Source organism: Pandoraea nosoerga, assembly GCF_902459585.1.
Taxonomy (GTDB): domain Bacteria; phylum Pseudomonadota; class Gammaproteobacteria; order Burkholderiales; family Burkholderiaceae; genus Pandoraea; species Pandoraea nosoerga.
In genome coordinates, this window is sequence record NZ_CABPSC010000012.1 from 57672 (window position 1) to 114831 (window position 57160).

The 57160-nt window shown below is 66.5% G+C and carries 49 protein-coding genes and 1 riboswitch (1 of these 50 running past the window's edge); of the genes, 17 read left to right on the forward strand and 32 right to left on the reverse strand.

The features are described 5' to 3' along the window. On the reverse strand, window positions 1–580 hold the 5' end (the start) of the coding sequence (gene thiC / locus PNO31109_RS15580; protein WP_150556379.1) for a phosphomethylpyrimidine synthase ThiC. 1337 nt of this gene lie to the left of the window's left edge; 580 of the gene's 1917 nt are visible here — the first part of the coding sequence; the start codon lies at window positions 578–580; the stop codon falls past the left edge of the window. A 73-nt stretch (window positions 581–653) separates the two neighbouring features. Next, window positions 654–752, reverse strand: a riboswitch (TPP riboswitch). 208 nt (window positions 753–960) lie between these two features. Continuing rightward, complete coding sequence (pdxR, locus tag PNO31109_RS15585) at window positions 961–2517, reverse strand: MocR-like pyridoxine biosynthesis transcription factor PdxR (protein ID WP_150556380.1); 1557 nt, start codon at window positions 2515–2517, stop codon at window positions 961–963. Window positions 2518–2787: 270 nt separating this feature from the next. Here pdxR and PNO31109_RS15590 point away from each other — a divergent pair, with 270 nt between their 5' ends. Further along, window positions 2788–3258 carry a carboxymuconolactone decarboxylase family protein gene (locus PNO31109_RS15590; RefSeq protein WP_241014045.1) on the forward strand — a complete coding sequence of 157 codons (471 nt, stop codon included), beginning with the start codon at window positions 2788–2790 and terminating at the stop codon, window positions 3256–3258. Between the two features lie 129 nt (window positions 3259–3387). Here PNO31109_RS15590 and PNO31109_RS15595 read toward each other — a convergent pair whose 3' ends face one another. The 6 genes from PNO31109_RS15595 to PNO31109_RS15620 all read right to left on the reverse strand — a co-directional run bounded on the left by PNO31109_RS15595 (window position 3388) and on the right by PNO31109_RS15620 (window position 11027). Further along, the gene (locus PNO31109_RS15595; RefSeq protein ID WP_174966424.1) at window positions 3388–4869 is read right to left on the reverse strand and encodes a TolC family protein; all 1482 of its coding nucleotides are present in this window, start codon (window positions 4867–4869) and stop codon (window positions 3388–3390) included. A gap of 14 nt (window positions 4870–4883) precedes the next feature. Continuing rightward, window positions 4884–7064, reverse strand: a complete 2181-nt coding sequence (locus PNO31109_RS15600) for a peptidase domain-containing ABC transporter (RefSeq protein WP_150556382.1) — start codon at window positions 7062–7064, stop codon at window positions 4884–4886. 2 nt (window positions 7065–7066) lie between these two features. Beyond that, entirely contained in the window at window positions 7067–8239 is a 1173-nt protein-coding gene (locus PNO31109_RS15605; protein ID WP_241014046.1) for an HlyD family secretion protein, read from the reverse strand. A 228-nt stretch (window positions 8240–8467) separates the two neighbouring features. Then, complete coding sequence (locus tag PNO31109_RS15610; RefSeq protein WP_150556384.1) at window positions 8468–8659, reverse strand: hypothetical protein; 192 nt, start codon at window positions 8657–8659, stop codon at window positions 8468–8470. A 199-nt stretch (window positions 8660–8858) separates the two neighbouring features. Continuing rightward, a complete protein-coding gene (locus PNO31109_RS15615; protein WP_150556385.1) occupies window positions 8859–9050 on the reverse strand; it encodes a hypothetical protein in 192 nt (63 codons plus the stop codon). A gap of 309 nt (window positions 9051–9359) precedes the next feature. Next, window positions 9360–11027, reverse strand: coding sequence for a hypothetical protein (locus tag PNO31109_RS15620; RefSeq protein WP_150556386.1), 1668 nt, complete (start codon window positions 11025–11027; stop codon window positions 9360–9362). A 191-nt stretch (window positions 11028–11218) separates the two neighbouring features. Here PNO31109_RS15620 and blaOXA point away from each other — a divergent pair, with 191 nt between their 5' ends. Continuing rightward, window positions 11219–12070, forward strand: coding sequence for an OXA-62 family carbapenem-hydrolyzing class D beta-lactamase (gene blaOXA, locus PNO31109_RS15625; RefSeq protein WP_150556387.1), 852 nt, complete (start codon window positions 11219–11221; stop codon window positions 12068–12070). Between the two features lie 96 nt (window positions 12071–12166). Here the strand turns inward: blaOXA and PNO31109_RS15630 are convergent, their stop codons facing one another. Further along, the gene (locus PNO31109_RS15630; protein WP_150556388.1) at window positions 12167–12460 is read right to left on the reverse strand and encodes a hypothetical protein; all 294 of its coding nucleotides are present in this window, start codon (window positions 12458–12460) and stop codon (window positions 12167–12169) included. 227 nt (window positions 12461–12687) lie between these two features. Beyond that, the gene (locus PNO31109_RS15635) at window positions 12688–13638 is read right to left on the reverse strand and encodes a LysR family transcriptional regulator (protein ID WP_150556389.1); all 951 of its coding nucleotides are present in this window, start codon (window positions 13636–13638) and stop codon (window positions 12688–12690) included. A gap of 223 nt (window positions 13639–13861) precedes the next feature. On the opposite strand from PNO31109_RS15635, the gene PNO31109_RS15640 reads away from it, so the two are divergent. After that, complete coding sequence (locus tag PNO31109_RS15640) at window positions 13862–14953, forward strand: bile acid:sodium symporter family protein (RefSeq protein ID WP_241014047.1); 1092 nt, start codon at window positions 13862–13864, stop codon at window positions 14951–14953. A gap of 242 nt (window positions 14954–15195) precedes the next feature. After that, the gene (locus PNO31109_RS15645) at window positions 15196–16650 is read left to right on the forward strand and encodes a DEAD/DEAH box helicase (protein WP_150556390.1); all 1455 of its coding nucleotides are present in this window, start codon (window positions 15196–15198) and stop codon (window positions 16648–16650) included. Window positions 16651–16736: 86 nt separating this feature from the next. On the opposite strand, the gene gluQRS is transcribed toward PNO31109_RS15645, so the two are convergent. Together gluQRS and PNO31109_RS15655 are read right to left on the reverse strand one after the other, a co-directional pair. Beyond that, window positions 16737–17684 (reverse strand): tRNA glutamyl-Q(34) synthetase GluQRS, encoded by a 948-nt coding sequence (gene gluQRS / locus PNO31109_RS15650; RefSeq protein ID WP_150556391.1) that lies wholly within the window; start codon window positions 17682–17684, stop codon window positions 16737–16739. 18 nt (window positions 17685–17702) lie between these two features. Continuing rightward, window positions 17703–18593: a sulfurtransferase gene (locus PNO31109_RS15655; protein WP_150556392.1), complete on the reverse strand. Its 891-nt coding sequence runs from the start codon at window positions 18591–18593 to the stop codon at window positions 17703–17705. A gap of 261 nt (window positions 18594–18854) precedes the next feature. On the opposite strand from PNO31109_RS15655, the gene dnaE reads away from it, so the two are divergent. Together dnaE and PNO31109_RS15665 are read left to right on the forward strand one after the other, a co-directional pair. Further along, window positions 18855–22451 carry a DNA polymerase III subunit alpha gene (dnaE, locus tag PNO31109_RS15660; protein WP_150556466.1) on the forward strand — a complete coding sequence of 1199 codons (3597 nt, stop codon included), beginning with the start codon at window positions 18855–18857 and terminating at the stop codon, window positions 22449–22451. Window positions 22452–22572: 121 nt separating this feature from the next. Next, window positions 22573–23424, forward strand: coding sequence for a glycosyltransferase family 2 protein (locus PNO31109_RS15665; protein ID WP_150556393.1), 852 nt, complete (start codon window positions 22573–22575; stop codon window positions 23422–23424). A 181-nt stretch (window positions 23425–23605) separates the two neighbouring features. On the opposite strand, the gene PNO31109_RS15670 is transcribed toward PNO31109_RS15665, so the two are convergent. Continuing rightward, window positions 23606–24388, reverse strand: coding sequence for a glycosyltransferase family 2 protein (locus PNO31109_RS15670; RefSeq protein ID WP_241014049.1), 783 nt, complete (start codon window positions 24386–24388; stop codon window positions 23606–23608). Between the two features lie 66 nt (window positions 24389–24454). Continuing rightward, a complete protein-coding gene (recQ, locus tag PNO31109_RS15675) occupies window positions 24455–26263 on the reverse strand; it encodes a DNA helicase RecQ (protein WP_150556394.1) in 1809 nt (602 codons plus the stop codon). A gap of 174 nt (window positions 26264–26437) precedes the next feature. On the opposite strand from recQ, the gene msbA reads away from it, so the two are divergent. From msbA to rfbC, 5 genes are all read left to right on the forward strand, one after another. Continuing rightward, complete coding sequence (gene msbA, locus PNO31109_RS15680; protein WP_150556395.1) at window positions 26438–28192, forward strand: lipid A export permease/ATP-binding protein MsbA; 1755 nt, start codon at window positions 26438–26440, stop codon at window positions 28190–28192. Window positions 28193–28278: 86 nt separating this feature from the next. Next, window positions 28279–28863 carry a peroxidase-related enzyme gene (locus PNO31109_RS15685; protein WP_150556396.1) on the forward strand — a complete coding sequence of 195 codons (585 nt, stop codon included), beginning with the start codon at window positions 28279–28281 and terminating at the stop codon, window positions 28861–28863. Between the two features lie 30 nt (window positions 28864–28893). Next, window positions 28894–29958 (forward strand): dTDP-glucose 4,6-dehydratase, encoded by a 1065-nt coding sequence (gene rfbB / locus PNO31109_RS15690; protein WP_150556397.1) that lies wholly within the window; start codon window positions 28894–28896, stop codon window positions 29956–29958. A gap of 8 nt (window positions 29959–29966) precedes the next feature. Further along, a complete protein-coding gene (gene rfbA, locus PNO31109_RS15695) occupies window positions 29967–30854 on the forward strand; it encodes a glucose-1-phosphate thymidylyltransferase RfbA (RefSeq protein ID WP_150556398.1) in 888 nt (295 codons plus the stop codon). Between the two features lie 22 nt (window positions 30855–30876). Beyond that, the gene (rfbC, locus tag PNO31109_RS15700; RefSeq protein WP_150556399.1) at window positions 30877–31425 is read left to right on the forward strand and encodes a dTDP-4-dehydrorhamnose 3,5-epimerase; all 549 of its coding nucleotides are present in this window, start codon (window positions 30877–30879) and stop codon (window positions 31423–31425) included. A gap of 119 nt (window positions 31426–31544) precedes the next feature. Here rfbC and PNO31109_RS15705 read toward each other — a convergent pair whose 3' ends face one another. The 15 genes from PNO31109_RS15705 to PNO31109_RS15775 all read right to left on the reverse strand — a co-directional run bounded on the left by PNO31109_RS15705 (window position 31545) and on the right by PNO31109_RS15775 (window position 46657). Further along, on the reverse strand, window positions 31545–32804 hold the full coding sequence (locus PNO31109_RS15705) for a cation diffusion facilitator family transporter (RefSeq protein WP_150556400.1): 1260 nt from the start codon (window positions 32802–32804) through the stop codon (window positions 31545–31547). A gap of 28 nt (window positions 32805–32832) precedes the next feature. Further along, a complete protein-coding gene (gene rng, locus PNO31109_RS15710) occupies window positions 32833–34302 on the reverse strand; it encodes a ribonuclease G (RefSeq protein ID WP_150556401.1) in 1470 nt (489 codons plus the stop codon). 44 nt (window positions 34303–34346) lie between these two features. Continuing rightward, window positions 34347–34946 (reverse strand): Maf family protein, encoded by a 600-nt coding sequence (locus PNO31109_RS15715; RefSeq protein WP_150556402.1) that lies wholly within the window; start codon window positions 34944–34946, stop codon window positions 34347–34349. Between the two features lie 305 nt (window positions 34947–35251). Beyond that, window positions 35252–36028 carry a glycerophosphodiester phosphodiesterase gene (gene ugpQ / locus PNO31109_RS15720; RefSeq protein ID WP_150556403.1) on the reverse strand — a complete coding sequence of 259 codons (777 nt, stop codon included), beginning with the start codon at window positions 36026–36028 and terminating at the stop codon, window positions 35252–35254. Next, complete coding sequence (locus PNO31109_RS15725) at window positions 36025–37122, reverse strand: sn-glycerol-3-phosphate import ATP-binding protein UgpC (RefSeq protein WP_150556404.1); 1098 nt, start codon at window positions 37120–37122, stop codon at window positions 36025–36027. Before PNO31109_RS15725 ends, ugpQ begins: the two co-directional genes overlap by 4 nt. A 2-nt stretch (window positions 37123–37124) precedes the next feature. After that, a complete protein-coding gene (ugpE, locus tag PNO31109_RS15730; RefSeq protein WP_150556405.1) occupies window positions 37125–37970 on the reverse strand; it encodes a sn-glycerol-3-phosphate ABC transporter permease UgpE in 846 nt (281 codons plus the stop codon). Beyond that, window positions 37967–38863: a sn-glycerol-3-phosphate ABC transporter permease UgpA gene (ugpA, locus tag PNO31109_RS15735; RefSeq protein ID WP_150556406.1), complete on the reverse strand. Its 897-nt coding sequence runs from the start codon at window positions 38861–38863 to the stop codon at window positions 37967–37969. Before ugpA ends, ugpE begins: the two co-directional genes overlap by 4 nt. A 145-nt stretch (window positions 38864–39008) precedes the next feature. Beyond that, window positions 39009–40340, reverse strand: coding sequence for a sn-glycerol-3-phosphate ABC transporter substrate-binding protein UgpB (ugpB, locus tag PNO31109_RS15740; RefSeq protein ID WP_150556407.1), 1332 nt, complete (start codon window positions 40338–40340; stop codon window positions 39009–39011). A gap of 354 nt (window positions 40341–40694) precedes the next feature. Then, entirely contained in the window at window positions 40695–41165 is a 471-nt protein-coding gene (gene rlmH, locus PNO31109_RS15745; RefSeq protein WP_150556408.1) for a 23S rRNA (pseudouridine(1915)-N(3))-methyltransferase RlmH, read from the reverse strand. 18 nt (window positions 41166–41183) lie between these two features. Continuing rightward, entirely contained in the window at window positions 41184–41630 is a 447-nt protein-coding gene (rsfS, locus tag PNO31109_RS15750) for a ribosome silencing factor (RefSeq protein WP_150556409.1), read from the reverse strand. A gap of 60 nt (window positions 41631–41690) precedes the next feature. Continuing rightward, complete coding sequence (locus PNO31109_RS15755) at window positions 41691–42410, reverse strand: nicotinate-nucleotide adenylyltransferase (protein WP_150556410.1); 720 nt, start codon at window positions 42408–42410, stop codon at window positions 41691–41693. 14 nt (window positions 42411–42424) lie between these two features. Continuing rightward, entirely contained in the window at window positions 42425–43360 is a 936-nt protein-coding gene (gene hemF, locus PNO31109_RS15760; RefSeq protein WP_150556411.1) for an oxygen-dependent coproporphyrinogen oxidase, read from the reverse strand. 111 nt (window positions 43361–43471) lie between these two features. Next, a complete protein-coding gene (locus PNO31109_RS15765) occupies window positions 43472–44362 on the reverse strand; it encodes a mechanosensitive ion channel family protein (protein WP_150556412.1) in 891 nt (296 codons plus the stop codon). A gap of 290 nt (window positions 44363–44652) precedes the next feature. Next, window positions 44653–45930, reverse strand: a complete 1278-nt coding sequence (gene purD / locus PNO31109_RS15770) for a phosphoribosylamine--glycine ligase (RefSeq protein ID WP_150556413.1) — start codon at window positions 45928–45930, stop codon at window positions 44653–44655. Window position 45931: 1 nt separating this feature from the next. Next, a complete protein-coding gene (locus tag PNO31109_RS15775; RefSeq protein WP_150556414.1) occupies window positions 45932–46657 on the reverse strand; it encodes a YebC/PmpR family DNA-binding transcriptional regulator in 726 nt (241 codons plus the stop codon). 308 nt (window positions 46658–46965) lie between these two features. Here PNO31109_RS15775 and PNO31109_RS15780 point away from each other — a divergent pair, with 308 nt between their 5' ends. Together PNO31109_RS15780 and PNO31109_RS15785 are read left to right on the forward strand one after the other, a co-directional pair. Then, a complete protein-coding gene (locus PNO31109_RS15780; protein ID WP_174966425.1) occupies window positions 46966–48675 on the forward strand; it encodes a helicase HerA-like C-terminal domain-containing protein in 1710 nt (569 codons plus the stop codon). A gap of 77 nt (window positions 48676–48752) precedes the next feature. Further along, window positions 48753–49676, forward strand: coding sequence for a DMT family transporter (locus PNO31109_RS15785; RefSeq protein WP_150556415.1), 924 nt, complete (start codon window positions 48753–48755; stop codon window positions 49674–49676). A 73-nt stretch (window positions 49677–49749) separates the two neighbouring features. Here the strand turns inward: PNO31109_RS15785 and upp are convergent, their stop codons facing one another. Next, complete coding sequence (gene upp / locus PNO31109_RS15790; RefSeq protein ID WP_150556416.1) at window positions 49750–50400, reverse strand: uracil phosphoribosyltransferase; 651 nt, start codon at window positions 50398–50400, stop codon at window positions 49750–49752. A gap of 374 nt (window positions 50401–50774) precedes the next feature. Between upp and PNO31109_RS15795 the strand changes: the two genes are divergently transcribed. From PNO31109_RS15795 to PNO31109_RS15805, 3 genes are read left to right on the forward strand one after another with little or no spacing between them, the layout of a single operon-like run. Further along, window positions 50775–51554, forward strand: a complete 780-nt coding sequence (locus PNO31109_RS15795) for an SDR family oxidoreductase (protein WP_150556417.1) — start codon at window positions 50775–50777, stop codon at window positions 51552–51554. 51 nt (window positions 51555–51605) lie between these two features. After that, complete coding sequence (locus PNO31109_RS15800; protein WP_241014051.1) at window positions 51606–52055, forward strand: methylglyoxal synthase; 450 nt, start codon at window positions 51606–51608, stop codon at window positions 52053–52055. A 21-nt stretch (window positions 52056–52076) separates the two neighbouring features. Beyond that, entirely contained in the window at window positions 52077–53051 is a 975-nt protein-coding gene (locus tag PNO31109_RS15805; RefSeq protein ID WP_150556418.1) for a quinone oxidoreductase family protein, read from the forward strand. 83 nt (window positions 53052–53134) lie between these two features. On the opposite strand, the gene PNO31109_RS15810 is transcribed toward PNO31109_RS15805, so the two are convergent. Beyond that, the gene (locus tag PNO31109_RS15810; RefSeq protein ID WP_244958188.1) at window positions 53135–53416 is read right to left on the reverse strand and encodes a YkvA family protein; all 282 of its coding nucleotides are present in this window, start codon (window positions 53414–53416) and stop codon (window positions 53135–53137) included. A gap of 444 nt (window positions 53417–53860) precedes the next feature. On the opposite strand from PNO31109_RS15810, the gene PNO31109_RS15815 reads away from it, so the two are divergent. After that, window positions 53861–55399, forward strand: a complete 1539-nt coding sequence (locus tag PNO31109_RS15815; RefSeq protein ID WP_150556419.1) for a gamma-glutamyl-gamma-aminobutyrate hydrolase family protein — start codon at window positions 53861–53863, stop codon at window positions 55397–55399. Between the two features lie 142 nt (window positions 55400–55541). Here PNO31109_RS15815 and PNO31109_RS15820 read toward each other — a convergent pair whose 3' ends face one another. Continuing rightward, entirely contained in the window at window positions 55542–56705 is a 1164-nt protein-coding gene (locus PNO31109_RS15820; protein WP_150556420.1) for a porin, read from the reverse strand. Between the last annotated feature and the right edge of the window lie 455 nt (window positions 56706–57160).

The following is a 57160-nucleotide window of genomic DNA, read 5'->3' on the forward strand; positions in this document are numbered from 1 at the left end:
AGTGCTGGCCCGGATGCTGGCGCGAGAGCAAATTGGCGAGACGCTCGCCCTGCGGGCCGGCGCGGCGCACGCTCTCGATGTATTCCTGACGACGCAGGTTTTCGCGAATCGCGATGAATTCCATCTCGGGCGTGATGATGCCCTGGCGCGCGTAGTGCATCTGCGTCACGTTCTTGCCAGCCTTGGCGCGGCGCGGCGTGCGGTGCAGGCCGGGGAAGCGCAGATCTGCCGTGGCGGCGTCCGCGGCGCGCTCGCGGCCGTAGGCCGAGGTGAGCCCCGGCAGGGCTTCGGTGTCGCCGCGTTCCTCGATCCACGCGGCGCGCAGGGCGGGCAGACCGGAGCGGATGTCGATTTTCGCGTTCGGATCGGTGTACGGCCCCGACGTGTCGTAGACGAAGATCGGCGGGTTCTTCTCGCCGCCAAAGCTCGTCGGCGTGTCGGCTTGCGAGATTTCGCGCATCGGCACGCGGATGTCGGGACGCGAGCCGCTCACGTAGATCTTGCGGGAATTGGGCAGCGGCGCGATCGCGGCTTCGTCCACGCGCGCGTTGGCTGAGAGGAACTTCGGATTGGCGTTCATGCAATGTCTCCTGGCGGGGCACGTGTTGACGCCGACAAATTCGGCGCAAAGCGGCTCAGGGGCATGAACGGGGGCGAGTAACTTCTACGCTCCCTGCGCTGGCATTATCCAGATCAGGTTCTAAGGGTATTTCTCACCCACAACTCACGTTGCAGGACCCCTGCGCTAGCTTTGCGGCAACGATACACCGACTCGGCCGGCCAGCACAAGCGCGATGTGTCCCGAAAAACGTGAACGGGGCCATGGTGCGCCGCGGCATGACATGCTCGTCCGGCGGGCTGCCAACGAGGGGAATGTCTCGGCGGCTGTCCGTCCCGCCGCCGTGTTCGCGCGGCATGCTCGCGGCATGCTGGCGGCCTGCGTGCGGCGTGCGTGCGGCGTCACCGGGCGGGCCGACGGCGATCGTCGTCGTCGAAGGCTCGCGCGAGGCGCTGCGCCACGTCGGCGGCGCTCGATTCGCTCACGTTGGTGAAGCTCATCACGAGCGCTGGTGGCATCGTCCGTGCGACGCGGAAAAACGACAGCGCCCCGGGGGCGAGACCGTGCCGCAGGGCGGCGCGGCAGATGTCCCGGTCCCCGCGTGTGGGGTCCAGCCAGCCGAGCAGGTGCATGCCGCCGGCCTGCTGCGCGAGTTCGATGCGACCGGCCAGGTGCGTGCGCAACGCGCCGGCGAGCGCCGCGCGGCGCTCACCGTAGAGCTGACGCATGCGCCTGATGTGGCGGCTGAAGTGCCCCTGCGTGATGAAATCCGTCACCGTGGCCTGCTCGATCCAGCCCTGGGCCGGCGCGGCGAGCGCCGCATTGGCGGCAAACGCATCGCACAACGCCGGCGGCACCACCAGATAGCCGAGCCGCAGTCCGGGAAACAATACCTTGCTGAACGAGCCCGCGTAGAGCACGCGCTCGCCGCCATCCAGGCTCTTGAGTGCCGGCAGCGGTGCGCCGGTGTAGCGGAATTCGCTGTCGTAATCGTCCTCGATGATCCACGCGTCGCGCGCCTGTGCCCAGGCGAGCAGCGCGAGGCGGCGTGCCAGCGGCAACGTGACGGACAGCGGCGACTGGTGCGACGGCGTCACGACCGCGAGCCGCGCGTGCGGGGCAATCGCCTCGCCGGCCGCAACGTCGAGGCCCTGCTGATCGACCGGCACGGGCACGAGCGTCGCGCCTGCCATGCGCAGCGCCTCGTGCGCGCGAAAATAGCCGGGGTCTTCGCACCATACGGCGTCGCCGGGGCGTAGCAGCACGCGCGCGATCAGCGTCAGCGCTCCCTGGTAGCCGGCGGTGACGACGATCTGCCCGGGCTCGCAGCGAATGCCGCGCGCAATGGCCAGATAGCCCGCGATGGCTTCGCGCAGCGGCGCCCAGCCGGTGGCGTCCTGATAGTGCAGGCCTTCGGGCGCGAGATGACGGGCGTGACGTGCCGCGAGGCGCGCCCACAGCTTGCGCGGGAACTCGTCGAGCGCGGGCATGCCGTTTTGCAGCGGGAGCGGCATGCCGGACGCGTTCAGCGGAAGATGATTCGGGTTCTCGGCGGGGTGTGGCGCACGCGGTGCGTTTTCGACGATGGCGGGCGTGCCAGCCGCGCCGTTCACCGCCTGGCCCGGGGGCGCTGGGAGCGCCTTGGCGGCGCCGCCGAGCCGGGCAGCGTCGAGTTGCGGATTGACGCGACTGCCGGCCGCGCCGCGTCCGATCACGAAGCCTTCGGCCACCAGCCGCTCGTATGCGGCTTCCACGGTGCCGCGCGCCACGCCCAATTCGCTCGCGAGCGCACGCGTCGAGGGCAGTCGCGCCGCCGGGGCGAGCTTGCCGGAGAGGATGCCGTCGCGTATCCGCTCGTAGAGCGCGCGATACGTCGGCACACCGGCCGTATGCGCGGCCTGCGCCAGATGCAGTGCGGCAACGGCGGGCGAGTGGGTATGACTGGCGTGATCGGACATGGCGCAATGCCTGGCTGGATGGCCCGCGCGGGGAGCATCCCGGCATGGCTCGGTTGGCCTGGCGATTTTATTCGATTTTGGCTCTTCCAGATAGGACAAGACGACCGTATCGTTGTCCTCGTCCCGCGCTCGCACGCTCACGCAATCACGCGGTGATCGCGGCGAGGCGTCCCGACAAGGTGCCCCGGCGAGGAGTCCTGGCGAGGCGGCACCACGCCTTCGCGCCCCACCGGCGGCATGGCGGCATGCCGGAACCCGATGGAAAACCGAATGGAGAACCGACTGATGATGCGTCTGAACTACACCACGGCGTCCCCGCAACCTTACGAAGCGTTGCACGCTCTGAGTGCGTACTTCCACGACTGTGGTCTGCCCGGCGGGCTGGTCGAACTGGTCTGGCTGCGGGCCTCGCAGCTCAACGGCTGTGCGTTCTGCATCGACATGCACGTCACGGACGCGCTGAAGCTGGGCGTCGAGCCGCGCCGGCTGCATTTGCTCGACGCCTGGCGCGAGACGACACTCTATTCGCCGGCCGAGCGCGCGGCGCTCGCATGGACCGAGGCCGTCACGAACGTGCAGGACGCTCACGTGCCGGACGCCCTGTTCGAGAATCTGCGCGCGCACTACGACGACAGGCAGATTGCCGACCTCACGTATGCCATCGCCACGATCAACGCGTGGAACCGCCTGGCCATTTCGTTCCGTACCCCGTTGCCGAAAACGCCGCGGGGCGTGCGCTGACCCGCCAGAGGCAGGTGGACGCAAGGGGCTTGCCGTCTCGCCAGCGGCCCTCAAGCGCGAGCGCCGAGCGCCTGTGGCCGCATTCTCTCGAACGTCGGCCGTTGGCCTTCGCCGCCGATTGGCGACAAGTCAATGCGGCCGCAATGCATCCATCGACAGCTTCCCGACATCCGCCGCCAGCTGCAAACGCGCCGTCTGTAACGCTGTGTATGCTGCGACGTCCTGCTGTTCGGCATCCGCCAGGTCGTTTTGGGCCTTGAGCAGCTCCAGCAAGGTTCCCACGCCGGCCTTGTATCGCCCGAGCGCGACGTCGGTGGTCTCCCGTGCACGCGTGAGCAGCGTTGCGCTCAATTGCAATGCGTCGGCGCTGGATGAAAACACCTCGTAATGACGCCAGACCTCCGCTGCAATACGGCGCTTGACCAGGTTGAGCGTCTCGCGGCGGCGATCGACTTCCGCCTGGGCGTCGCGCACGCGATATTGGCGCGCAAAGCCATCGAACAGCGGAATCGAAATCTGAATCCCAACGCTCCGGTTGTTGATCACCTGACGCGCGGTGACCTGCGTGATTGGCGTGTCGCCCCGGTCCGCCCATGCGGCCAGCGAGATCGTGGGGCGCCCCTGGCTTCGCACCACGTCGACGTTGGCTCGAGCGGCCTCGAGCTCGGCCTGCGCGGCGAGCACATCCGGATGGTGGGACAGCGCCTCGTCGAGCATTGGGCCGATGGCGCGCCGCTCGTCACGGACCCCAGCGCCCAGCGGCGGCAGTGGGGCCAGTGTGAGGGGGGTGTCCGCACGCGCGCCGATGGCCAGGGCCAGGTCTCCCAGCGCCAGTCGTGCCGCGCTCTCGGCCTGCAGCGTAGCCAAGCGAGTACGCGACCACGTCGTCTCCGCCTGAAGCCGGTCCGCGCGAGCACCGATGCCCGCCGCCAGGCGCGCGGCGGCGGCGTCGAAACTCTCCCGGGCAATCCGCTCGGCTTCGCGCGCCGAGCGCAACGCGCGATGACGCCCCTGCGCTTCGTAGTACGCCTTCACGGTGTCGAGAAATACCGTCTGCAAGCTCGCATTGCGCGAAGAGACGGCGGCGTCGACCAGCGCCGTATCGCGCGCAACGCTCGCCGATCGCTGGCCGAAGTCGTACAGCACCCATGTGAGGTTCAGCGCAATGTCGGTACTGCGGCTATAGAGCGACGAGTCGTATTCCGGCGAATCGTCGTAACTCACACGCTGGCCGACCCGCGCGATGCTGCCGGCGGCCGTCACATTGGGCAGGTAGGCCGAGCGCGCCACACCCAGGCGCGCCTGCCGCGCGCGCAATTCCGCCCAGGTCTGACGCGTTCGCGGGTCCGTGGCGAGGGCCATGCTCACGGCTTCGGGCAATGACAGCGGCGCGTCGGCGGCAGCCGAGGCGGGGGGCGGCGGCGGTGCGCCCGCGCCCTGCGCGTAGTCGAGTGCCACCGGGGGCGGTGGCGTCATCGCGTGCAGCGGGTCGTTCCAGCCCTGGCCGAGTGCCGTCAGGGGGAAGAGGGCCGCTGCCCACGCGACCAGAGCAGGCACCAGGCGCGATGCAAGCGAGCCGGAAGTGGCCGGGCGCATACGATCATCTGCCATACGCCGGGGGCGGCTCATACCGGCGCGGCATCCGCCGCGCCCGCCGTGCAGACGTGGGCAGGACATGGCGCGTCGGCGTGCCGGACATCGCGCACGATGCGCCCGGCGTCAAGCATCAGTTCGCGTGAAGCGGTGACGACCGTCTCCGGGCGGTGCGCAACGATCACGCGAGTAATGGGCAGCCTGGCGATAGCCGCGTTCACTTCCCGTTCGCGCGTGACGTCCAGATGGCTGGTCGCCTCGTCGAGAAACAGTACGCTCGGGCGCTTGTACAGCGCACGTGCGAGCAGCACACGCTGCTTCTGCCCGCCGGAGAGCACGGTGCCCATGTCGCCCACGAGCGTGTTGTAGCCCATCGGCATCGCCGATATGTCGTCATGTATTGCGGCCATGTGCGCGCACTCGCCCACCCAGGCGAGATCGGCGTGCGGGTCGAAAAAACTGATGTTCTCGGCGATGGTGCCGGCGAACAGCGTATCGTCCTGCAATACGGTCCCCGCGAGCCGGCGAAGTTTGTCCAGTCCCACATGCCCTACCGGTACACCATCGAGTAGAACCTCTCCCTCGGTCGGCGGCAGAATGCCGAGCAGCACGTTGATCAGCGTGGATTTACCGCCCCCGGATGCCCCGGTGATCGCCACCGATTCGCCCGCCTCGATGCGCAAGTTCACGCCGTCGAGCACATACGGTTCATGCTCGCTGTAGCGAAAACGAAGGTTGCGCACCTCGATGACCGGCACCGAGGGCGTGTCGCTCAGCTCGGCAGCCTCTCGCCATGTGGCGGGCGACGCCGGTTCGGGCGCATGAAGCACGATATCGGCCAGACGCTCGCCCTGCAATTGCATCATCTTCACGTCCACCCATTTGTCGAGCAGCGCGCTCACGCGCGTGTCGAACATCAGCTTGAACGCCATGAACGCGATCAGCGCGCCAACCGTGAGCGTGCCGCCGAGCACGAACCGGGCGCCGAGCCAGACGATGACGATCGTCTCGAGGCCGAACAGCACACCACTGAGCGCGCGGTAGCCGAGCGCCATCTTCTGTATCGTCAGGTCCGCGTTGATCTGGTTGACGAGCAGCGTGAGCCAGCGCGAGCGGCGTTCGTCCTGTTGGCGGAACAGCTTGATGGTCTTCACGCCGCGCACGGTCTCGAGAAAGTGTGTCTGCTGCTTGGCGGTATGCACGATCTGCGCCTCGGTCGCGTCGCGCAGCGGCACGAACCACAGCCATCGACCGAACGCGTAGAGCGCCATCGCGCCCACGGCGATCCACGCGAGCGGCGCGCTGAAGACGAACATCATGGCGAGCGTGATACTCATGACCAGTCCGTCGAGCACGGCCTCGAGAAACGACGTCGTCAGTGTGCGCTGAATCGCGTCGATGGCGCCGAAGCGCGAGACCACGTCGCCGAGATGCCGCTTTTCGAAATAGGTCACCGGCAGGCGCAGCAGATGCATGAACACGTTGCTGCGCCATTGCAGATTCAGCGTGGTGCCCAGAAACATCAGCACCCAGCCGCGCGCCACGGTGGTCACCTGCTGCATCAGCAGTAGCAGTGTGAAGCCGACGGCGAGCGTGGTGAGCAGGTCCAGGTCCGCACTGGGCAGGACGTGGTCGATCACCCACTGCATGAAGAACGGTTGCAACACCATCAGGATTTCGAGCACAAGCGCCAGCGTGACCACGTGCGCGATGGAGGCGCCTAGCCCCGTGATGCGACCGATGAGGCGTTGCAGGCGGACCGGGCGCCGTTCTCGCAGCGGAGAGAACTGAGCCGTCGGCCATAGTTCGAGCGCCACGCCGGTGAAGCTTCTCGAGATCTCGTCGATCGAACATTTCCGGATGCCCATGGCCGGATCGAAGATCGTGACCGTGCGGCTGCCGACTTCGCGCAGGACGACGAAGTGATTGAACTCCCAATGCAGGATGCACGGCAGGCGCAATTTGGACAGCGCGTCGATGTCGAGCTTGACCGGGCGCGACGCCAGTTCCAGGCGCGCAGCGAGTTGCACGAGCGCGCCGAGGGTGAGCCCCTTGAGCGAGACCGGGAAGCGTCCGCGCAGCGTCGCTAAGTCCGTCTCGTGACCGTGATAACCGGCGATCATGCCCAGACACGCAAGTCCGCACTCGGCGGCCTCGGTCTGGAGCATGAGAGGCATGCGTTGGCGAAAGCCCAAGGCCAGACGTTCAAGCATGATTACAGTCTCCCCGACAGGCTCTGCACAGGATCGAACGCCCATTGATACAGACGCCGGCGCTGTTGCAGCAAATCGGCTTCGACCTGCATGCCCGAGCGCAATACCCAGGGCTGGCCAAGGGGCGATGTCGGTGTGGCGTCGATCGAGACGGTGATGCGGTACAGCGGCTCGCCGGCGCCCTCGCGCTGGGCCCGGGCGGCGTCGCCGAGCTGGTCGGCGGGTAGCGCCGTTTGGGCGACGGCCGCAACCACGCCGGGCTGTTGTCCGAAGCGTTCATATGGGTAGGCCTGATAGCGCAACAGGACTCGGTCGCCCGGCTTGACGGCGCCCACGGACCGGCTCGGCGCGTAGAGCTCCGCCTGAAGCCGGGAGCCGGCCGGCACGATCGCGGCGAGCGGGCGACGCTCGTCGACCGCCTGACCGACTTCGGCAAGCGCCGCGGTGACGGTGCCGGCCTGCGGCGCCGTGATCACGGTGCTGCGCCTGGCTTCGCTCTGGCTCAGCGCTTCGGCATTGCTCGAGATTTCCCGATCGATCTCCGCCAGTTGTTTCTCGTGCTTCGCCGTGAGTTCGGCCAACGCGTTTCGCTGCGCGGCCAGATCGGCGCCCACGCGAAGGCGCTCGCGCATGAGCGTCTGGAGTTGACTGCGTTGGTCGAGCGCATCCGCCTGCTTCTGGTCGGCTTGCTCCTGCGAGATGTAACCTTGGCCGACCAGTCCGCGATAGCGTGCGGCGGTCTGCGCCGCGAGCGACACCCGCTCGCGTTGACCGGCGATCTGCGCGTCCAGTGCGTCCGCCTGGCCGCGCAGACTCTTGACGGCAGCTTCGAGACTGCCGCGCTCGCCCGCTTGCATCGCGCGCGCCTTGTCGCGCGAGTCGCGCAGGCTCGCATCGCGCTGGCGCGCCTGCGCGCTGATGGCCGCCTGTGTTGCGCCCAGCGCGCTCTGGCGTTCGCCGGACACCACGTAGAGCACGTCGCCCGCATTCACGAACTGCTCGTCGCGCACGCGCCGCTCGACCACAATGCCGCTCTCGGGGGCGTAAAGCTTGATCAGGCCTCGTGCCGGCATCAGCTGGCCGCGAACCGTGGCGCGTTGCGTGTAGCCGCCAAACGTCAGAAAGAGGACCACTGCCACGGCAAACGCCGTGAGCACGGCACTCAGCAGGCGCATGGACAACGGCTGGACGAGAACGATCTCCCCGAGGGATGTCGTCTTCTGCGCAGCAAGCGCTTCTTTACGGAATAGGGGCACGATGCGAGAGGACGGAGGCGCGCGATGGATCGCGTCGGGCGATGTGACGCGGTGTGATGCGGTGGGGGGAGGCGTCTGGGATTGCGCCGTACTCGAGGACGGGCGCCCGCAGCGGCTACTGCCGGCGCGAGTGCCCCGCCCGCGATGTCAGGACGCCACGCTCCGGCCGCTAGGGACGGACTTCACCGCGCCCATTGTGGTGGTTTGCTGCACCGTCGCCCCGACGTTGTAACGGTTCGGGCCCCAGCCCCCGCCGACCTGCGCGATTTCTTCCGCCGAGAGTTCGGCGGGCTGTCGCGGCTCGTCGTGTTGCGTGGTCGTTTCAGTGTTGGTTGTCATGGCAAAACCCTCATTGACCGAAGGCGTTCGACCGCCACATCGGGTTGGATGGCATTCGTTCATTGCGTTTCATATTGACGCCTTGCAGTGACGCCTTGCATTGACGCCTTGCATTGACGCCTTGTCCCGACCGGGCCGTCGCGCGATATCGCACGAAAACGATGTCGCGTGACGGACCCCGGCCAGTGTGGCCGGTAGATCAGCGGGAGAAGGGGGTGGTCTTCTGGATGCGGGTGGGCGTCGCAGCCGGGACGGTCGCCGAGGGCTTCAGATAGCCCACGCCACCGCTTACCTGATCGACTTCCTGCGCGCTCAGTTCGGTGACGCTGCGCCGAGCGTCGGCGCCCGACACAGGGGTGGCCTGCGTCCGTTGCCTGGTCTTCATCTTCATAGAGGTCTCCTGCGAGTCATGCAAAGCGGCATGACATGGCCGGCTTCGCATGGAATTGACGTACGATCCGCGTCAACAACGGCACAGCCCCCGGGTTTGGACGGGCGCTGCACCGGCGACGATGTGAAGGCAGGGGACTCACCTCGCCCAATGCCTGCGCACGACCAAAACGTGATCTTTGGACGGCATCGTAACAACCGGGTCGGGCGCACGCATTGGACTTTAGTCCTATACGCGCTGCGGTTGGGCGCCAATGCGGCAAGGCAAGCGGAGCACATCCGGGAGCCGCCCCGGGCGCGTGGACAGCGCCTAGCGGGCGAGCCGGACCTCGCGCTGGAACTCGCGTGGCATCAGACGCAGCGCGTCGCGGAAGAAGCGCCGGTCGGGCGGCGGCAGCATCGGCAGCACGCGGCCCAGCGAGCGGGCCGCGTGACGCGCCTGCGGCGAATCGCCATCCTGGTGCAGCGCGAACCACAACATCTCGAACCAGAGATTGGCGAGCTGCAAGGGCTCGAAGCGAACGCGCCCTTCTTCGTGGTCGGCGAGCGTCGTCGCCACCACATCGGTCCACTGCCGGAATCCCTTGGCGCGCGAGAAGGGGGCGCCGAATGGCTGCACGGCGTCGAGAAAGGCCTCGACGGCCAGCGGCGTGCTCGCGCGCAATGTCGCGAGATCGGGGTCGCGCCGCGCAGGCACGGCGCCGCGCGCGATGCGCAGCAGAAACACCGTGTTCCACACCGAGTTGCCGCCCACGCCGAAGCGATCGCAAATCCATTCCGACAGACCGATCCAGCGCAACGACTGTCGCTGCACGTCGGCCACGGACAGGCGCCGGCCCGGGTCGATCAGCGTCTCCTGCCAGAACAGCCACAACGACAGCCCGATATTGGCCGCGACGTGTTGTGCGAGCTCGATCGAGTCGGCTTCGAATGCGGCTTGCAGTGCATCGGAAAACGCGGCGAGGGCGTCGGCGGCCGACTGCGCTCGCGTGGGCATCGGCCCGGGACGCGCCGCACGGGACTTGTACAGCAGCGCCTGCAGGTTGCGGCTCTCGAAACGGATGCGCGGGTTGTAGACGAGGCACGGTGCAAGCGCCGCGTCGTCGCCGATGCGCTGCAAATGCGCGAAGGCCCCCGCTTCATCGCGCAGCGCATACGCCTGCCATGCCTGCACGATCCAGTGCATGGCGCGCAGGGTCGGCGAGCCCGGCTCATTCGCGTGGAAGGTGGCCGCGAGCGTGGCGAGCGACTGCTTCGTGCGCGTGGCGTCGCCCATGCGGCGCCACACGAGCGTCTCGGCAAGCAGCGCAATGCCGCGCTGCACGTCGTCGACGGCGCACACCTGCGCGGCGTGAAACGATGGGATGGCGCCGGTGCGCTGACGACGCGCTTCCCCCGACGACGGCGCCTGGGGAGCGAAGAACACGCCGTCCTGCATGTCGCGCTTGCCGAGCGTGAGGTGATGCCAGAACGCGATGTCCTGCATGACGTAATCGAGCGCCGGCGACTGCGGGCCTTGCGCGGCATGCCGCGGCAGGCCGAGGAACGCGGCGATGGCGTGGCGCGGCTCGGCTGGCTGCGTGTCGCCCACCATGACCACGATGCGCGAGCTCTCGTGCGCGGCAAGCCAGAACGGCCCCTTGCTGCGCCCGCGCGTGGGCAGCAGACGCACGTCCGCCTGCCGGTCGTCTCCCCAGCCCACGGCCACGCCCCAGCGCGCGAAATCGGCGAACGCGCGACTGATCAGCATGCGCAGGTCCCCGCCGGCGCCGGACTGTCCGAAGCGAATCCTGAGCGACGCCAGCGAGACGGGCGTGTTCTCGTAATGCGCGGCAAAGTACACGCGCATGAGCAGCCACAGACTCTGGTAGCGCACCGGCTCGCCGTTGACTTTTTGCGGCGCATCGAGGCGCACCCGTACCCGTGTGCGATCGCGGGCGTCGTCGGACGGTGTGACCTCTATGGGCGGATCGATCATGGCGGTACGTGGCGCGGACGGTGGGGAAGGTCGCGATCGATGATACGGCGGTTACGAAAGTTACGGTAGCGTCGCTTTGCGCTTGCCCAAACGCGAACTATGCTGCAAACGCTTTCGAGAGAGGTGCCCGGCCAGCACCACCGACAACGTTTCCGCCAGTCCGCTGGCACCCATGAACTCAGGACAACGAAATGAAAAAGACACTCTCTCGCTGGCGGCGCGGCGCGCTCGCGCTGCGCCTCCTCGGTGCGCTGGCCTCGCCCGTGGTCTTCGCAATGCCCGGACACGCCGCCGAACCCGCGCATTCTTCCGCGGTGCGCATCGCCGAGCGGGCCGACTGGGGCAAGTACTTTGCCGACGAAGGCGTCAAAGGCACGGTCATCGTGCTGGACGGCCGGACCCAGACCTATCAGGCTTACGATGCCGCACGCGCCGAGCGCCGCATGTCGCCCGCATCGACCTACAAGATATTCAACAGCCTGCTCGCGCTGGAGTCCGGCGCGCTCGACAACGAGCGCGAGATCATCCCGTGGGACGGCAAGCCGCGTCGCGTCAAGGCGTGGAACGCCGCGCTCGACCTGCGCAATGCGTTTCGCGTGTCGTGCCTGCCTTGCTATCAGGTCGTCTCGCACAAGATCCCGCGCCAGTACGCGCAGGCCAAGCTCAACGAGGCGGGCTACGGCAATCGCACGATCGGCCGCGCCGCGCACGCCTACTGGATCGACGACAGCCTGCAGATTTCGGCGCGCGAGCAAGTCGACTTCCTGCAGCGTCTGGCCACGGGCACGCTGCCGTTCTCGGCGCGCTCGCAGGACATCGTGCGCAACATATCGATCGTCGAAGCGAACGTCGACTACGTGCTGCACGGCAAGACGGGCTGGTTTACCGAAAAGAAACCCGACATCGGGTGGTGGGTCGGCTGGCTCGAGCGTGACGGCAACCTCACCATGATCGCGTTGAACATCGACATTCAAACCGATGCCGACGCGCCAAAGCGCGCGCGCATCGTTCGCAACGTGCTCAAGGATCTGAAGCTGATCTGAGGCGCGAAGTCGAAGCCGCCGAATGGAAAGCCCGCCGCGAGGGCGGGCCTTTTCCACGGGGCCCGCAAACGGCCGGTCCGGGGCCTGATCCGGCGCTCAGCGCAGTCGCGAGCCGATCAGGCAGCCGAGGGCAAGCGCGGCCATGAGAATCGTGACGCTCACCGACAGCCCGCCCGCGAGCGCGAGGCCCGCCGCCGCCAGGCCGTGCGCCAGGAGCGCGGCCGGCACGAGCAGGGCGGCGCTCACCGCGCACCACCGCATGACATACCGCCACAGGAAACGACTCACGATTCGCATGCGCGCGTCGAGTTGATGCCGCTGCCAGAATGACAGATCGGCCGCCGCGTGGAAGAGCCACAGCGGGCTGAAGTATTTGATGAACAAGTCCATGACGCTGCACCGGAAACACAATGCCCGCAAGTTGCGGGCATGGCGTCGACGCGCGACCGCGGCAACTCAGGGTCGCGCCGCCTCTCATCAGAGCGTCGACGCAGACCTCATTGTAGCAGGTGACCACTTACTTCGAGTGGCGATGACTCGCGTGTTGCCCGCGAAATTGCATTGAATTTCGTGCAATGGGGCGGGAAATGCTGGTATCCGCTGGCATTTCCATGGTGTCAATCTTCGCGGGACGCGCCCTTTGGCGTGGCGGCAAGAGGAGGGGGCGTGTTGGCCGTGACTTGCTGGATGAGCTCCCATACGGATTGCGCCGCCGGGGAAAGTGTCCGGTTCTTGCGGCGCACCAGCGCGATTGTGCGCTCGAGCTGCGGCACGAGGGGCAGGGCGACCAGGCGCCCGGCGCGCTCCGGCATGCCGGGCATGGTCGGCAGCGCGAGCGCCGGCATGATGCTGATGCCGATGCCCGCTTCGATCATGCGGAAGACGGTAATCGCATGCCCGACCTCCTGCGCCACCTGGCAATAGGCGCCGTGCTGGGCCAGCGCCCGGTCGATGAGCGGACGGCTGCCCGAGGCGTAGTCGAGCAGCACCAGTCTTTCGCCATTGAGCTCTTTCCACGTTACCTGCGTCTGCTTTGCGAAGCGGTGTGAGCGGTCGCACACCACGAGGAACGGCTCGACCAGGATCGGCTCGCCGACGAGATCGTCGATGCCTTCGGAGGCGACGATCACGCCGAAATCCACTTCGCCGTGGCGCACGCTGTCCGTGGCGAGCGTCTGCACCTGGTCGCGCAGCATGAAGGTGATGTCCGGATAGCGGGCGGCGCAGGCCGAGATGCACTCGGGCATCAGATTGGCCGAGATGGTCGGCGCGCTCGCCACGCGGACCCGGCCGCGCCGCTCTTCGGCCAGACCGTGCGTATCGCGCAGGGCGCTTTCCAGATCGTCGAGCACGCGGGCGAGCGTGGCAGAGAGGCTAGCGCCCACTTCGGTGAGCGTGACTTCGCGCGTGGTCCGGTCCACCAGCTTGAGACCGAGTTCTTGTTCCAGTTCGCGGATACAACGGCTGACGGCCGGCTGGGTAAGGCCGATGTCCTCCCCGGCACGGCTGAAACTGCCGTGCGCGGCCACTGCGAGGAACACCTTGAGCTGGCGCAGCGAGATATTCATGCGTAATTTGTATGAATAAATTTTTTAAATGAATTTGTATTTTAACTGTCCTTGCGCTCTAATACGTGAAAACCCGTATCGCGAGCGCACACTTCCGCGTCCGATCGACCGTCTGCCGGTCGGTCGACGGTGATGCCGGCGGCTCCCACGCCGTGGCGTCGAGCGGCTTGCGGACGGGCTTTGTCTTTTCTATTGCATTCGACTGCAGCATTCGAGATCGACGATGGCCAGACCGCGTTTCCTTCCCGACAATTTCACGTTGATGCTGGTGGCGACCGTCGTGCTCGCCAGCTTCCTGCCGGCGCACGGCGAGGGCGAAGTTGCCTTCAACCTGCTCACCAACGTGGCGATTGCCGCCCTGTTCTTCCTGCACGGCGCGAAGCTCTCGCGAGAGGCCGTGCTCGCCGGCGCCACGCACTGGCGCCTGCATCTGCTGGTCTTCGCCAGCACGTTCGCCGTGTTCCCGATCGTGGGCGTGGCGCTCAAGCCCGTGCTCTCGTGGATGGTCACGCCCGAGCTGTATCTGGGCATCCTGTTCCTGTGCACGCTGCCCGCCACGGTGCAGTCGGCCATCGCCTTCACGTCGATCGCGCGCGGCAACGTGCCGGCGGCCGTGTGCAGCGCGTCGGCGTCGAGCCTCTTCGGCATCTTCATCACGCCGGTGCTCGTGGGCCTGATCGTGGTGCATCACGACGGCAATACCGGCGCGTCGCCGTTCGATTCCATTGGCAACATCATGCTGCAACTGCTCGTGCCGTTCATTGCGGGGCAACTGGCCCGCAAGGCCATTGGCGGCTGGGTCGAGCGCAACCGGGCGCTGCTCAAGTTCGTCGACCAGGGCTCGATCCTGCTGGTCGTCTACACCGCGTTCAGCGAAGCGGTGAACACGGGGCTGTGGCGTCAGATCCCGCCGCTCGCGCTGCTCGGCCTCCTGGGCTGCTGCGCGGTGATCCTCGCGCTCATGCTGGCTTTCACCACGTATTCGGCGCGCTGGCTCGGTTTTTCGCGCGAAGACGAGATCACCATTGTCTTCTGCGGCTCGAAGAAGAGCCTGGCGAGCGGCATTCCGATGGCGAAGGTGCTGTTCGCGAGCGGCCCGCTGGGCGCCATCGTGCTGCCGCTCATGCTGTTTCATCAGATGCAGCTCATGGTGTGCGCGGTGCTGGCGCAGCGCTATGCCAACCGCCAGCGCGCCGCGCAGGCGGCTCAGTCTGCCAAATCTGCCAAATCGGCCTCGGCCGGCGCACCCAAGCTGACCGGGCGCGGCAAATCGCGAGAGTCCGACAAGCGCGCCAACGCCGGCGTGGGACGCTGAGCCGGCTATCCGGGAGCCGCTGTCACACGTCGGTCTCGCGCAAGTGCTAGAATTGCGGTTGTTTCGCTTCTTGACGACCACCCTGGTCCGGCGGCGCCCGACGCTTCTGTCTCCTGACAGGCCCCTCTTGCGCCAGCCCCGAGCATGGCGCGCAGCGCCCCTTGAATCTTCGCGAGTGAGCTTTGATGCGGAATCCTTCCGCGTGGCGGCCCCCGTTTTTTTAAAAGAGATGTCCCTTCATCATGGCTGATGTAAATGCTGTTCCGACCCCCGGCTTCGATAGCTTTGGGCTGCATGCGGACATCTTGCGGGCCATTGCCGAGCAGGGCTACACCCAGCCGACGCCGATTCAGGCGCAGGCCATTCCGGTGGTGTTGTCCGGTCGCGATGTGATGGGCGCCGCGCAAACGGGAACGGGCAAGACCGCGAGCTTCTCGCTGCCGATCATCCAGCGCCTGCTGCCCGACGCCAACACGAGCGCTTCGCCCGCGCGCCATCCGGTGCGTGCGCTGATTCTCACGCCCACGCGCGAGCTCGCCGACCAGGTGGCAGACAACGTGCGGCTGTACGCCGCGCACACGCCGCTGCGCAATACGGTGGTGTTCGGCGGCGTCGACATGAATCCGCAGAAGGACGTGCTGCGCCGCGGCGTCGAGATCCTGATCGCCACGCCGGGCCGCCTGCTCGATCACGTCGAGCAGAAGACAGTGAACCTGAGCCAGGTCAAGATGCTCGTGCTCGACGAAGCCGACCGCATGCTGGACATGGGCTTCCTGCCCGATCTTCAGCGCATTCTGAATCTGCTGCCCAAGCAGCGCCAGACGCTGCTGTTCTCGGCAACGTTCTCGAACGAGATCAAGAAGCTCGCTTCGAGCTACCTGACCAACCCGGTCACCATCGAAGTCGCGCGTCGCAACGCCACGGCGGACACGGTGGAGCAGGTCGTCTACGAAGTCGACGAAGACGACAAGCGCGCGGCCGTGGTGCAAATCCTCAACGAGCGCGACCTCAAGCAGGTGATCGTGTTCGTCAACAGCAAGATCGGCGCGAGCCGTCTGGCGCGTCAGCTCGAGCGCGACGGCATCGTGACGGCCGCCATTCACGGCGACAAGTCGCAGAACGAGCGCATGCAGGCGCTCGAAGCGTTCAAGCAGGGCGGCATTCGCGCGCTCGTGGCCACCGACGTGGCCGCGCGCGGTCTGGATATCTCGGATCTGCCAGGCGTGATCAACTACGACCTGCCATACAACCCGGAAGACTACGTGCACCGCATTGGCCGCACGGGCCGCGCGGGTGCGTCTGGCGAGGCGCTGTCGCTGTGCGCGCCGGACGAGCGCAAGCAACTCGTGGAAATCGAAAAGCTGATCAAGCGCGAGCTCAAGCGCGGCGAACTGGTGCTCGAGCGCCGCAGCCGCTCGCGCGACGATCGCGGCGATCGCTACGAACGCAGCGAGCGCCACGCTCGCCACGAGGGCCTGCGCGCGAGCCGTGGCGGCAGCGCCGCGCCGCGTCGCGTGCGCCCGGAGGACGAGTTCTTCTACAAGCCCTACGAACCGTCGCCGTCGGCGGGGCAGTCGCAGCGCGAGGCGCAGCCCGATGCCGGCGCACCGGCCGCATTCGGCGCGATCCCCGAGAAGGCGCCCAAGCGTCAGGTCGCTGCGCTGCTTGCCGGCTTTCCCCGCAAGGCGGGCAACTGACGAAACTCACCGGCCGATCCGGCCTGTTGAAACGAAAAAGCCAGCGCGATCGCGCTGGCTTTTTTATTTTCGATGGCGAGGACCGCTCAGCGGCCGTGCTGCTCGCGCCATGCGGCCGTGGCGGCGGCAAAGAAGTCGTCGCGATGTGCAATGTCGGCCAGTGCCGCGGGCAAGCCCAGGTGCAGGGCGGCCGCCTTCAGCGCGCCCAGCACGGCTTCTGGCGTACCCAGCGCTAGGGGCGCCGCGCCATTTTGCTTGCTGAGTTTCCCGCCGTCGTCGGCCATCACGAGCGGCACGTGGAGATAGCGGGGCGCCGGGGCGTCGAGGCACTCCTGAAGATAGATCTGGCGCGCCGTCGAATCGAGCAGGTCCGCGCCGCGCACGATGTCCGTGATGCCCTGATCCTCGTCGTCCACCACCACGGCCAACTGGTAAGCCCACTGTCCGTCCGCGCGCTTGAGCACGAAGTCGCCGACTTGCGTTGCCAGGTCCTGCGTTTGCGTGCCCATCCAGCGATCGTCGAAAGTCACGCGCGCCGCTTCGCCGTCCGGCACGCGCAGACGCCACGCTCGCGCGGGCTTGCCGTGCAGCCCGTTGCGGCAGGTGCCAGGATAGGCGAGCGTGCTGTGGCGGGCGTGGACGCGCGTGAGCGAATCGGCGATTTCGCGGCGCGTGCAGCCGCATGGGTAGACGAGTCCGCGCGCGGTGAGCGAGGCGAGTGCCGACGCGTACAGGGCGTGGCGCCGGCTTTGCCACACGATGGGCTCGTCCGAGTGCAGGCCCAGTCGCCCGAGGGTGGCGAGAATGTCGTCGGCCGCGCCCGGGACGCTGCGCGGCTCGTCAAGGTCTTCCATGCGCACGATCCAGACGCCGCCGTGGGCGCGTGCATCGAGCCAACTGGCCAGCGCGGTGACGAGCGAGCCGCGGTGCAGCGGCCCGGTGGGCGACGGGGCGAAGCGTCCCCGGTACGCGCGCGAGCCGGCCGTGCGCGTCGCGGGGGCTCGCGTCTGGCTGGACGCCGACGATGCCGCCACGTCGTCAGGGCCCCGTTGTCAGGCCGTCACCGCAGGAGCGGAGGGAGCGGCGGCCTCGCCTGCAGGCGGCGCGCCACGCCGGGCGCCGACGCATGCCGGGCAATGCTCCCCTTCGACATAATCGGGGCTGCGCTGGTCCTCGACGCTCACCACGGCACGGCAGGCAAAGCACTGCCGGGTCGCAGCAGGCGTCAGTTCGGGCGTGAGCGCCGTGCGGTAGTCGAAGACGAAGCAGTCGCCGCGATAGTGCGCCCCGCCCACGTCCTCGAAATACTTCAGAATGCCGCCATCGAGCTGATAAGTGTGTTCGAGGCCGATGTCGCGCATATAGATGGCGGCCTTCTCGCAGCGAATGCCGCCGGTGCAGAACGAGACGATGGTCTTGCCCTCGAAGTCGGCGCGATGCGCGGCAATGACTTCCGGGAACTCCGAGAACTTCGTCAGGCGATAGTCGACCGCATTGTCGAACGTGCCGACGTCCACTTCGAAGTCGTTGCGCGTGTCGAGCATCACGACCGGGCGGCCCTCGTCGTCATGGCCCGCGTCGAGCCAGCGCTTGAGCGTGGCGGGGTCGACGCCCGGTGCGCGCCCGTCGGCGGGCTTGATCACCGGCATCTTCATCGTGATGATTTCTTTCTTCTGGCGCACCAGCATGCGGCGGAACGGCTGCGTGTCCGAGAGGCTTTCCTTGACTTCGAGGTCGGCGAAGCGGGCGTCGGCGCGCAGGCTCGCGAGGAAGGCGTCGATGGCCGCGCGCGAGCCGGCGAGGAACAGGTTGATGCCCTCGGGCGCGAGCAGGATCGTGCCCTTCAGGGCGAGCGCCTGGCAGCGTTCGAGCAGTGCCGGACGCAGGGTCGCGATGTCGTCGAGCGTGACGAACTTGTACGCAGCGATATTGACGATGGACATGGCAACGGGCAAACGCAAAAGCGTGAAACGATAATCCGCCATTATCGCCGAAATTGCCGATACCGCGCCGGCTCGCCCCCGCGCGGCGCCGGTGGGCTTCGGTCCGGCGCCCAACCGTCATGGGGGGCGGGCGTCGCCTGTTCGGGTTCCGGCCCGGCTCACGCCGCGGGGCGGCGCACGTTGGCCTCCTTCCCGGGGCCCCGGCGTTCGTCAGGTATTCCGAACCTCCCGACACGGTCAATGCGAGGGCGTCGCGGTACAATACCGGCCATGTCAGAACCCCGCTTCGTCCACCTCCGTCTCCACTCCGAATACTCGATCGCCGATGGCATCGTGCGGCTCGACGACGTCGTCAAGGCCGCCGCCCGGGACGGTCAGGGTGCGCTCGCGCTCACCGACCTCGCGAACATGTTCGGCGCCATCCGTTTCTACAAGGAAGCTCGCGGCAAGGGCGTCAAGCCGATCATCGGCTGCGACGCCTGGATCACGAACCCGGCCGATCGCGACAAGCCGTCGCGGCTGCTGCTGCTCGCGCGCAACAGGCAGGGCTATCTGAATCTGTGCCAGTTGCTCTCCCGGGCGTGGCTGGGCAATCAGTGGCGGGGGCGCGCGGAGATCGAGGCGTCGTGGCTGCAGGCGGACGGTCTTGCCGCCGGCCTGCTGGCGCTGTCGGGCGCGCAGATGGGCGACATCGGCGCGGCGCTGGCCGCCGGCAATCCGGAACTGGCGCTGCAATGCGCCAGGCACTGGGCAGGCGTGTTTCCCGGCGCGTTCTACATCGAGTTGCAGCGAACCAGCCAGCCGGGCATGGAAGCGTATGTGCAGCAGGCCGTGCAACTGGCCGCGAAGGCGGGCCTGCCGGTCGTCGCCACGCACCCGATCCAGTTCATGAGCGCCGACGACTTCACCGCCCACGAAGCGCGCGTGTGCATTTCGGAGGGCGAGATCCTGGGCAATGCGCGACGCGTGCGTCGCTTCACGCCGGACCAGTGCTTCCGCACGCAGGACGAGATGATCGCCGCGTTCGAGGACGTGCCGTCGGCCATTGCCAACAGCGTGGAGATCGCCAAGCGCTGCAACCTCACGCTGGAGCTCGGCAAGCCGAAGCTGCCGTTGTTCCCCACACCGGACGGCATGTCGCTCGACGACTACCTCGTGCATCTGTCCAAGCAAGGACTGGAGACGCGCCTCGCGCAGCTCTATCCCGACGAGGCGGAGCGTGACAAGCAGCGTCCCGACTATTACAAGCGACTCGACTTCGAGACGGGCACCATCATCAAGATGGGCTTCCCGGGCTACTTCCTGATCGTGGCCGACTTCATCCAGTGGGCCAAGAACAACGGCGTGCCGGTCGGTCCGGGCCGCGGCTCGGGGGCCGGTTCGCTCGTCGCCTACGCGCTCGGCATCACCGATCTCGATCCGCTCAAGTACAACCTGCTGTTCGAGCGCTTCCTGAACCCGGAACGCGTGTCGATGCCCGACTTCGACATCGACTTCTGCCAGGACGGACGCGACCGCGTCATTCAGTACGTCAAGGAGAAGTACGGCGCGGACGCCGTGTCGCAGATCGCGACCTTCGGTTCGATGGCGGCCAAGGCGGCCGTGCGTGACGTGGGCCGCGTGCTCGACCTCGGCTACAACTTCGTCGACGGCATCTCCAAGCTGATCCCGTTCAAGCCGGGCAAGCACGTCACGATCGACGACGCGCTCAAGGAGGAGCCGCAGCTCGCCGAGCGTTACCAGACCGAGGACGAGGTCAGGCAACTGATCGAGCTGGCGCAGCGCGTGGAGGGCCTCACGCGTAACGTCGGCATGCACGCGGGCGGCGTGCTGATCGCCCCGGGCAAGCTCACCGACTTCTGTCCGCTCTACACGCAGGGCACCGGCGAGGACGCCAGCGGCGTGGTGAGCCAGTACGACAAGGACGACGTGGAAGCCGTCGGTCTGGTGAAATTCGACTTTCTGGGCCTGACCACGCTCACGATCCTGAACTGGGCCGAGCGCTACATCAAGCGGCTGCATCCGGAAATGGCGGACTGGTCGCTCGATCAGGTCTCGCTCACCGATCCGGCCGCCTTCAACATCCTCAAGAAAGCCAATACGGTGGCGGTGTTCCAGCTCGAAAGCCGCGGCATGCAGGGCATGCTCAAGGACGCGCAGCCCGACCGCTTCGAGGACATCATCGCGCTGGTGGCGCTGTATCGTCCGGGCCCGATGGACCTGATCCCGAGCTTCTGCGCGCGCAAGCACGGGCGCGAGAAGGTCGAATATCCGGACCCTCGCGTGGAGCCGGTGCTCCAGGAGACCTACGGCATCATGGTCTACCAGGAGCAGGTGATGCAGATGGCGCAGATCATCGGCGGATACTCGCTCGGCGGCGCCGACTTGCTGCGTCGCGCCATGGGCAAGAAGAAGGCCGAGGAAATGGCGCAGCACCGCGAGATTTTCGCGCAGGGCGCGGCCAAGAACGGTCTCTCGCGCGAGAAGTCCGACGAAATCTTCGACTTGATGGAGAAGTTCGCGGGCTACGGCTTCAACAAGTCGCACGCTGCCGCGTATGCCTTGCTGGCGTACTACACCGCGTGGCTCAAGGCGCACCATCCCGCCGCGTTCATGGCCGCCAACATGAGCTTGGCCATGGACGACACGGACAAGGTCAAGATTCTGTACGACGACTGTCTCGCCAACGGCCTGGGCGTGCTGCCGCCGGACGTGAACGTCTCGGCTTACCGCTTCGAGCCGGCCGACACGAAGACCGTGCGCTACGGTCTGGGCGCGATCAAGGGCAGCGGCCAGTCGGCCATCGAGGAGATCCTGCGCGCGCGCGAGGAAAAGCCGTTCACCGACCTGTTCGACTTCTGCGCGCGCATCGACCGGCGCGTGGTCAACCGCCGCACCATCGAAGCGCTGATTCGCGCCGGTGCGTTCGACGCCATCCACGACAACCGCGCGCAGCTCATGGCGTCGGTGCCGCTCGCAATGGAAGCGGCCGAACAGGCGAGCGCGGCGGCCAACCAGGTAAGCCTGTTCGATCTCGGCGACGAGAGCCTGCAGGCGCCGCTGGAGCTGGCCGACGAACCGGCATGGTCCGACAAGCGCAAGCTCCAGGAGGAGAAGCAGGCGCTCGGCTTCTATCTGTCGGGCCACATGTTCGACGCCTATGCGGAGGAAGTGCGGCGCTTCGTGCGCACGCGTATCCGGGACCTGGGGGAAGGGCGCGACAAGCTCGTGGCAGGCGTGATCTCCAGCTTGCGAACGATGATGACGCAACGCGGCAAGATGGTCATCGTGCAGCTCGACGACGGCACCGGCACGCTCGAGGCCACCATCTTCAACGAGCAGTTCGAGGCAAACAAGCATCTCTTCAAGGAAGACGAACTGCTGATCGTGCAGGGCAATGCGCGCCCCGACAGTTTCACGGGCGGCCTGCGCTTCACGACCGAAAGCGTGATGGACCTGGGCCGTGCGCGCGCGCGCTTCGCCCGCGCGCTCAAGCTCTCGTTCAATGGCAACGCCGACTGGACGCGTCTTCGCGCCACGTTGCAGCCGCACTGCACGATGTATCGCGTGGCTGCCGCGGCGAACCCGAGCGGCGGGTTCAATGGCGGAGGCGGAGGCGGGGGCTACGGCGGCAATGGGGGCAACAGCAACGGCGGCGGTTTCGGGCGCCGCAACGGTGGCAACGGCAACGAAGGCGGCGACAAGCAAAACGGCCTGCCGGTGCATATCGTGTATCGTCGCCCCGACGCGGAGTGCGAATCGCGTCTGGGCGACGACTGGAAGGTGCAGCCCGGCGACGAGTTGCTCGGCGAGCTGCGCCAGTGGCTCACGCCCGATTCGGTGCAAGTGGTCTACTGAGCCCATGGCGCGGCGAGCAGGCATGCCGCGGCGTGCCGACGGCGCGGCCAGCGTCATGTCATAACCCCGGCGTGGCGGACAGAAGCCGTCCACCGGACGATCCAACAAGAAGGAAACCCGGATGTTTTCCATCATTGTTCCGACGTGGAACAACCTCGCGTTGCTGCAACTGTGCGTGCGCAGCATCCGCCAGAACTCGAGCCGGCCGCATCAGATCATCGTTCACGTCAACGACGGCTCGGACGGCACGCTCGAGTGGCTGCGCGCCGAGGGGATCGAGCACACGGCGTCGCCGGATAATATCGGGATCTGCTATGCGGTGAATCAGGCGGCGGCGCTCGCGCGCGAAAAGTACATCGTCTACCTGAACGACGACATGTACTGCTGCCCCGGCTGGGACACCGCGCTCATCGAGCGGGCCGAGGCGATGCCGGACAAGGCGTTCATGCTCTCGGGCACGATGATCGAGCCGGTCGACACGGGCAACCCGTGCGTGCTGGTGCAGGACTTCGGGCGCGATGTCGATACTTTCGACGAGCAGGCGCTGCTTGCCGCCGTGCCGACCTACCGCAAGCCGGACTGGTTCGGCGCGACGTGGCCGCCCACGCTCGTTCACCGCGACTGGTGGTTCCTCGTGGGCGGCTACAGCACCGAACTGAGCCCGGGCATGAGCAGCGACAACGATTTCTCCATGAAGATGTGGGGCGCCGGCGCACGCCGGTTCATCGGCGTCGGCGCGAGCCTCGTGTATCACTTCCAGTGCAAGAGCACGGGCAAGGTCGTGAAGAACGACGGCCGCACGCAGTTCCTGCGCAAGTGGGGCATGACGCAGTCGATTTTCGATCGCTACTACCTGCGTCGCGGTGTGCCGATCCCGGCCGGCAGCGACGGTCGCCTGGCCGAGCCGGTCGACGACGGCAAGCTGCGCTGGGCGCTGTTGCGCTCGCGGGTGAAGCGGGCGCTGGCGAAATAAGCGCGGCGGTACGTGCCTGCGCCCTGTCGGCCCCGTCGGCCGTCTCGACCCTGCCTGCCAAGCTGGCCAAGCCGGCCAAGCCGACCATCGGGCGCAGCGAGCGCCGGACACGAAAAAACGGACGCGTGGCGCGTCCGGTTTTGCATCCGAAGAAGGCGCAGGAAGGCAAGCGGTGCCGGCGTCAAACCTCGCCGCGTCGCAGCAGCGCGTACTTCAGAAAGGCGCTGCGAGCGTTCATGCGTGCGATGGCGGCGCCCGTGCCGCCATCGAGAAACCCACCGCGCAGCACGTAGGTGCGAATGAACGCCCACCCGCCGTTGATCCACGGCTTGAGCGGCGAGACGCGCTTGCCGCGCAGCGCCATTTCCTTCGCGCCGGCGCGCGCATAGCGCTGTACCTTGTCCTCGACCTGCCGAGCCTCGGTATAGCTGTAGTGCAGGAGGTGGTGCGCGAGCGTGCCCAGTTCGCCGTCGACGATCACGCGCTCGTGCACGAGGTTGTCCGAAAAGCGCCCGGCCTCGCGGCGAAACAGCCGCACCACGTAGTCGGGATACCAGCCGCAGTGCCGCACCCAGTGGCCGAGGAACTGCGACAGGCGTGGCATGCGATAGCCCGCATGAGCGCCCTGGGCGAGCGCCGCGGCGATATCGGCGGCGAGCTCCGGCGTGACGCGCTCGTCGGCGTCGAGCGAGAGAACCCACGGCTGCGTCGCGTGAGACAGCGCGCGATTCTTTTGCGGGCCGAAGCCCGGCCAGTCGGGCGTGACGTGGACCTGCGCGCCGGCCGCCCGGGCGATGTCGGCCGTACCGTCGGTACTCGCGTTGTCGACCACCACGATCTGCGACGCGAACGCACGCACCGACGCGATGCACTCGGCGATGTTATGCCGCTCGTTGCGCGTGAGGATCGTCACGGTGAGCGGCAGTTGCGGCGCCTGCGGCGCAGGCGAAGTAGCTTCGGTCATGAATACTCGCGAAATGACGGCGTCGGCCTGGCGCTGAGGCGCTCGCCACATGCCTGCCCGTGCCGGCTAGGCGTTGAGCAACGCCACGAGCGCTTCGCCGTAGCGTTCGATCTTCGCCTCGCCCAGTCCGGTGATGTCGGCGAGACCTTCGCGGTGCCGGGGGCGGCGCTGGGCCAGCTCGCGCAGCGTCCGGTCATGAAGGATAACGTAAGCGGGCACCTGTTGCGCCTTGGCAATGTCCTGGCGCCATGCGCGCAGCTTGTCGAACAGTTGCTGATCGGCGGGATCGAGTTCTATGGCCGGCGACGACGCATAGCCGGCAAAGCGGCCTTTCTTGCCCGTTGCCGCGCGCTGGCGCCGCAACGACAGCGTGGTCTCGCCCTTGAGCACGGGGCGCGCCGCGGCATTGAGCGTCAGCGCGCCGTACTGGCTGCTGTCGGGCTCGATGATGCCGTGTGCGATCAGTTGGCGAAACACCGAACGCCAGCCCTGATCGTCGAGTTCGCCGCCGACACCGAAGGTCGGCAGATTCTCGTGGCCGAACTGACGCACCTTGTCCGTGCTGCGCCCGCGCAGGACGTCGACCAGGTGCCCGGCGCCGAAGCGCTGCCCGGTGCGCAGGATGGCCGAGAGCGCTTTTTGCGCGGCGACGGTGCCGTCGTAGACTTCGGGCGGATTGAGGCAGACGTCGCAGTTGCCGCACGGCTCGCTGGCCTCGCCGAAGTACGAGAGCAACACGGTGCGGCGGCAGCGCGCCGCTTCGCAGTAGCCGAGCAGGGCGTCGAGCTTCTGGCGCTCGATGCGCTTTTGCAGCTCCGAGGCGTTCGATTCGTCGATCCGGCTGCGATGGACCACGACGTCGTTGAGTCCGTAAGTCATCCAGGCTTCGGCGGGTTCGCCGTCGCGCCCGGCGCGGCCCGTCTCCTGGTAATAGGCCTCGAGGCTCTTGGGCAGATCCAGATGCGCGACAAAACGCACGTCCGGCTTGTCGATGCCCATGCCGAACGCCACCGTGGCGGCCATGACGAGTCCTTCCTCGCGCAGGAACCGCTGCTGGTGAGCGCGCCGCACTTCGGCGTCGAGTCCGGCGTGGTACGGCAGCGCCGCAATGCCCTGCGTCTGGAGCCACGCGGCCGTTTCTTCCACTTTCTTGCGCGACAGGCAGTAGACGATGCCCGCCTCGCCGCGATGCCGTGCGAGAAAGGCCAGCAGTTGCCTGCGCGGATTGTCGCGATCGACGATCTCGTAGCGAATGTTCGGCCGATCGAAGCTCGAGACGAACACACGCGCTTCGGTCAGGCCCAGCCGTGTCTGGATTTCGTCGCGCGTGGCGGCGTCGGCCGTGGCCGTGAGCGCGATGCGCGGCACCTGCGGATAACGCTCGTGCAGCGCCGAGAGCTGGATGTATTCGGGACGGAAATCATGCCCCCACTGCGATACGCAATGCGCTTCGTCGATGGCAAAGAGCGCGAGCTGTGCGCGCTCGTCGAGGCGGTCGAGCAGATCGAGGAAACGATCGGTCAGCAAGCGCTCGGGCGCGACGTAGAGCAAGTCTAGCTCGCCGCGTGCGGCCCGGCGCTCGGTGTCGAGCGCCTCGTCGAAACCGAGACTGGAATTGAGGTAGGCGGCGCGCACGCCCGCCTGCAGCAGGGCGTCGACCTGGTCCTGCATGAGCGCGATGAGCGGCGAGACCACGATGCCGATACCAGGGCGCAGCAGGGCGGGAATCTGGTAGCAGAGCGACTTGCCGCCGCCCGTGGGCATGAGGACGAGGGCGTCGCCCCCGCCGGCCACATGGTCGACGATGGCGGCCTGATCGCCACGGAATGCGTTATAGCCGAATACGGTACGGAGGACTTCGAGTGCGCTTGCCATGGCCGGGAGTATACCGGTTCCCCCGGCGCTCCGGCGCGCCGGAATCCCCGAAAAGCCCGAGGCTCGCGGCGATGGCGGAGAATTTCGCGGCGGCCTCCGAGCCGTGCCCGGGCGCGTCCCGACGCGGGCGTCCGGTACGTTAGAATAGCGGTTTTTCCGCCGTCCCCCATCTCCATGAGCGCACCGCACAAGCCCGCCGGACCGATTCTGCGACGTCTGCTGGGCTATCTTCAGCCGTACTGGCACATGGGCCTGCTGGCCGTCATCGCCATGGCGCTCGTCGCGGGGACCGAAGCGGCCATTCCGGCGGTCCTCAAGCCAGTGCTGGACAAGGGCTTCTCGGGCGGCGATCCGTGGAAGCTGTGGTACGTGCCGGCCGCGGTGATCGGCCTTGCCATCGTGCGCGGGCTGGCGCAGTACGCCGCCAACTACATGCTCTCGTGGGTCTCCAACCGCGTGCTGCTGGATCTGCGCGTGCGAATGTTCGAGCGTCTGCTGCACGCGCCCGCGGCCTACTATCAACGCGAGACGACCAGCACCCTCATCAACGCCATCGTCTACGAAGTCAACCAGGTGCTGGGCGTGCTGACCACGGTGCTGATCACGCTCGTGCGCGACTCGCTCACCGTCGTCGGCCTGCTGGGTTACCTCTTTTACCTGAACTGGCGCCTCACGCTTGTCGTCGCCGTCATTCTGCCGCTCATCGGCTGGCTCGTCGGCAAGATCAACCGGCGCCTGCGTCGCCTGAACCGCGAGCAGCAAACGCTCACCAATGCGCTGTCGTATGTCGTCGAAGAAGCGGTCGGCGGCTACAAGGTCGTGAAGATCCACAATGGCGAAGAGTATGAGAAGACGCGCTTCGACAGGATGACCAGCCGGCTGCGCGGCTACGCCATGCGCGTGACGGTCTCCGGCGGCCTGGCGCAACCGGTCACGCAGGCGCTGGCGTCGCTCGCGCTGGCCGTCGTGATCACGGTGGCGATGATCGAATCGTCCTCGGGCGAGATGACCGTGGGCGGCTTCACGGCGTTCGTCACCGCGCTGCTGCTCGTGGTCTCGCCGCTCAAGCACCTGATGGACGTCAACCAGCCGCTGCAGCGCGGCGTGACGGCTGCCGAGCTGATTTTCGACGTGATGGACGTCGAGCTCGAGCCTGCCGGCGGCGAGCGCACACTCGAGCGGGCGAAGGGCCGCGTGACGTTCGATCAGGTGAGCTTCCACTACGGCGCAAGCGAGCGTCCGACGCTCGACAGGATTTCACTGAACGTGGCACCCGGGGAGATGGTCGCGCTCGTCGGCCCGTCGGGCAGCGGCAAGACAACGCTCGTCAACCTGGTGCCGCGGTTCTTCGATCCGAGCGCCGGCCGCATCCTGCTCGACGACATTCCGCTCACGGAGCTTCGCCTGGCGGACCTGCGCCGTCAGATCGCCTTCGTGAGCCAGGACGTGGTGCTGTTCAACGACACCGTGGCGGCGAACGTGGCGTATGGCCAGGAAATCGACCTCGCGCGCGTGCATGCGGCGCTGCGTGCGGCCAATCTGACCGATGCGGTCGAAGCCATGCCCGAGGGCGTGCAGACGCTCGTGGGCGATAATGGCATGCGCCTGTCGGGCGGTCAGCGTCAGCGCCTGGCCATTGCGCGCGCCATCTACAAGGACGCCCCGATCCTGATTCTCGACGAGGCCACGTCGGCGCTGGACTCGGAGTCGGAGCGCCATGTGCAGGCGGCGCTCGAAGTGCTGATGGAGGGACGCACCACGCTCGTGATCGCGCACCGTCTGTCCACCATCGAGCGAGCGGACCGTATCGTCGTGCTGGAGCACGGCCGGATCGTGGAGCAGGGGTCTCACCAGGAACTGGTGGCGCACAATGGCCTTTACGCCCATCTGCACCGCATCCAGTATGCGCAGCAAGCGCAGGAAGCCTGACGCGCGACGCGCTGCCGCGCCCCGGCACGTTGTGTCGAGACGTCGGCCCGGTCAGCGTCCTGTCACCGCCATAGAAGGAGATCGCAATGCGCCAGTCGCCAATCAGTCGTTTCCCCGTGCCGGATCTGGCCACGTTGCCAGCCGATATTCGCGCGCGTATCGAGCAGGTGCAGGAGAAGGCCGGCTTCATTCCGAACGTGTTCCTTGCGCTGGCGCACCGTCCCGACGAATTCCGGGCGTTTTTCGCGTATCACGACGCGTTGATGCTCAAGGAGGGTAACCTCAGCAAGGGCGAGCGCGAGATGATCGTGGTGGCCACGAGCGCTGCGAACCAATGTCTGTATTGCGTGGTCGCGCACGGTGCGCTGGTGCGCATCTACGAGAAGCAGCCGCTGCTGGCCGACCAGGTGGCCGTCAACTATCTGAAGGCCGATCTGACAGCGCGTCAGAAGGCGATTCTCGCGTATGCCATGAAAGTGTGCGAACGCTCCCACGAAGTGGGCGACGACGATTACGCCGCGCTGCGCGAGCACGGCCTGGACGACGAGGACATCTGGGACATCGCCGCGATCACGGCGTTTTTCGGCATGTCCAACCGCATTGCGAATGCCATTTCAATGCGGCCTAACGACGAATTTTTCCTGATGGGGCGCGTGCCGCGCAGTCCGTAACAGTCTACTTTTGACCCAAGCTCGATACCTATGATCTTCGTGACTGGCGGCGCCGGCTTCATCGGTGCAAATTTCGTACTCGACTGGTTCGCGCAAAGCGACGAACCGGTCCTGACCGTCGACAAGCTGACCTACGCGGGCAACCTGACGAACCTGGCGAGTCTGGAACGGGATCCCCGTCACCATTTCGCGCAGGTCGACATCTGCGATCGTGAGGCGCTCGATCGCCTGTATGCGAAGCATCAGCCCCGCGCAGTCATCCACTTTGCCGCCGAAAGCCACGTCGATCGCTCGATTCACGGTCCGGGCGACTTCGTGCAGACGAACGTCGTCGGCACGTTCACGATGCTCGAGGCCGCGCGCGCCTACTGGGGCACGCTGACGGGCGAAGCGCGTGAGGCATTCCGCTTCCTGCACGTCTCGACGGACGAGGTCTACGGCTCGTTGGGCCCGACCGATCCCGCGTTCTCCGAGACCACGCCGTATGCACCGAACAGCCCGTATTCGGCGTCGAAGGCGGGCTCGGATCATCTGGTGCGCGCCTATCATCATACGTATGGCCTGCCCACGCTGACGACCAACTGCTCGAACAACTACGGCCCGTATCAATTCCCGGAGAAGCTGATTCCGCTGGTGATCGCCAACGCGCTCGCCGGCAAACCGCTGCCGATCTACGGCGACGGCAGCAACGTGCGCGACTGGCTCTACGTAGGCGACCATTGCTCGGCGATTCGCGAAGTGCTCGCACGCGGCGCACCCGGCGAGGTGTACAACGTCGGCGGCTGGAACGAACAGAGCAACCTGTCGGTGGTGAAGCACCTGTGCACGCTGCTCGACGAACTGTCGCCGCGCGCGGACGGCAAGTCATACGCCGACCAGATCACGTTCGTGACCGACCGTCCTGGTCACGATCGCCGTTATGCCATCGATGCGCGCAAGCTCGAGCGCGAGCTGGGCTGGCGCCCGGCGCAGACCTTCGAGACCGGCATGCGCAAGACGGTGCAGTGGTATCTGGCCAACGGCGAATGGGTGCGCCAGGTGCAGTCGGGCGAATACCAGCGCTGGATCGAAACGCACTATCAGAAAAAAGACTGAGGCAACGTATGGGCGTCAGACGCAAAGGCATTATTCTCGCCGGAGGATCCGGCACGCGCTTGTATCCGGCGACGCTGGCGGTCTCCAAGCAACTGCTGCCGGTCTACGACAAGCCGATGATCTACTACCCGCTCACCACGCTGATGCTGGCGGGAATTCGCGACGTGCTGATTATCTCTACGCCGCAAGATACCCCCCGTTTCGAGCAACTCCTCGGCGACGGCAGGCAGTGGGGCCTGAATCTGCAATACGCGGTGCAGCCGTCGCCGGACGGTCTCGCACAAGCGTTCCTGATCGGTGCGAACTTCATCGGCAACGATCCGTGCGCGCTGGTGCTTGGCGACAATCTGTTCTATGGCCATGATTTCGCGGCGTTGCTTGGCGCGGCCAACGCGCAGACGAGCGGCGCGACGGTCTTCGCCTATCCGGTACACGATCCGGAGCGTTATGGCGTGGTGACGTTCGACGAGAACGGCAAGGCCATCGATCTCGTGGAAAAGCCGAAGGAGCCCAAGTCGCGCTACGCGGTCACCGGACTGTACTTCTGCGACAACGACGTGATCGAGATTGCACGCGCCATCAAACCGTCGGCGCGCGGCGAGTTGGAGATTACGGACGTCAACAACGAGTACCTGAAGCGCGGCAAGCTCAACGTCCAGATCATGGGCCGCGGCTACGCGTGGCTCGATACGGGGACGCACGAATCGATGCTCGAGGCGAGCACGTTCATTCAGACCATCGAAAGCCGCCAGGGCCTGAAGGTGGCATGTCCGGAAGAAATTGCTTATCGACGCGGCTGGATCGACGCCGCTGCCATCGAAGCGTTGGCCCAACCGCTGGTGAAGACCGGCTACGGCCAGTACCTGCTCGCCATGCTCAACGAGCGCGTATTCTGATCGCTCCGTCTAAGGTCAACTCATGCAACTGATTGCCACCGCCATTGCCGACGTCAAAGTGGTCGAGCCGAAAGTGTTCGGCGACTCGCGCGGCTACTTTTTTGAAAGCTTCAACCAGCGCCAGTTCGACGATGCTCTCGGCAAGCGTCTCACCTTCGTGCAGGACAACCAGTCGCGCTCGGCGCGCGGCGTGCTGCGTGGCCTGCACTATCAGGTGAAGCAACCGCAGGGCAAGCTCGTGCGTGTGCTGCAGGGCGAGATCTACGACGTGGCCGTCGATATCCGCCAGGGCTCACCGACGTTCGGCAAGTGGGTGGCCGAGGTGCTGAGCGCGCAGAACAAGAAACAGTTGTGGATTCCGGCAGGCTTCGCGCACGGTTTCGTGGTGACTTCGGAGACTGCGGAAGTGCTCTACAAGACGACCGACTACTGGGCGCCGCAGTACGAGCGTTGCATCCGCTGGGACGACCCGACACTTGCGATCCCCTGGCCGCTCGACGGCATCACCCCCATCGTCTCGGACAAGGACAAGGTCGGCATGCTGTTCGCGGATTACCGCCACGAGGATTGATCGGATCGCTTCCGAGCACAGTCGGGCAAGGCCGCGATTGCCCGAACCCGTCGACGTCACCTTGTCACCACGTTTCGCCGCATTCCATTCCGCCGCGGCCGCCGCGAGCCTCGCGTCCGTCAGTCGACGGGGCGCCCGGCGGCCGTCGAAACGCCTTCGCCGTTCGCCGTCGCGCGCACCTCTTCGGCCGCCGGCGTTTCCCCGGTAATGCACAGCACTCGCACGCGGCGCAGGCCGAAGCGGGCGGCGAGCGCATCCGCCACCGCCTGCGACGCCGGCTCGATGCCGCCGTGCATGCCGGCCCCCGACGCGTCTCCCAGCCCCTCGACCAGCACGTCCGCTTCCAACCCGTTGTCGAGGTAGTGCAGCTTCACGCCGTGCAGCGCCAGCGCGTTGGCTCGACAGAGCACTTCGGCCGCGCCGACGACGACCGCGCGCGCCGGCCACTGCTGCAAGGCGGTGCCCTTGGTGTCGCTCTCCGCGTCGACATGAACCAGCACGTCGAGAATCTCCGGCTCGCGCATGACTGCCGCGCGCGCCTGCTCGGCGATGTAATGGCCCTCGGAGACGGACAGCCGGCCGTCGACGAGGATATGCACGTCCACGACGATCTGGTCGCCCATGCGGCGGGTACGCAGCATGTCGATGGCGCGCACACCCGGCGTGTCGGTGAGCCGCGTGCGGATGTTGACGGTGGTGCCGTCGTCCACACCGCGATCGATCAGGTCCTGCAGCGCGTTCCAGCCGAATTTCCAGCCGGTGCGGCCGATCATCAGGCCCACGAGCGCGGCGGCGAGCGGATCGAGAATGCGATAGCCCGCGAGGTTGCCGAGAATGCCGCAAGCCACGACGAGCGAGGAAAGGGCGTCCGAGCGCGCGTGCCAGGCGTTGGCCACCAGCATGGCCGAGCGCACGCGCTGCGCGGCGCGCAGCATGTAGCGAAAGAGTCCTTCCTTGGATACCAGCACGAACACGGCGACAGCGAGCGCGACCGTGTGCACTTCCGGAATCGCTTCGGGATGCAGCAGGCGCTCCACGCCGCGCCACAACATGCCCGCGCCGACGGCCACCAGAATCACGCCGAGGAACAGCGACGCCGCATTTTCGTAGCGGCTGTGCCCGTAGGGGTGGTCGGCGTCGGGCGCCCGCGCGCTGCCGCGCGCAGCGGCCAGCACCACGAAGTCGGAGACGATGTCCGAGAGCGAATGAATGCCGTCGGCGATCAACGCCTGAGAACGGGCGAAAACGCCGACGGCGATCTGCGCCGTGGTGAGCACGATATTGACCCAGATGCTGACCCAGGTCGAATGGCGCGCGACGGCGTGCTTGTCGAGCGCCTCGCTCGATGCCGCCAGGTTGTCGTAGTTCGTGTAAGGCATGGGGTCGAGGCGCTTGATCGCCGCAGTGTTACATCAGAATGATGTCGTACTGTTCCTGATGGAACGTCGATTCGACTTGCAGAGAAATCGGCTTGCCGATGAAGTCGATGAGCATCGCCAGATGCTGCGACTCTTCTTCGAGGAACAGGTCCACGACTTCCTGCGAGGCGATCAGACGGAATTCGCGCGGGTTGAACTGACGCGACTCGCGCAGGATCTCGCGCAGGATGTCGTAGCACAGCGTGCGCGGCGTCTTCACCTGCCCCTTGCCCTGGCACACGGCGCACGGCTCGCACAGCACATGGGCGAGCGACTCGCGCGTGCGCTTGCGGGTCATCTCCACGAGCCCCAGTTGCGAGAAACCGTTCACGGTAATGCGTGTGCGATCGCGTGCGAGCGCCTTCTTGAGCTCGGCCAGCACCGAGTCGCGATGCTCGGCGCTTTCCATGTCGATGAAATCGATGATGATGATGCCGCCGAGATTGCGCAGCCGCAGCTGGCGCGCGATCATCAACGCCGCTTCGAGGTTCGTCTTGAAGATCGTGTCGTCGAAGTTGCGCGCCCCGACGTAGCCGCCCGTATTCACGTCGATGGTCGTCATGGCCTCGGTCTGGTCGATCATCAGATAGCCGCCGGACTTCAGATCGACGCGGCGCGACAACGCGCGCTCGATCTCCGTCTCCACGTTGTACAGGTCGAACAGCGGCCGCTCGCCGGTGTAATGCGTGAGCTTGCCGAGCACCGCCGGCGTGTAGGTCGTGGCGAATTCCGCGAGCTTCTGGAACGTTTCACGCGAATCGACGAGGATCTTGCCCGTGTCCTCGTGCACGAAATCGCGCAGCACGCGCTGCGCGAGGTTCAGGTCCTGATACAGCAATGCAGGCGCCGGCATGCGCGTGCTCTGCTCGCCGATGGTCTGCCACGACTTGCGCAGGTAGGCGATGTCATTGGCGAGCTCCGCGTCCGCGGCGTCCTCGGCAATGGTGCGCACGATGAAGCCGCCTTTTTCGTCGCCCGGCACCAGCGCCTGAATCTTGCTGCGCAGCGCCTCGCGCTCGGCTTCGCTCTCGATGCGCTGCGAGATGCCGATATGCGGCTCCTGCGGCAGGTAGACGAGCGTGCGCCCCGCAATGCTGATCTGCGTGGACAGGCGTGCGCCCTTCGTGCCGATCGGATCCTTGATGACCTGCACCATGAGCGTCTGGCCTTCGAAGACGGTCTTCTCGATCGGCGGCTGCGGATGCGGCACCGACGTATCGTTGCTCACGCGCGGATGCCAGATGTCCGCCACGTGCAGGAACGCCGCGCGCTCCAGGCCGATGTCGATGAAGGCCGACTGCATGCCGGGCAGCACGCGCACGACCTTGCCCAGATAGATGTTGCCGACGAGGCCGCGCGAGAGCGTGCGCTCGATGTGCAGCTCCTGCACGGCGCCGAGCTGCATGAGCGCCACACGGGTTTCCTGCGGTGTGATGTTGACCAGAATGTCTTCGTTCATAAAGTGTCGACCAGACTCGAAATGCTTGGCAGATTCGGTTCGCGTCAGAAGTCGACGCCCGCTTGGCGCAAGAGCGCGGCGGTCTCGCACAGCGGCAGACCCATGATGCCCGAGTAGCTGCCGTCGATACGCATGACGAACTCGGCCGCCTTGCCCTGGATGCCGTAGGCGCCCGCCTTGCCGCGCGGCTCGCCCGAGGCGACGTAGCGCTCGATTTCCTCGCGGCGCAGCGGGCGGAACCACACGTGCGAGATGTTTACCGCCTGATGGATCTGCCCGTCGGCGCAGACGGCGACCGCGGTCAGTACGCGATGGCGCGTGCCTGACAGGCGCGCGAGGACGGCGCGTGCGTCGGCGTCGTCGAACGGCTTGCCGAGGATGGTGCCATCGAGACACACCGTGGTGTCGGCCGCGAGGATCGGCGCAGCGGGCAGGCCGGCGCGCGACAGACGCGCCAGCGCCGCTTCGGCCTTCGCGCGTGTGACGCGCTGTACGTAGTCGTCGGGCGGCTCGCCGGGCAGTACGGCTTCGAGCGCTTCGGCGTCCTCGTCGGCCTGGGGCAGCAGCAGCTCGAAACGAACGCCGAGCTGGTGCAACAATTCCTGACGGCGGGGGCTTTGCGAAGCGAGATAGATGTACGGCATGGCGGCTTGGCTTGAATTCGTCCAGCCCGGCACACCGAAAACGCTTCGTGGGCCGGGCCGCTGGATAGGCTGGGCGAGGGGAACGCCTTATTATGCCGCCTTGCGCCCACGCCCGCCAGCAGGGCACGTGGGGTGCGCACGCGGCCGGGAAAGCCCCGGAACCCGCGATACGGCGGGCTCGGAGACGGGCGAAATCGAAGGCGCGCCGGCGCAAAAGCCGGCCGAAGGTTGGCGCAAAGTCGGCCGGAGGTCAGGGCAAGGCCGGCGAGACGCCGCCCGCCGCCCATGAATGTCCGCGCCGTCGCTTAGCCGGCGGCAAGAAAATCGTCGCCGATGAGGTCGATGCGGTCGGTGCAGATGGCGTCCACGCCCCACGCCGCGAGCTCGCGCGCGCGGGCCGGGTCGTTGACCGTGTAGACGAGCATCTGCAGACCGTAGGCCTTGATTTCAGCGACCTGCGGACCGTCCAGATGCCGATGACTCGCGTGCAGCGAGACGGTGCCGAGCTTGCGCGCATCGTCGCGCCAGTGGGCCGGCACGGCTTCGTACAGCATGCCGCGCGGCAGTTCGGGCGCCGCCGCGGCAGCCGCTTCCAGCGCCTCGTAAGAGAACGACGAGAGCAGCGGCCGCACGGCCTGCCCAGCCCACAATTGTCTGACCGCTTCGGCGACGAGCCGCCCTGTCTCGAGCTCGCGGCCCGGGCACGGCTTGATCTCGACGTTGGCCGCGAGCCCCAGCGCGTGGCAGCGCTCGGCGACCTGCGCGAGCGTAGGCATCTTCTGCCCGGCGAAGCGCGCGTCGAACCAACTGCCGGCGTCGAGTCGCTCGATCTCGGCGTAGGTCATGCCGGCGGCCGCGCCGTGGCCGTCGCTCGTGCGATCGACCGTGTCGTCGTGCAGCAGGAAGACGACGTTGTCAGCCGAGAGCTTGGCGTCGAATTCGACCATGTGCAGGCCGAGCGAAGCGCCCATCTCGAGGGCCGCGAGCGTGTTCTCGGGCGCGAGCTTGCCGCCGCCGCGGTGCGAGACGATGCGCGGATATGGCCAGGTGCGCCACACAGGCGAGGACGAGGTATCGCTCATGCTTCCACCCGTTTGCCGGTCGAAGGATCGAACAGATGCAGCGAGCGCGCCGAGATGGCCAGCGGCACGATCGCCCCGGCGGCCGGTCGCAACTCGTGCGGCAGACGCACCGTCACGGGTTGATCGCCCCAGCGGCCGTGCGCGAGGTTGTCCGCGCCCAGCAGCTCGAGCTGATCGACGACGATGTTGGTCTGCGCGGCGAACGCGCCGATGCCGTCGCGCTGCTCGGCCGGCACGAGATGCTCCGGCCGCACGCCCAGCACGAGCTCACGGTTGGCATGGGCCTGGCTCGTCGGGGGCAGGCGCAGCGAGGGACCGCCGCCGTCCACCTGGAACGTGCGGCCTTCCGGATCGACGCGGCCCTTGAGCAGGTTCATCGCGGGCGAGCCCATGAAGCTCGCCACGAACAGCGACGCGGGGCGTTCGTACACGTCTGAGGGCGTGCCGATCTGCTCGGCGTAGCCCTTGTTCATGACGATCACGCGATCGGCGAGCGTCATGGCTTCGACCTGATCGTGCGTCACGTACAGGCTCGTCGTCTTCAGACGCTTGTGCAGGCGCTGGATTTCCAGACGCATTTGCACGCGCAGCTTTGCGTCGAGGTTCGAGAGCGGTTCGTCAAACAGGAATACGGCCGGCTCGCGCACGATCGCGCGGCCCATCGCCACGCGCTGACGCTGGCCGCCGGAGAGCTCGCGCGGCTTGCGGCCGAGCAGCGGCTCGAGCTCGAGAATGCGCGCCGCGGCGAGCACGCGCTCTTCGATGGCCTTCTTGTCGATGCCGCGGATCTTCAGACCATACGACATGTTCTCGCGCACGTTCATGTGCGGATACAGCGCGTAGTTCTGGAACACCATCGCGATGTTGCGATCCTTCGGCTCCAACTGGTTGACGACCTGCGAGCCGATGAGGATGCTGCCCTCGCTGACCGATTCCAGGCCGGCGACCATGCGCAGCAGCGTCGACTTGCCGCAGCCCGACGGTCCCACGATCACCACGAACTCGCCGTCCTGGATGTCGATGTCCACGCCGTGCAGGACGTAGTTCTTCTGGTCGTAGGTTTTCTTGACGCTATGGAGTTTAAGGTTTGCCATGATTACTTTTCCGAATCGACCAGACCACGCACGAACCAGCGCTGCATGAGCAGAACCACCGCGAGCGGCGGCAGCATGGCGAGCAGGGTGGCGCTCATGACGAGCTGCCATTGCGTGGCGGTGTCGCCACTGCCGATCATGCTCTTGATGCCGACGACCGCCGTCGTCATCGACGGGGCGTTGGTCACCAGAATCGGCCACAGATACTGATTCCAGCCGTAAATGAACGTGATCACGAACAGCGCCGCGATGTTCGTCTTCGACAGCGGCAGCACCACGTCCAAGAAAAAGCGCATCGGGCCCGCGCCGTCGATGCGCGCCGCTTCCACGAGTTCGTCGGGCAGCGTCATGAAGAACTGCCGGAACAGGAACGTGGCCGTGGCCGAGGCGATGAGCGGCACGGTGAGGCCCACGTAGCTGTTGATGAGCCCGAGGCTCGAGATGACCTGCACGGTCGGGAAGATGCGCACTTCGACCGGCAGCATCAGCGTGACGAAGATCAGCCAGAAGAACAGGTTGCGCAGCGGGAAGCGGAAATACACGATGGCGAATGCCGAGAGGATCGACACCGAGATCTTGCCGATCGTGATGACCAGCGCCATGAGCAGGCTGTTGCCGAGCATCAGCCCAAACGGCATGGCCGAGTCGCCCGTCCCCTGGTTCCACACGGTGGACAGGTTCTGGAACAGGTGCGTGCTCGGCACGAGCGACAGGGGCACGTCGAAAATTTCGCGCTCGTTCATGGTGGCGGCGACGAACGCCACATAGAGCGGAAAGACCACCAGCAGCACGCCGATCACCAGCATGACGTGGCAGAAGATATCCAGGCCGCGACGATTCTCGATCATGCGTATTGCACCTTGCGTTCGATAAAGCGGAACTGCACGACGGTGAGCACGATGACGATGGCCATGAGCACCACCGACTGCGCCGCCGAGCTGCCGAGGTCGAGCCCCTTGAAGCCTTCCGAGTAGATCTTGTAGATCAGCGTCATGGTCGACTGGCCGGGGCCGCCGCCGGTGGCCGCGTCGATCACCGGGAAGGTGTCGAAGAACGAGTACACGAGATTGACCACGAGCAGGAAGAACGTTGTGGGCGAGATCAGCGGCAGTACCAGCCCGAAGAAGCGGCGCACCGGACCCGCGCCGTCGATGGCGGCGGCTTCCACGAGCGAGCGCGGAATGGCCTGCAGCCCGGCGTAGAAGAACAGGAAGTTGTAGCTGATCTGCTTCCAGATCGAGGCGAGCACCACGAGGAACATGGCCTGGCCGCCGTTGAGCGCGTGGTTCCACTCGATGCCGAGCTTCGCGAGGCCATAGGTGACGAGGCCGATGCTCGGGTTGAACAGGAATGCCCACAGCACGGCGGCGATCGCCGGCGCCACGGCGTAGGGCCAGATCAGCAGCGTCTGGTAGGTGCGCTTGCCGCGCGTCACGCGATCGGCCATGGCGGCGAGCAGCAGCGAAATGACGAGCCCGCAGACCGTGACCAGGCCACTGAAGATCATCGTGGTGCGAAACGAGGCGAGATAGAGCGCGTCGCTCCATAGCGCCGTGAAGTTGTCGATGCCGACGAACTGGCTGGACAGCCCGAAGGCGTCCTGCGCCGACGTCGACTGCCACAGGGCTTCACCCGCGGGCCAAAGGAAGAACACGACCGTGATGAGCAGCTGCGGCGCTACGAGCGCGTAGGGCAGCCAGCCGGTTCCGAAGCGAGGGCGTTCTCTGGTGTTATGCGCCATAACGTGTTGCCGGAAAAAAAGCGAAACCGGCCCGCTCGGAGGGCGGGCCGGGTGGCGTCATTGTAGCGTCGTCGCGCGGGCGGCCGGCAGCAGGAAAAGCCGGCATCTGGCGCCCCGCGGCAACGAGGGCGACAACGAGGGCGACTTAGCTGCCCGACTTCTCGAAGCGGCGCAGCAGGTCGTCGCCACGCGAGACAGCCTTGTCGAGGGCGGCCTTGGGGGCTTGCTTGCCGCTCCACACGCCTTCGAGCTCCTCGTCGATCACCGTGCGGATCTGCGGCATGTTGCCCAGACGCAGGCCACGCGTGAACGGCAGGGGCGGCTTGTTGAGCATCTGCTTGATGGCCATGTCGGCGCCCGGGTGCTTCGCGTAGAAGCCCTGCTTCTCGGTCAGCTCGTAGGCGGCCTTCGTGACCGGCAGGTAGCCCGTGTCCTGATGCCACTTCGCGGCCACGGCCGGCGAGGCGAGGTAGTTCAGGAACTTGGCCACGCCCTTGTACTCGGCGGGCGACTTGCCGGCGAGCACCCACAGGCTGGCGCCGCCGATGATGGCGTTTTGCGGTGCGCCCTTCACGTCGGCGTCGTATGGCATCATGCCCACGCCGTAGCTGAACTTGGCGTACTTGGCGATGTTGGCGAGCGCGCCCGAGGTGGTCATGGCGATACCGCAGTCGCCGCTGTAGAACTTCGAGGTCACTTCATCCTTGCGGCCCACATACGTGAATGTGCCTTCCTTGGCCATGTCGGCCAGGAACTGGATGTGCTTGACCTGCTGCGGACCGTTGAATTCGAGCTTGGCGTCGAGACCGTCGAAACCGTTGTTCCTCGTCGCGAACGGCAGGGCGTGCCACGCGCTGTAGTTCTCGAGCTGCGTCCAGCTCTGCCAGCCCATGGTGAAGCCGCATGCCAGACCGGCGGCCTTGAGCTTCTGCGCGTCGGCCTTCACGTCGGCCCAGGTCTTCGGCGGGGTGTTCGGATCGAGCCCGGCTTTCTTGAAGGCGTCCTTGTTGTAGTACAGCACCGGGGTCGAGCTGTTGAACGGCATCGACACGAGGTGGTTCGTCTTGCTGTCGGCGTAGTAGCTCGCGATGGTCGGCACGAAGGCCTTCTCGTCGAACGGCTCGCCGGCGTCCTTCATCACTTCCCACACCGGCTTCACGGCCTTCCTGGCCTGCATCATCGTGGCGGTGCCGACCTCGTAGACCTGCAGAATCGCCGGCGCATTGCCGGCGCGGAAGGCGGCGATACCGGCGGCCAGACCCTGCTCGTAGTTGCCCTTGTAGATGGGAACGATCTTGTAGTCGCTCTGCGACGCGTTGAAGTCGTTGGCGATCTGGTTCACGCGCTCGCCGAGGGCCGATTCCATCGAGTGCCAGAACTGGATCTCGGTCGCGGCCAGGGCCGGGGCGCTCATGCCGAGCGCCAATGCCGCGGCGGCGCCGACCAGGGCGAATTTACGCAGGGAAGGTTGCTTCATGCCAATCTCCGGTGGTTCACGAGAAGTCTGTTGTTCGCGGTGCGAACGATATAGCGCCGCGTAGACTAACACGTCGTCATGTTTTTTCCACTGGCGGTGCACAACGTGTGTTGTATGACGACGTCTGGCGGGGATTGACAGCACACGACACCGCCAGTCGGCCTGGGCCGGCGGGCGCGAGCGCCGTGCAACGCGGCATGGCACCGTACAAAGCGTGCTGACTGGATTTGATACCGACGTAGTCGTGGCCGGCGCCCGGCGTGCCGCTGACTTGGGGCGGAACCGGCTCAGGCCGGGGCTCGTCGAGGGGTCGAGGGCGCAGGCCGCGCCCGGGGGCAGCCCGGGAGGGCAACCTCACACGCGATGGTAAGGGTGATTGGCGTTGATGCTCCAGGCGCGGTAGAGCTGCTCGGCGAGCAGCACGCGTACCATGCCGTGGGGCAGCGTCAGGCTGGACAGGCGGATGAGCGTGTCGGCGCGCGATTTGAGGGCGGGGTCTAATCCGTCGGCGCCGCCGATCACGAAGGCCACGTCGCGTCCGTCCTGCTGCCAGCCGGTGAGCGACTGGGCCAGGCGCATCGTGGTGAGATCCAGCCCACGCTCGTCCAGGCAGACGAGGCGGCAGCCGCGCGGCAGGGCCGCCTCGATGCGCTGCGCCTCGGCGGCCATGACCGTCTCCGCCGTGCGGGAGTTGGAACGTTGCTCCGGCTTGATTTCCCTGAGCTCGATGCGCAGCTCGGGCGGCATGCGCTTGGCGTACTCGGCAAACGCCGTCTCGATCCAGCCGGGCATCTTGTGCCCGACTGCGAGGATGAACAGACGCATGGTGTGCGATGTGCCGGCTTACCTGGCCTTGCGGCGTGCCGGGGAGGGTGTGGCCGCCGCGTCGCCGTCGTCTTCCTCGTCGTCGTCCGCTTCCGCGCTTGCCTTGGCGCCGGCCCGGGTGCCCGCGGCCTTCAGGCGCACCGGCTTCTCGCCCCAGATTTCTTCGAGGTTGTAGTACTGGCGCAGTGCCGGTTGCATGATGTGCACGATGGCGTCGCCGGTGTCGACCAGCACCCATTCGCCCACGTCCTCGCCCTCCATGCTCACGATGTCGCCGCCGCCGGCCTTGACCTTGTCGCGCACGCTCGCGGCGAGCGCCTTGGTTTGGCGGTTGGAAGTGCCGCTCGCGATGATCACGCGGTCGAACAGTGCGGTCAGGTGCGAGGTGTTGAACACCTTGATGTCCTGGGCCTTGACGTCTTCGAGAGCGTCGACGATGAGGCGCTGAAGTTTGCGAATATCCATAGTGCGTCTTTTGGGTGAAACGGGGTGCGCGTGGCGGGGCCCGGGAAGAGCCGGGGATTGTCAGGCGCGATACAGGTGCTGCGCGCGGATGTACTGCCACACGGATTCGGGCAGGTTCGCCGGGGGCGTGGCCGCGTCTCGCGCGTGCGCCAGCGTGGCGCGCAACTCGGTGGCGGAAATGTCGACGGCCAGTGAGTCGTCGATCAGGATGCCGCCGCATGGCGTGGATTGTACCCCGAGCGCGGACTTCTCCCGCTCGGCGAACATCTCGCGCAGCGTCGGCGATGCCGTCTCGCGGCTGAAACCGGGACGCGCCGCCGCACAGACGTGCGCGTAATCGAACAACTCACGCCAGGCGTGCCACGTGTCGAGCCGCACCAACTGGTCCGAGCCGATCAGCAGCGAGAGCGAGGCGTCGGGGCCGGCGTCGGCGCGCAGCTCGCGCAGCGTGTCGACGGTGTAGCTCGGCCCCGCGCGCTCGATCTCGCGCGTGCTGACGATCAACTGCGTGGCCGGTTGTGTGCGGGCGAGTTCTGCCGCGAGCCCTTCGGCGGCCAGCCGCGTCATGGCCAGACGATGCTCGGCCGCGGTGCTGCCGTGCTTTTGCGGCTGCTGGCCGGCGGGCATGAGTACCAGTTCGTCGAGCGCCAGGGTGCGGGCGAACAGGGCGCCGAGCGCGAGATGGCCGGTGTGGATGGGGTCGAACGTGCCGCCCAGCACGCCGATGCGCCGCCGTGGGGCGATGGGTGCCGTGCCGGCGGCGGGGGAGAATACGGTCATGCGCAGCCCGCCCCTTACACCCACTCGCGGCGCACGAGGAAGTCCGTGTACAGCCTGGCTTCGGGCGTGCCCGGCTCCGGCTTCCAGTCGTAGTGCCACTTCACGATCGGTGGCATCGACATCAGGATCGACTCGGTGCGCCCGCCCGATTGCAGGCCGAAGTGCGTGCCGCGGTCCCACACCAGATTGAATTCGACGTACCGGCCGCGCCGATGCGCCTGGAAGTCGCGCTCGCGCTCGCCGTATGGCATGCCGCGTCGGCGCTCGATGATCGGCACGTAGGCGTCGAGAAACGCGTCGCCCACGCTTTGCATGACGCCGAAGCCCGTCTCGAAGCCCCCGCCCGAGAAGTCGTCGAAGAAGATGCCGCCTATGCCGCGCGGCTCCTGACGATGCTTCAGATAGAAGTACTCGTCGCACCACGCCTTGAAGCGCGGATACCACTCGGCGCCGAACGGATCGAGCGCGTTCTTGCACGTCTGATGGAAATGCCGGCAGTCGTCCTCGAACGGGTAGTAGGGCGTGAGGTCCATGCCGCCGCCGAACCAGAACGCCGGCGCCTCGCCGGGCGCGGTGGCGATCAGGATGCGCACGTTGAAATGCACGGTCGGGCAGTACGGATTGCGCGGGTGCAGTACCAGCGAGACGCCGAGCGCCTCGAAGCCGCGGCCGGCCAGTTCGGGACGCGACGCGCTCGCCGAGCCCGGCAGCTTGTCGCCAACCACGTGGGAGAAGTTCACGCCGCCGCGCTCGAAGAAGTCGCCGTCGTCGAGCACGCGGGTGCGGCCGTCACCGCGCAGGGCGCTGTCGGCCGGGCGTTGCCAGTCGTCAGCGAAGAAGCGTTTGCCGTCCAGGCGCTCGAGCGTCTCGACGATGCGCTCCTGAAGCCCGAGAAGATAAGTGCGAACGGCTGCCGTATCCGGCGCCGAGGCAGCGTCCTGCGCTGTCATTCTGTGACGTCCCCATGCGTGTTCATTACCGCGATTGTACCGGCAGCCACGCATTCGGGGGCGGGCGCCGGCGACAGACGGGAGTGCTCCGTGCCGCCGGCATGACTTGCATCAAGGCGCCGGGGCGTTGGGCAGCGTGCCGGCGGGGGCGGCGGCGCCTGTTGCCGGCACGGCTCGCACCGCACCGGCGCCCAGCTCGCCCGGCGGCGGCATGAGGATCTGACGCGGCGCGGGCACCGGCCACTGCGCCGTGCCGCCCACTTCCGAGATCGCCCGGTTGGTGTCGAAGTACACCTGCCAGTAATCGCGATTGTGGCAGTAGGGCCGCACGGCGAGCACCGGGCCGGCCGGGTTGAACTCGAGAATCGCGACGTCGACCGCAGGCGTGCTCATCACGTTCGGAATTTGCGCAATACGCGCCTTCAGACGCGCGATGGCGTCCTGCACGTCCACCGTATGGGCCAGTTGCGCGGTCAGATCGACGCGCCGGAACGCGTTCGCGTCGTACACCGTGATGTTGTCGCTGAAGACCTTCGTGTTACCGACGTACACGCGCAGATTGTCGGCGGTGGTGAGGGTGGTGACGAAAAGGCCGATTTCATCGACGACGCCGGTCACGCCGCCGGCGCTGATCATGTCGCCGGTCTTGAATGGGCGCAGGACGATCAGGAAGATGCCCGAGGCGAAGTTCGACAGCAGCCCCGACCACGCCGCGCCGATAGCGACGCCGGCGGCGGCGAGCAGTGCGGCGAAGGACGTCGTTTCGATGCCGCAGACGCTGAGGATCGACAGAATGAGGGCGATGCGCAACGCGATGCGCAGCGTCGATTCGGTGTAGCGAACGAGGGTCGGATCGATGGCGCGGCGAGACATTGCGCTTCGCACGAGCCGTGCCACGAGGTTGATGACGATGCCGCCGACGATCCAGATGACGACGGCCATGACGATCTTCAGGCCGAACGGCACGAGATAGTCGTTGACCAGCTTGTTGAGGTCGAACATGTGAGTCTCCATCGAGCGAGAGATCCGTCAGGAAAACTGCATGAGTTGCGCCGGGCCGGCCGCAGCCGCGATGCTCGGGGCATCACGTCGCGCCAGCGTGCCAACTTGGCTTGCGCTTGTCAATCGCGGCCCGGCACTCTCTCGGGGCTGAAACTTCGGCGCCCGGAGGTCCGCGTGCCGGACTTCGGGCGCCAAACGACAACGGCCCGGGGGACTCGACGTCCTCCGGGCCGCGGCAGAGCGGGGCGGTGGCGTTGGCGCTGGCCGTCGCCGCCTCCCCGGACGGTGACTTACTCGGGCTTGCGCGTGAGCGCGCGGTTGCCGATGTCGTGGCGATACTGCATGCCGTCGAAGTTGATCTGATTGACGGTCTGATACGCCACGCTTTGCGCGCCGCGCACCGTGTCGGACAGGCCGACCACGCACAGCACGCGCCCGCCAGTGACCGACAGCACGTCGTTCTCGAACTGCGTGCCGGCATGGAACGTCACGCAATCGGCCGTCTCCGCCGGAATCTCCGAGATGCGATCGCCCTTGCGCGGATTGTCGGGATAGCCGTGCGCGGCGAGCACCACGCCCAGCGCGTAACGGCGGTCCCAGTCGAGCTCGACCTTGTCGAGCGTGCCGGCGATCGCGTGCTCGACCACCACCGAGAAGTCGCCCTTCAGGCGCGCCATGATCGGTTGCGTCTCGGGGTCGCCCATGCGGCAGTTGAACTCGAGCGTCTTGATGTTGCCTTGCGCGTCGATCATCAGACCGGCGTACAGGAAACCGGTGTAGCGAATGCCGTCGGTCTCCATGCCGCGCACCGTCGGCAGGATGATTTCGCGCATTACGCGGGCATGGATCTGCGGCGTCACGATCGGCGCGGGCGAGTAGGCGCCCATGCCGCCCGTGTTGGGGCCCTGATCGTTGTCGAGCAGGCGCTTGTGGTCCTGCGACGTGGCCAGCGGCAGCACGTTCTTGCCATCGACCATCACGATGAAGCTCGCTTCCTCGCCCTCGAGGAACTCCTCGATGACCACGCGGGCGCCGGCGTCGCCGAGCTTGTTGTCGGCGAGCATGGCGTCCACGGCGCTGTGCGCTTCCTCGAGCGACATCGCCACCACGACGCCCTTGCCGGCGGCCAGGCCGTCGGCCTTGATGACGATCGGCGCGCCCTTGGCGTCGATGTAGGCGTGCGCCCTGGCGGCGTCGGAGAACGTTTCGTAATCGGCGGTCGGAATGCCGTGGCGTTTCATGAACGCCTTGGCGAAGTCCTTCGACGATTCGAGCTGCGCCGCTTCCCTGGTCGGTCCGAAGACTTTCAGGCCGCGGGCGCGGAAGATATTGACGATACCGGCGGCGAGCGGCGCTTCCGGCCCGACCACCGTAAGGGCGATGCCTTCGCGTGCGGCGAACTCGGCCAGCACGTTCGGATCGCTGATCGGCACGTTGCGCAGGCGCTCGTCGAGCGCCGTGCCGCCGTTGCCCGGAGCAACGTACACGATTTGAATGCGCGGCGATTGGGCAAGCTTCCACGCCAGCGCGTGTTCGCGGCCGCCCGAGCCGACAACCATGATCTTCATCTTATTCCTCGATGACGGCGTTGGTGAACACTTCCTGCACGTCGTCGAGATTTTCGAGCGCGTCGAGCAGCTTCTGCATCTTCACGGCGTCTTCGCCGGTGAAGACCACTTCGGTTTGCGGCTTCATCGTGACTTCGGCGACCTCGGCCTTCAGTCCGGCCGCTTCGAGCTTGGCCTTGACGGCCTGGAAGTCGTTGGGCGGGCAGATCACTTCGAAGCTGCCGTCGTCGTTGGTGATGACGTCGTCCGCGCCCGCGTCGAGTGCGACTTCCATCAGCTTGTCTTCCGGTGTTTCGGGCGAGAACAGGAACTGACCGCAGTGCGTGAACAGAAACGACACCGAGCCGTCGGTGCCCATGTTGCCGCCGAACTTCGAGAACGCGTGGCGCACTTCCGCGACCGTGCGGGTGCGGTTGTCCGTCATCGTGTCGACGATCACGGCCGCGCCGTTCAGGCCATAGCCTTCGTAGCGGATTTCCTCGTAGTTGGCGCCGTCCAGACCGCCGATGCCGCGGTCGATGGCGCGCTTGACGTTGTCCTTGGGCATGTTCGCGTCGGCCGCTTTTTCGATGGCCAGACGCAGGCGCGGGTTGCTGTCGGCGTCGCCGCCGCCGAGGCGCGCCGCCACGGTGATTTCCTTGATCAGGCGTGTCCAGACCTTACCGCGCTTGGCATCGGCTGCCGCTTTCTTGTGTTTGATGTTGGCCCATTTGCTATGACCCGCCATGAATTTCTCCGTCGTGCCGCGCAGTGCGGCAAAGTATGCGCTGTGGCCGCCAGAATCCGGCGCGACCAGCCGTTGAAACGGGAGCGCCCGCCACCACCGGGGTCGCGGGCGCCCGAAAACCAGTTGCCCTCATTTGCCCAATTGTCCCGTGGCGCCCGAGGCGCACCGCGTGCGAATCGGGCCGGGACGGGCCAAGCGGCGACGTGCCGCTATAATCGAAGGCAATTTTATCATGCCGCCGCGCCGTGCCACGGGTGTTTGCTGCGCCGTGTCACGGGGCAGGCAGGCGTCTACCGCCGAGGTCGCTCATGCCCCGCAAGTCCGTGCCGCCGCAAGTGCCGTCCGCCGCTTCCCCTGCCGCCGCCGCGCCTGCGGCCGTCGCCAGCGCTGCCGACGCCGCTGCCGCGGCCCCCATCGCACCCACTGTCCCCACGCCTTCGCCCGCTGCGTCAGCGGCGCCCGCTCCGGCGCCCGGCGGCGCGAGCGCCGCGCAGGAGGCGGGCGACCGGCTCGTCATTGCCCGCAACGCCCAGCATGTGCTCGGCCTGCTGCCGGCCATGGGCAACCGCCACGGCCTGATCACCGGCGCGACGGGCACCGGCAAGACCGTCACGCTGCAGGTGATGGCGCAGGCCTTTTCGGACATCGGCGTGCCGGTGTTCCTCGCCGACGTGAAGGGTGACCTGACGGGTATCACGCAGCCCGGCACGCAGACGCCCAAGCTCCAGGAGCGCATCGCCAATCTCGGCTTCGACACGCCGCACTGGCACGGCAGCCCCGCCACGCTGTGGGATGTGTTCGGCGAGCAGGGGCACCCGGTGCGCGCGACCGTCTCCGATCTCGGCCCGCTGCTGCTCGCTCGCCTGCTCGGTCTGAACGAGACGCAGAGCGGCGTGCTCAATCTCGTGTTCAAGATTGCCGACGACAACGGTCTGCTGTTGCTCGACAGCAAGGATCTGCGTGCCATGCTGCAGCACGTGGGCGACAACGCCTCCGCGTTCACCACGCAGTACGGCAATATTTCGGCCGCCTCGGTCGGCGCGATCCAGCGCGGGCTGCTCACGCTCGAGCAGCAGGGCGCCGACAAGTTCTTCGGTGAGCCGATGCTCAACATCGAGGACTTCATGCAAACCGACGCGCAGGGGCGCGGCGTCGTCAATATCCTCGCGGCGGACAAGCTGCTCGGCGCACCGCGCATCTACGCGACCTTCCTGCTGTGGCTGCTCGCCGAACTGTTCGAGCGGCTGCCGGAGGTGGGCGATCCCGAGAAGCCGAAGCTCGTCTTCTTCTTCGACGAAGCGCACCTGTTGTTCAACGAAGCGCCCAAGCCATTGCTCGAGCGCATCGAGCAGATGGTGCGGCTCATCCGTTCGAAAGGCGTGGGCGTGTACTTCGTCACGCAAAACCCGGTCGATGTGCCCGACACCGTGCTGGGGCAGCTCGGCAACCGAGTGCAGCACGCGTTGCGCGCCTATTCGCCGCGCGACCAGAAGGCCGTGAAAGTGGCCGCGCAGACCATGCGCGCCAACCCCGCGCTCGACATCGAAACGGTGATCGGCGAGCTCGGCGTGGGCGAGGCGCTGGTCTCGCTGCTCGACGAGAAGGGGCGTCCTGCCGTGACCGAACGCGCGTTTATCGCGCCGCCGGCGTCGCGCATCGGGCCCATCACGGCGCAGGAGCGTGCGGCGCTCATGGCGGCCTCGCTCGTCGCCGGCGTCTATGAGAACGCAGTGGATCGCGAGTCGGCCTACGAAAAGCTGGTTGGACGCACGCAGTCGCGCCAGCCGGAGACGCCGGCCGGCGGCGAGGCACGCGACGGCGCTTCGGGCGGCGGTCTGCTCGACACGGTGAAAGACTCGCTCGGCGGACTGCTGGGCGGCGCCGGCAGCTCGCGGCGCAAGGACACGGCCATCGAAGCGATGGTTAAGAGCACGGCGCGCACCGTGGGCAGCCAGTTGGGGCGCGAGATCGTGCGCGGCGTGCTCGGCAGCATTTTCGGCGGCAGCCGACGCCGTTGAGATAACCGCGAAACCGCGGTCCCGCCAAGCGTCAGCCGCGCCCGGGATTGCCGGTTTCGCCAGGCCTGCGTCAATCCATGTCGCTGAAATCTTCACTGGAGCCGGTACGCACCGGTGTCGCCCACGATCCGTTGTGGCTGCGCGCCGCGCCGCTCATCTTCCTGTTTCTGTGGTCGGTCGGCTTCACCGTCGCCAAGATCGGTCTGGCGTATGCCGACGCCCTGACGTTCCTCGCACTGCGCTATGGCCTGGTGCTGGTGCTGCTCGCCCCGCTGGCGCTCGTCATGCGCCCGCCGTTGCCCAGGAGCGCGGCGGCGTGGGGGCATCTCGTCGTCATCGGCCTGCTCATTCAGGCGCTGTACTTCAGCATGACGTATCTCGCGCTGCGCATGGGCGTCTCGGCGGGCAGCGTTGCGCTGATCACGTCGCTGCAGCCCATTCTCGTGGCGCTGGCCGCGCCGTATCTGGTGGGCGAGCGCGTGAGCGGGCTGAACTGGGTCGGCCTCGGGCTGGGGCTGGCCGGGGCGGCGCTCGTCATCGTGGCGCGCTCGGCCGTGGAGGCCACTTCCGTGCCGGGACTCGTGCTGACCTTCGTGGCGCTGGGCGCGATCACCGGCGGCACGCTGTATGAGAAGCGCTTCGGCGTGGGGCAGCATCCGATCACGTCGAACCTCGTGCAATACGCCGTCGGGTTTGCCGCGACGCTGCCGCTCGCGTGGTGGCTCGAGCCGATGCACATCGAATGGACGTGGCAGCTCGGCCTGTCCCTAGTCTATCTGGTGATCGGCAATTCGATCGTCGCGATCTCGCTGTTGCTGGCGATGATCCGGCGCGGCGAGGCCTCGCGCGTATCGGCGCTGTTTTTCCTGGTGCCGCCGGCCGCGGCGCTCGCGGCATGGGCCATGGTCGGCGAACACATGCCGCCGCTGGCATGGGGCGGCATGGTGTTGGCAGCCGTGGGCGTGGCCATGGCCACGCGCCGCAAAGCCCGAAATGGATGATCGCCGCCCGCCCCATCCCCAGCCGCAGAAAAAAAGCCCCGGACCGGGGCTTTTTTGCGATAGCGCCGCGCGTTCAGTTCTTGGTGCCGAACAGGCGGTCGCCGGCGTCTCCCAGGCCCGGGATGATGTAGGCGTGATCGTCGAGACGCTCGTCGAGCGAGGCCACGTACAGCTTCACGCCCGGATGCGCATCGTGGAACACCTTCACGCCCTCGGGCGCGGCCACCAGTGCGAGGAACGCGATGTTCTCTTCTTCCACGCCGCGCTTGCGCAGTACGTCCACGGCATGCACGGCCGAATAGCCCGTGGCGACCATCGGGTCGCACAGAATGAAGCGGCGATCGGCAACGTCGGGCAGACGCACGAGGTATTCGACCGGACGATGCTGCTCGTCGCGATACACGCCGATATGGCCGACGCGCGCCGAGGGCACCAGGTCGAGCAGGCCGTCGCTCATGCCGACGCCGGCACGCAGCACCGGCACGATGGCGAGCTTCTTGCCCGCGATGACGGGAGCGTCCATGTCGACCATGGGCGTGCTGATGTGCTCGGTCGTGAGCGGCAGATCGCGCGTGATCTCGTAGCCCATGAGCAGGGTGATCTCGCGCAGCAGGCCGCGGAACGTGCGCGTCGAGGTTTCCTTGTCGCGCATGTGCGAGAGCTTGTGCTGGATCAGCGGGTGATCGCAGATGTAGAGGTTCGGAAAGCGTGTGTCTTGTTTCATGGCTGGCGATCTGGGGCTGGGCTGATGAGCGGGGCCGCCTTTGGGCCCGCCTTCGGCCGACATTGAGCCGACATTGAGCCCAAATTGGGGCGATATGGGGCGATATGGGGCGATATGGGGCGGTACATAACCGGCATGGGCCGCATGGCCGCGATTTTAGCCGATGCGGGCGCGCCGGGGCCGGTTTCCGCGCGCCGGCACGAGAAAATACCCGGCGCCGGGTGCGGCGTGTCGCACAGGTCGGGCGCGGCAATCTGCCGGCGGGCGGCGATAGACGAGAGACACAGCGGCGCGCGCACGATTCCCTTAGAATCGTTGCAAGACGGCGGCACGGCCGCACTTGTCCAATGCATTATCTGTCTCGAAGGCTGAACATGGATCTGGGTATCAAAGGGCGCACGGCACTGGTGTGCGGCGCCAGCAAGGGGCTGGGGCGCGCTTGCGCGCAGGCGCTCGCCGAAGCGGGCGTGAATGTCGTGATCGTCGCGCGTACCGCAGATGCGCTCGCGGCGGCGGCCGACGACATCCGCGCCTCGACAGGCGTGCAGGTCACCGCAGTGGCCGCCGACATCACCACGCCGCCCGGCCGCGAGCGGGCCCTGGCGGCATGCCCGTCGCCCGACATCCTGGTGACCAACGCGGGCGGCCCGCCGCCGGGTGACTTCCGCGACTGGCAGCGCGACGACTGGATTCGCGCGCTCGACGCCAACATGCTCACGCCCATCGAACTGATCAAGGCGAGCGTGGACGGCATGATCGCGCGCCGCTTCGGACGCATCGTGAACATCACGTCGTCCGCGGTGAAGGCGCCCATCGACATTCTTGGGCTGTCCAATGGTGCGCGCTCGGGCCTGACGGGCTTCGTCGCCGGACTGGCGCGCACCACGGTCGCGCACAACGTCACCATCAACAACCTGCTGCCGGGCGCATTCGACACCGATCGGCTGGCCGGCACGATGAAAGCCTGGGCCGACAAGAGCGGGCAGACGGTGGACGAAGCGCGCAGCAAGCGCGCCAACGCGATTCCGGCGCGTCGCTTCGGCCGGCCGGACGAGTTCGGCGCCGCCTGTGCCTTCCTGTGCAGCGCGCAAGCCGGCTACATCACCGGCCAGAACATGCTGATCGACGGCGGCGCCTATCCGGGCACCTTTTGATCCTCCTGCGACCCTTTCCAGACAGCCCCGCGCGGGGCTGCGACATCTTCGATGACCGTCTCCCACGAATCCCGCGACCCGGGTGTTCCGAACGTTCCCATGGTCCGCATTGCGCTCATCGCGCACGACAAGAAAAAGGACGAAATTCTCGCCGTGGCACGCGACTACGTCGACGTGCTGCGCAAATGCCGGCTCCTGGCAACGGGGACGACCGGCGGGCGCATCGCCAATGAACTGGGGCTGGAAGTCGAGCGCATGCTCTCCGGCCCCCACGGCGGCGACCTGCAGATCGGCGCGCAACTGGCCGAGGGGCGCGTGGACATGGTGCTCTTCCTGCGCGACCCGATGACGCCGCAGCCGCACGAGCCCGACATCAACGCCCTCGTGCGCGCCTGCGACGTGCACAACGTGCCTTGCGCGACCAACAGCGCGACGGCGCGCCTGCTGCTCGAACAACTGATCGTGCGCCTGGCGGCAATGCCGCCGGCGATCCGCACATAACCCTGAAGGAAAGGAGCGAGGATGACCAAGGCAATCCGCATTGAACAGAACGGCGGCCCCGAGGTGATGCAGTACGTCGACGTCGAAGTCGGCGAACCAGGCCCCGGCGAGGCGCGTGTGCGCCATCAGGCCGTCGGACTGAACTACATCGACGTCTATTTCCGCACCGGTCTCTACCCGCAGCCACTGCCTGCCGGACTCGGCATGGAAGCAGCCGGCGTGGTGGAAGCGGTCGGCGAGGGGGTGACGCACGTGAAACCGGGCGATCGTGTGGCTTACGCGAGCCGACCGTGCGGCGCCTACTCGCAGGCGCGCGTCATGCCGGCCGCGCCGCTCGTGCGCCTGCCCGACACCATCAGTGACGAGCAGGCCGCCGCGATGATGCTGCAGGGCATGACGGCCCAGTATCTGCTGCGTCGCACATACCCGGTGAAGGCCGGCGACACCATCCTCATTCACGCGGCGGCAGGCGGGGTGGGCCTGATCGTGTGCCAATGGGCGAAGGCGCTCGGCGCCACGGTGATCGGCACGGTGGGCTCCGACGAAAAAGCGGCGCTCGTGCGCCAGTACGGCTGCGACCATCCGATCGTCTACACGCGCGAGAATTTCGTGGAGCGCGTCAAGGAGATCACGGGCGGCGAGGGCGTGCCGGTGGTCTACGATTCGATCGGCAAGGACACCTTCATGGGTTCGCTCGACTGCCTGCGCCCGCTGGGCACGATGGTCAACTTCGGCAATGCGTCGGGGCCTGTCACGCAGATCAACACCGCGGACCTCGTCTCGCGCGGCTCGCTGTTCTTCACGCGTCCGACGCTTTTCAATTACACCGCGAAGCGCGCCGATCTCGAGGCCACGGCGAACGAGTTGTTCGATGTCGTTGCGAGCGGCAAGATCAGGATCGAAGTCAATCAGCGCTATGCGCTGGCCGACGTGGCGCAGGCGCATCGCGATCTCGAAGCGCGCAAGACCACTGGCTCGACGCTGCTCATGCCTTGAGCTCACCCGGGCATCGGAAACGCAGAAAAGGGACGCCTTGGCGTCCCTTTTTGCATGGCCGGCGCCCGTGAAGGCGGTGCGGCTCAGGCGCGCTGCGTGAACACGTGAGCCCGCGCGTCCTCGCGAACGTCGGTCGGCAAACGCCCGATCAGCCAGTGCAACACCATGCCGATCACCACCGCGTCGTCGAGCAGACCGAACACCGGCACGAAGTCGGGGATCAGGTCGAACGGGCTGAGGAGGTATGCCGCGAGCAGCGCGACTGCCGGCAACAGCCAGCGTGGGCGGCGGGGATCACGGACCGCATGCCAGAGGATGCGGAAATCGTGGCGGGCAATCTGCCACAGACGGAGGAAACGCTTCACTTGCAGACTCCTGGGACGGATGAACCCACCGACAAGGCGGGCGATGTGCGCCATCGACATGAAAATGGCAGAAATGTCGGCTAACATCGCGCAACGTGCTCTGATTGTACGCGTGTGTCACCCGGTTTGCCGAAGCCCGGTGTGGTGCGCCCACATGGCGTTCAGCGTCGCGAAGTCGCGCACCGCAGTTGGACAGTCCTTACGTGATGCGGTTCATCGAGGCTTTTCGGACACGACTGACAGCCTCGTCGCGCTTTGCCGTGCTTGCCACCCCTTGCCGCCCCTTGCCGCCCCTTGCCGCCCCATAACGCTCCCTAACGCCCCTTGCCGCCCCTTAACGCCCCCTGGCTTCCCGGTTGCGGCGGGGTCGGGGCGGCGGGATAATTTCCCAGCCGCAATGGTCAATTCTTTTTTCCCCTTCGCGGACGCCATCAAAACGCCATCATGACCGACGCTCAAGATCCGAAATCGCCGCAGCAGCCCCCCGAGTCCCAGAAACCTGACAACGAGACGAGCAAGAGCGCGACCCCGCCGGAAAAGCGCCCGGCGACCGATTCCGGTTCCGCGTCGCCTGCGCATGAGGCTTCGCAGGAGCCCGCGCAAGGATCCGATTATGTCGAGCCCGCGTCGTCGAGCTCGGCGCATCCGACGGCCAAACCGGTCGCCGGCACGGCGGAGGGCTCCTCGGGCATGCCGCCGAACCCCGACACGCTCACACGGCCTGCCGCCTCGTCGGGCGCGGCGGCGGCCGGGGAGGCGAAGTCCGCTTCGCAGTCCGCCTCACAGCCCACTTCGCAGTCCGCGTCACAGCCCACTCGCTCAACACAGGCCACGACGAGAGGGCCGGCCGCCGAAGTGGCCTCCGACAGCAACCCCATCGGCAAGCCGGCACCCGCGTCGCGAGAAGACGTCAAGGCTGCCGGCACGGGTAGCGCGGGCGGCAGCATCGGTGGAACGGACGCCGTCGGCAGCGGTGCGGACGAAGCCGCCGGCGCCAGTCGCGGCACCGGGCAGGGCGCTGGCGGCGGCGGTGGCGAGCCGCCCCATCAGCCAGCATTTGGCACCACACCGCGGCCCGGCAGTCCGTCGTCGATGGGCGGCCAGCCGTCGTACCTGCAAGCGGGCGATTCGCCGTGGTCGGTCCTGCGCCGCATCATGTCCGCGCGTTTTCGCGCCTGGTACGACCGTGCCGGACAGCGCATCACGCAGCGCACGCTGAAGATCGGCATCTCGGCGCGCATCTTCCACCCGGAGCCCGGCTCGAAGGGGCTGCGCAGCAAGACGCTGCAATACCTCGAAGAGTCCATCGCGCACTGGGTAATGTCGCGCGACGTGCTGGTGTTCATGATCCCGACCGTCGACACGCAGGGTTTGCTCCACCCCAGCCACATCCGCCTGCACGATTACGCGAAGCACCTGGACGGACTGGTGCTGCAAGGGGGCGCCGACGTGTCGCCGCTCACCTACTCTGAAGTCGCGACGCGCCACGAGTGGCAGGGCGACCGCATGCGCGACATGTACGAGCTCGAGCTGCTGCACGAGTTCGTGGAGCAGGGCAAGCCGATCCTCGGCGTGTGCCGCGGCTGCCAGTTGATCAACGTGGCGTTCGGCGGCACGCTGCACCAGGACATTGCGACCGATCTGCCGGAAGCTATCCCGCATGTGACGGAAACATACGAGCACAATCGCCATACGTTGACGTTCCCCGAGGGGTCGTCGCTCGCGCAGATGCTCGGGCCGGTAGATGTGCCGATCGTGAACTCGATTCACCACCAGTCCGTGAAGACGTTGGGACGCGATCTGAGCGTAGAGGCGGTGTGTGCCGAAGATGGGGTGGTCGAAGCCATCCGCTATCGCAAGGCGCCGTTCGTGATGGGCTTGCAGTGGCACCCGGAATTCCACCGCGCGGGCGGCCCGGAATTCCTCGACTGCACGCCGGTGCTCGACAACTTCCTGCGCGCGGCGCGCGAGACGCGCTTCTGATCCTCGGCACGCCGCCGGCCGGCATTGCCGGCCAGCTCGCTAACGAGCATCGTGCAAATGAAAAAAGGCTGAGTTCCGGGGAACTCAGCCTTTCTTTCGTCAAGAACACCGGAAAACGGCCCCGGTGTTCACGCCGCCTGGATTAGAAGCGGTGACGGATACCCGTGCCCACAACGGTTTGCGAGTTGTTCGACGACATACCGCCGGCCGCGCCGATACCCGCTGCGAGGTTGGTACCTTCGTTGTCGGAGATGTGCTGGTACGAACCGGTCAGGTACACATCGGTGCGCTTCGACAGACGGTAGTCAGCTTGCAGCGTAACGGTGTGGAACTTCGGCTTCTTGTCGGTCGAGTCTTGCTTGGCCATCGTGTAGGTGTACGCGGCCGACAGCGAGACTGCCGGGGTCAGCATGTAGCGACCGTTGACTTCGAAGTTGTCGAACTTCAGACCGTCGTTGTTGAAGCCGACTGCGGTGCTGTTGTAGTTGATGCCGGACAGACCCTGGATTTGCGTGTGGGTGTACACCAGGCCGACGGTTGCCGGGCCGAAGGCGTAGTTACCACCAATACCCCAGACGCGTTGCTTCGATGCGTTGAACACCGAGTCGCCGCCAGCCGACGTGTCGACTGCACCGCTCGTGTTGTTGTTGCCCGGGTTGCCTTGACGCTCAAGGTAAGCGGCAGCCACCGTCAGCGGACCGTTTGCGTAGTTCACGCCGGCGCTGAATGCACGGTTGTTGGCGAAGTCGCCGGCCTTGTTCGAGAAGCCATACAGGCCGCCGAAGGTCAGGCCGTTGTAGTTGGCGCTCGAGTACTTGACCGAGTTGTTCACACGGAACGAGTTGTTCGTGTTGTCGTTATCGTACGGGTGCGATGCGATCGTGCCGCCGAACGACGAACCGTTCAGGGTGAGCGGTGCCAGGTAGTCGACGACCGAGTCATATTGACGGCCGAACGTCAGCGCGCCGAACTTGTCGTTCTGCAGGCCGACGAAGGCTTGACGACCGAACATGCGGTTGTTCTGGCCCAGGTTACCGTTGTTGATCGAGAAACCGTTTTCCAGCACGAAGATGGCCTTGTTGCCGCCACCCAGGTCTTCCGAGCCCTTCAGGCCCCAACGGCTGCCGTTGACCAGGCCGCTCGTTGCACGGAAGTTCTTCGAACCCGATGCGCCGATCGTGTTGGTCGAGTTGCTGGTGTACGAAACACCGGCGTCGATCAAGCCGTACAGGGTGACGCTGCTTTGTGCGTGCGCGCCCACCGAGAACGCGCCGATGGCGGCCGCGGCAAGAAGAGTTTTTTTCATGGTTTAAGCTCCAGTAACGTGACACGAATCGCAGAATTCGCGTGAAAACAGAACGCGGCGAAACAGAACATGTCGAGGTGACGGTTTGTCATTCGCGGACCCGATCAAGTATCGGCACTGCTCTGTTGACAGGGGGCAGTGTATGAGTGGGCGGTACTCCCGCCTATTTCAGAATCCGCAAGAATCTATTTCAGATATGAGAACAATCCCGCGCATGTGCCGCAAAGCGTTGCCGCACAAGGGGTTGGCTTAGTTAAGCCTAGGCGAGAAACGGCAATGCAAGTGCCGTGTGTTGCGCTTGGGACACAGTATGAAGTGCCTGTCGAAGCGCGTGAGAAGCGTTGCCGAGCGTGGTCTTGCGCGCGACAGGTCCCTTGGGAGATAGTTCCGGCGCTGCGTGATCGTGTCGCAGCCGAGCGGTGCGCGCAAGCCGCGGCGAACGGCATGTGGCGACC

Bases quoted from the DNA above. Each gene is read 5' to 3' on its own strand.
- pdxR (WP_150556380.1), bottom strand. From the start codon at position 2,517: ATGTCCGATCACGCCAGTCATACCCACTCGCCCGCCGTTGCCGCACTG.
- PNO31109_RS15590 (WP_241014045.1), top strand. From the start codon at position 2,788: ATGGAGAACCGACTGATGATGCGTCTGAACTACACCACGGCGTCCCCG.
- PNO31109_RS15595 (WP_174966424.1), bottom strand. From the start codon at position 4,869: ATGGCAGATGATCGTATGCGCCCGGCCACTTCCGGCTCGCTTGCATCG.
- PNO31109_RS15600 (WP_150556382.1), bottom strand. From the start codon at position 7,064: ATGCTTGAACGTCTGGCCTTGGGCTTTCGCCAACGCATGCCTCTCATG.
- PNO31109_RS15605 (WP_241014046.1), bottom strand. From the start codon at position 8,239: ATGCGCCTGCTGAGTGCCGTGCTCACGGCGTTTGCCGTGGCAGTGGTC.
- PNO31109_RS15610 (WP_150556384.1), bottom strand. From the start codon at position 8,659: ATGACAACCAACACTGAAACGACCACGCAACACGACGAGCCGCGACAG.
- PNO31109_RS15615 (WP_150556385.1), bottom strand. From the start codon at position 9,050: ATGAAGATGAAGACCAGGCAACGGACGCAGGCCACCCCTGTGTCGGGC.
- PNO31109_RS15620 (WP_150556386.1), bottom strand. From the start codon at position 11,027: ATGATCGATCCGCCCATAGAGGTCACACCGTCCGACGACGCCCGCGAT.
- blaOXA (WP_150556387.1), top strand. From the start codon at position 11,219: ATGAAAAAGACACTCTCTCGCTGGCGGCGCGGCGCGCTCGCGCTGCGC.
- PNO31109_RS15630 (WP_150556388.1), bottom strand. From the start codon at position 12,460: ATGGACTTGTTCATCAAATACTTCAGCCCGCTGTGGCTCTTCCACGCG.
- PNO31109_RS15635 (WP_150556389.1), bottom strand. From the start codon at position 13,638: ATGAATATCTCGCTGCGCCAGCTCAAGGTGTTCCTCGCAGTGGCCGCG.
- PNO31109_RS15640 (WP_241014047.1), top strand. From the start codon at position 13,862: ATGGCCAGACCGCGTTTCCTTCCCGACAATTTCACGTTGATGCTGGTG.
- PNO31109_RS15645 (WP_150556390.1), top strand. From the start codon at position 15,196: ATGGCTGATGTAAATGCTGTTCCGACCCCCGGCTTCGATAGCTTTGGG.
- PNO31109_RS15655 (WP_150556392.1), bottom strand. From the start codon at position 18,593: ATGTCCATCGTCAATATCGCTGCGTACAAGTTCGTCACGCTCGACGAC.
- PNO31109_RS15665 (WP_150556393.1), top strand. From the start codon at position 22,573: ATGTTTTCCATCATTGTTCCGACGTGGAACAACCTCGCGTTGCTGCAA.
- PNO31109_RS15670 (WP_241014049.1), bottom strand. From the start codon at position 24,388: ATGACCGAAGCTACTTCGCCTGCGCCGCAGGCGCCGCAACTGCCGCTC.
- recQ (WP_150556394.1), bottom strand. From the start codon at position 26,263: ATGGCAAGCGCACTCGAAGTCCTCCGTACCGTATTCGGCTATAACGCA.
- msbA (WP_150556395.1), top strand. From the start codon at position 26,438: ATGAGCGCACCGCACAAGCCCGCCGGACCGATTCTGCGACGTCTGCTG.
- PNO31109_RS15685 (WP_150556396.1), top strand. From the start codon at position 28,279: ATGCGCCAGTCGCCAATCAGTCGTTTCCCCGTGCCGGATCTGGCCACG.
- rfbB (WP_150556397.1), top strand. From the start codon at position 28,894: ATGATCTTCGTGACTGGCGGCGCCGGCTTCATCGGTGCAAATTTCGTA.
- rfbA (WP_150556398.1), top strand. From the start codon at position 29,967: ATGGGCGTCAGACGCAAAGGCATTATTCTCGCCGGAGGATCCGGCACG.
- rfbC (WP_150556399.1), top strand. From the start codon at position 30,877: ATGCAACTGATTGCCACCGCCATTGCCGACGTCAAAGTGGTCGAGCCG.
- PNO31109_RS15705 (WP_150556400.1), bottom strand. From the start codon at position 32,804: ATGCCTTACACGAACTACGACAACCTGGCGGCATCGAGCGAGGCGCTC.
- rng (WP_150556401.1), bottom strand. From the start codon at position 34,302: ATGAACGAAGACATTCTGGTCAACATCACACCGCAGGAAACCCGTGTG.
- PNO31109_RS15715 (WP_150556402.1), bottom strand. From the start codon at position 34,946: ATGCCGTACATCTATCTCGCTTCGCAAAGCCCCCGCCGTCAGGAATTG.
- ugpQ (WP_150556403.1), bottom strand. From the start codon at position 36,028: ATGAGCGATACCTCGTCCTCGCCTGTGTGGCGCACCTGGCCATATCCG.
- PNO31109_RS15725 (WP_150556404.1), bottom strand. From the start codon at position 37,122: ATGGCAAACCTTAAACTCCATAGCGTCAAGAAAACCTACGACCAGAAG.
- ugpE (WP_150556405.1), bottom strand. From the start codon at position 37,970: ATGATCGAGAATCGTCGCGGCCTGGATATCTTCTGCCACGTCATGCTG.
- ugpA (WP_150556406.1), bottom strand. From the start codon at position 38,863: ATGGCGCATAACACCAGAGAACGCCCTCGCTTCGGAACCGGCTGGCTG.
- ugpB (WP_150556407.1), bottom strand. From the start codon at position 40,340: ATGAAGCAACCTTCCCTGCGTAAATTCGCCCTGGTCGGCGCCGCCGCG.
- rlmH (WP_150556408.1), bottom strand. From the start codon at position 41,165: ATGCGTCTGTTCATCCTCGCAGTCGGGCACAAGATGCCCGGCTGGATC.
- rsfS (WP_150556409.1), bottom strand. From the start codon at position 41,630: ATGGATATTCGCAAACTTCAGCGCCTCATCGTCGACGCTCTCGAAGAC.
- PNO31109_RS15755 (WP_150556410.1), bottom strand. From the start codon at position 42,410: ATGACCGTATTCTCCCCCGCCGCCGGCACGGCACCCATCGCCCCACGG.
- hemF (WP_150556411.1), bottom strand. From the start codon at position 43,360: ATGACAGCGCAGGACGCTGCCTCGGCGCCGGATACGGCAGCCGTTCGC.
- PNO31109_RS15765 (WP_150556412.1), bottom strand. From the start codon at position 44,362: ATGTTCGACCTCAACAAGCTGGTCAACGACTATCTCGTGCCGTTCGGC.
- purD (WP_150556413.1), bottom strand. From the start codon at position 45,930: ATGAAGATCATGGTTGTCGGCTCGGGCGGCCGCGAACACGCGCTGGCG.
- PNO31109_RS15775 (WP_150556414.1), bottom strand. From the start codon at position 46,657: ATGGCGGGTCATAGCAAATGGGCCAACATCAAACACAAGAAAGCGGCA.
- PNO31109_RS15780 (WP_174966425.1), top strand. From the start codon at position 46,966: ATGCCCCGCAAGTCCGTGCCGCCGCAAGTGCCGTCCGCCGCTTCCCCT.
- PNO31109_RS15785 (WP_150556415.1), top strand. From the start codon at position 48,753: ATGTCGCTGAAATCTTCACTGGAGCCGGTACGCACCGGTGTCGCCCAC.
- upp (WP_150556416.1), bottom strand. From the start codon at position 50,400: ATGAAACAAGACACACGCTTTCCGAACCTCTACATCTGCGATCACCCG.
- PNO31109_RS15795 (WP_150556417.1), top strand. From the start codon at position 50,775: ATGGATCTGGGTATCAAAGGGCGCACGGCACTGGTGTGCGGCGCCAGC.
- PNO31109_RS15800 (WP_241014051.1), top strand. From the start codon at position 51,606: ATGACCGTCTCCCACGAATCCCGCGACCCGGGTGTTCCGAACGTTCCC.
- PNO31109_RS15805 (WP_150556418.1), top strand. From the start codon at position 52,077: ATGACCAAGGCAATCCGCATTGAACAGAACGGCGGCCCCGAGGTGATG.
- PNO31109_RS15815 (WP_150556419.1), top strand. From the start codon at position 53,861: ATGACCGACGCTCAAGATCCGAAATCGCCGCAGCAGCCCCCCGAGTCC.
- PNO31109_RS15820 (WP_150556420.1), bottom strand. From the start codon at position 56,705: ATGAAAAAAACTCTTCTTGCCGCGGCCGCCATCGGCGCGTTCTCGGTG.